The organism is Methylomonas lenta, assembly GCF_001644015.1.
In the GTDB taxonomy this organism is placed as follows: domain Bacteria; phylum Pseudomonadota; class Gammaproteobacteria; order Methylococcales; family Methylomonadaceae; genus Methylomonas; species Methylomonas lenta.
The window spans coordinates 1-55,674 of sequence record NZ_LUUI01000150.1 but is presented as its reverse complement, the minus strand read 5'-3'; the positions used below and the strand labels follow the sequence as shown (position 1 = coordinate 55,674).

Here is a 55,674-nt window from a genome sequence, read left to right as displayed (position 1 = left end):
CCAAGTTCGCCATGTTCCGACACCAGCCGGGCGAGGCGAACTTCAGTTGTTCACAGGCTTTTCCATCATAACGCTGGACGTAGGCTTCAAATGGTTTGTTTATGCAAATCTCGGTTACATTATCATCGTCCAATATGAAACGCAGTGGCGTTAGGTAGTGATGCAATGCGCTTAAATATTCTATGTTATCGAGTCTTAGTGCCGTTTCCATTTCATTCCCCTGATAGGGTGATTTCGTCTTTGAATTTTCGCGGGCGCGAAAATGTAGGCTTAGTTCATCCGGTACTTGGCTTCGGCTTCGTCGTAGATGTACTGATATTTGTCCTCTAAGGAATACACCGAACGAAAATCAACATCGCGGGCAAACAGGATTTGTACGCGTTCACCTTGCGGGATGTTGATGGTCGGTGGAATATTGACCGTGCTTCTCAACACCTCTGTCATGACGCTATTGGGCTGCTGGGTGTTGTAGTTCAACGTCGTTCCGCCGCTATTGCCCGCACCGCTGGCGTAATTGGTACCGGCCTGTATAGCGCCGTTGATCACTGAAATCAGTATCGCCGCCCCGAATCTATCCCAAAAGTGATTATCCACTTCGCCGGTTATGCCCGATCTACCCAACGAGTCGGTAGCCGGCGAGTCGAGTTGAGCAATGACGCCAGTTTCGGTGCGGGCTTCTGTCCAAATCACAAAAAGACGGTTTTGGCCTTGCTGTACGTTCGACCGGGTTTCACCATTAATAGCGGTGCCGCGTTTCAGCAATGGCACTTTGCCATCTGCCCCGAATATGTCATACGCCAGTACGCAGGTCACAAGGCCGGGGAGTTGGGAGTCGATGGCCGTTTCCAGGGTGCAATCGCCTTTCCTACCCTTTGGAATCAGGTAGGTCAATGACGGCATCATTTGCGCACGAGCTGTTGCCATGGTTGTCGGTTTAAGCGCGTCGCCTAGTGCTGTGTTATTGCCGGTCAACGTCGGGTTTTGGCCTGGGGTGCGTCCTTGATTAGGCTGGGTTGCGTTTGCGCCGGTATGCAACCCGGTTTTGATATATACAGGAGTGTTCAGACGGCGTTCCAATGCCAGTTCTTCGGGGGTTTTGGGTTTTGGTTGGCCGTTGTTGCCGGCGCCGTTATCGGCCAGTTCGGGTGGTGGCCCGAATAGGTTGCCGGCGTTGAACGGTTCTGTGGGTTGCGGGGCTGCGGGTTGTGGTTGGCTTGGAAACGGAATAGCTCCCAATTTAGGCAAGTTGCCGTCGGCTTGTAACAATTGCTCCTGTTGTTTGCGTTTGGCGTCTTCGGCCAGTTTTTGTTTACCTGCAAGGTTGGTGTAGTACCACATTAAGAAACCACCGCCCAGTAAGACAATTAAGCCAATGGCAAAAATATTGTTGAGTTTAGATTGAACTGATTGACCTCTTGTGACGCTGGGGATTCTACGCTCACCCGCAACTTGTTCGGCATGTTCCATTTCGTCTATGTGGGTATCGTTTGTGTTATTCATAACCAGCGGCCTCGTTTTCTGTAGGTTGTGTTTTCAGGATCACATCTTCTTTGACTGTACCGGAGGTCAAGCGCTTGCCGCCGCCGGTAAATTGCCGGTTCTCTACACAGCCAACTAAGTTGCCACGTCGCAAAATAAAGCGATGGGCTACACGGTGAATAACGACCTCTTCGTTGTCCGGGTCTATATGGAAGTTGATCAATGATTCCGTCTCATCTTCGTTTTCAGAAAAGATGGCCGGGTATTCGGCATGGGCGCTAAACTTGATATGGGTTTGAATGCCGTCGTCATAAGTTTCAATAGGTTTCATTGAAGGACTGCCGCAATACCAGTAATCGCGGTTCGCTTTGTAGGGTGCGGCGTGTAGTTTGTCGCGAAGATTGTTTCTGGCCGTGCGGTCGTTTCGTTGTTTCTCTTCATCTTCCGGGTAGCGAAAGGCAATCGAATAGATCATGTGGTAACGGTTTTTCGGCGGATCTTTTCTCACTTCGTAATCGAAGTGGTAAACACGCAAATTGGTTTTTACGTCGATATTGGTTCTCACCAGCTCTGCTTTCGGTTTGATCCAGGTATCGTTACCATCTGCGGTTATATCTAAGCCGCCAGTATCCCCTGCCCCCACACCGATAAATTGCTCGTCAGGCGCAAGTCGCAAGTGGGTTTGGTAGCCAATGTATCCGGTCAGCCTGATTACGTCGTCTTTGTCATATACGACTTCCCGCACCCTAGGGTCCGTGATGCCTGGCGCGGGGCGAATCTCAGCCACGCATGCCGATCCCCATACTAATAGCGATACGGTAGTTAATTGAGCAACTGTTCTCATGGTTTGCCTCCATTCGGGATTTGCGTTTGTTCGGCAATGACTTCCGGTTCTTTGTGGTAACTGGTAATCCGAAATCCCAACTGGTTAAGGCTACGCTCTTTGTCTTGTTTCGACGGCTCGCCGTAGGCATATTTGATGGTAGACAACCAATGATTAATCCGTGGGGAGCCGTTGCCGCCTTGACGTTTTTCGGTGGTAAAGCGGATTTGAGCGGTATCTCTTGCGCCGCTATCCGGCTCCAGAAAGGTAATGCCTTTAACGTGTACGGTTACTGTTGTGCCGTCCTTATATTTCACTAGTGGCGATTCGGGGTTAGTTTCCTGCCAGGCTCGCGCCCACTCGTCATTGAGTTTGGCATTGTTGAATGCCCCGACCATTTCATAGTCAGTTTCAGCGATGGCATAGAAGTAGCGTTCGCGGGCGGTTTGGTAGTGGGTGAGCAGGTGCCGCGTGGTGAGTTCCGATACTTCGGCTTCGCCGTTGTATATCGGCACAACATCTACAATCCCAGTTGAGCTGTCGACACGCACAACATAAGGTTGTGTGGTTTTTAACGGGGTTAGTCCTTTGATGGCCCAGGCCAAACTCATGGCGATGGCGATCAGTCCAGCGATAGTCCAGCGTAGGAATGTATTTTGTCTAAGGGCGTCGCGGAGCTTGTTGGCTTCCCAGGTACGCCCTTCCTCAAGGTACGCATCTAGTTCTGGGTCTCGTTTTTTCATGGTCTCACCGCCCTATCTGCATTGATTGGGGTAAATTCATCGGTGCAACGCGGTAACGGCTTGATTGAGCTACAAGCGGTTATGTGGGTGAACAACCAAAGTATAAAAATAAGGTGTTTGGGGTGCTTATAGTTCATGGCGGCACAGATGGTTAGTTGTTAGTATGTGTTGATGCTATAGGCTCATTGAGCCTATGTCAAGCTTAATGTAATCACCCCACTTATTTGTTTTAATTATTTTTGGAGGCGCTGGATTCTTTTATTTAACGCCGTTATCGCCCAGTTCGGACAGCTTCTTGATGAGGGTGTTTCAAGGTCTGCCAACCATGTGGGAACTTTTCTCGTACCTACTTTCTGCCCTGTTTCCCTGGTAATCAGTTCTACGGCTTGTGCTTGTGTGATGCTGTATGTGGAGAGAATGGCGCGAAATTCTTGTTGGTTTCTTTCGCGTTCCAGGTTGTCTTCCATCCGGATTTTCCCTGCCGTATAAATGATCGAGTGCGGCTACCTCATCGCCGCACAGTAGGCTTCATGCCGATTGCATGAGCGCATCGAGTTTTTCAATAAGCGCTTTTAGCAATGTTTCGGCGTCCTTAACCGCATCAACAGGATCGCGTGCCATGGCGGCACGCAAAGCTGTTTTTAACCAGTCGGAAGCGGCGGGATCGACCAGAATTTGGTCGCGTAACAACGTCATTGGGCCGCCTCTCTACTTTGTTGGATGGGATTGAAATGCATAGGACTGCATAGGGTGATTTCGCCTTCGTCGGGTATGTTGAAATGCTGACGCAATAGGGTACTCGCCCATGTAGTCAGCGCCAAACAGACCCACCATTGCGAATAACTGTAGTCAAACCAAAAACCCCATGCCAGAGTGATACACATCCCGAATAGGATATGTAGCGTCCAGGTTTTGTTTTTAAAGTTCATTGGTAACTCCATGGTTATTTTTCGCGGGCGCGAAAATGTTTACATCGTTAAAATACATTGCTTCGGGCGATTTTGCCGCCTGTTTGCGCGGCGCTGGGAGTTCGAGAGGTTAAGCGATTACCAAGGTTGCGAGCGATTGGCATATAGCGACTGGTTTTTTCGCCGGCTCGACCATCTGCTACACCACGACCGAATTGGTACAACGTGCGGCCTGTGCCGCCGCCCGCCCCTTTTAGCAATCGGCTCAGGCTATTAAACGTACTGATGGCAACACCACTTGCTAGGCCGGCGGCGATGCTTGGAACTTGCCGCATGATTAACAGGATGAAACCGCTGGCGAGACAGAGCTGGATGCCTTCCGCAATCTGTATTCCAGCTCCTTTTGCGGCGGCGGATTGGGCGTATTGTTCTAGCATGTTCAATAGTAGTTTTGAGGCTACCGACGCCAATACAATGATTAACGAATAATTGGACAGTTGCGCGACCCAACTCTCGAAAAACCGCTTGGTTGTCTCAAACATCAATCCCAGAATGAACAACGGGCCGATTGCTAACAATAAACCGACCGCCACTAATGACAGGCAATATAAATAAGCCATCCAGACGCAGATAACTCCAACGAACAGATAAACCGCGAACCCGGCTAGATAAAAACCAAAATTGCCATCGACTATACCCCCTTGGCTTATAAGCGATTCAGCTACCGTGGCCCCTTGTACCCATACGGTATCAACAACGTTAATAGCTGCATTGCCGCCTAAAATGGCATCACTCAATGACTCTGGGGTAGCGATAAAAAAATCGACCAGAACAGAGTTGTATTCCCATAAACTTAGGGCAACACCCAAAATTGCCGCCAACTGAATGATACGTTTGGCGCCGTCCATAATCGGCTCTTCAATTGCCCCACGAAAATGCAAATATCCCCATAACATGACGTACATCGTTGCAAAAGTGACGGCGGCAGGTTGCAGGCTGGCCGCAATATCGCTGGTGATGGTCGAAACCATGTTCAATACATTGGTTTGGAGAAAATCCCAAAAAGTTATAAAAAATCCCATCACACTCTCTCTATTGATTTACTGGGAGGGCATCACTTCGTAATGCGGTTGTTTTAAATCACGGATATGGCCAATATTCGATGGTTTATGCGGTTTTTCCGCTATCTCTGTTTTAACAATGATGGTTAGCGGCTTTTCCGGGTCTTGATTCACGACGACTTGCGCCGGGTTAGTGTCGTTTTGTGAGTTCGCGGCTGTCGCCACCGAAGAATTACCGAGTTGGCCGTTACTGGTGAGGTAATAGGTGCCAACCGCCGAGGCGGCGGCTGTTAGAGTTATAACGGAAATTAACATTAATTTTGTGTTCATGCCCCCCCCCTTTTTTTTAGTGGTTGTTCACAACGGAATAGTTGGGTTGAACCAACGTACTTGTACTGCCGACTTGCTGAACCGCTAACTCGCGTAACTGCTGCTGGTTCACCTGTTCCTGGTTTTGCAAGCTGGCGTACAGTTGTTGCATTTTGATTTGATCGTTCTGCAACATGGCCTGTTCGCCGGCTATCCGTGCGTTCACTTCAGCAATGCCTTTGGGGTCTTGGGTTTGATTAACCTTATCCATCAATTGCTGGATATAGCTAAATCGCTGGCTAGCGGCGTCCATGCTTTGTGTCGCGGTAGCTTGTATGGCGGCGTTATTTTTGCGGCGCTGGGTGAACAGTTTCAGCTGATTTGCGTTCATGTTGAGATTGGCGATTGCTTCCGGGGAGAGAATCGCGTTTTGGTTGGTGAAGTTTTGCACCTGTCCACTCATGGTGTTATAGGTGACGCTGGCCCCGTCGATAACATCAACTAAATCCTGACTACCTTGCGGCAGATAGTTACGGGCTGCGTTGGTGATGGGTTGCACAGCGCCAAATCCCCGGTTGCCAGTCATGCCGTTATAGGTCGATGTGACCATTTGATAGGTCTGTTGCAGTTGTTGAAGCTGATTCGTAAGCGTGGTTAGTTGCTCAATCGCGTCGGCGTGTTCTTCCATAAACCCGGCTATGGTTTCGGCCATGTGCGCGGGATCGTTCACAATGTCGATGGGAAATGCGTTATTGCCGAATAACACCAGGGTTAAAGCGGCGGCTATACGGGTTTTATGAGACGGCTTCATATTCAACTCCGGTGGTTTGAGTTTCGGTGTAGTGGTGTATTGCAGATTTTTCGGCCTTAATATTATCTAGGTGTTGTTTGTAGAGTGGGAGCCATACGGTAGGTTCTTCGCCGAATTCGGCAATGAGTTTGCGGACGATGCCGATGTTCTGCACCCGTCCAGATATAACGTCAAGCTCGAAATCGAAGCCTTTTAAGTCTAACTCGCATACTACGCTGGCGTGACCTTGCTTAATTAGAAACTGACGGCTGCCCGGTTCGATTTCTTGCTTGAGCAACAAATATTCGCGTTCGCTCAATCCAAACCCATCAATGTAATCCTCTTCCCGCGCTTTCTCGTTTGGCATGAATATTTGAGTAGCGGTTTGTTCAACGATAGTGCGGGCGATAGGGCTTTGCAGTACAGAGCTTGGGCTTTGGGTTACAAAGATGAAGCCGGCGTTTTTTTTGCGGGCGCGTTCGAGGCCGTCCTTCGCAAATTCCTGAAAGGCGCTGTCCGTGATTGATCGTGAAAATTCGTCCATCCAGCACAGCATTCGGCGACCGTCCATGAGCGTTTGAACCAGATGAAACAGGTACATGGTTATCGGGGCGCAGGTAACGGGGTTTTTCAAGAAGTCGGTACTATCAAAGCCGATAGTGGCGGTTTGTCCCATTAGGTCGGTGATGGAATCGGTTTCGTTATCAAATACCCATGCGTATTCGCCGGCTGTGCTTTCCGCCCATTTGCTCAGACGCGCAAACAAACCTTCGGGGTCTCGAACGTCAAGAAATTCGATAAGCCGTGATAAGCGACGGTATTTGTGTTCGAGAACCAGTGTGCCATCCAATGCTTGTCTGAGGTTTTTAAGTTCGCGTTCAGTCAGCGGTTTGTCTGCCCTGTAGGCTAACCGTTGCAGCCATAGCCTCATAAACTCGACGTTATTAGTAGTTGGTTCGAGTTGCAAGGGGTTAAACCCTGTCGGCTGTTTGTTTTGGATGGTTAGGTAACGACCGCCTAATGCGCGGATCAGTATTTCAAGGCCATAATCGTTATCAAAAATGGCTTGTGTGACGTTTTGCTTCCGGAGCATGGTAACCATGAAACCAAATAAAACGGTTTTACCTGAGCCTGTCGGGCCGCACAAATAAGTATGCGCTACGTCTTTTTTGCTGCCGCCGGTTGGGTCTTTGGGATCGCTGGCGTGGAGTGAAAAATAGTAGTTACTTTTGGCGTTGCTGATCAGTACGACCATGGCGTCTCCCCAATGGTTGCCAGTGGCTCGGCCCACAGGGTAGTTATGGTAAGGGGCCATAGCTGCAAGGTTGCGGCTAGTGATCGGCGATAATCGGGGTCTGTAAGTAAAATTACCAGGGAGTTGCGCCCAAAATGCGGCTTCTATGGCAAGGTCTTCTCTGGCTACGGTCATTCCGGTATCGCCCAGAACGGTTTTGGCCCAGGCGATGTTTGTGTTGAGTTCGCGTAGCCGAGGCTGGTTTTCGGCTTCCTTAACACCTTCGAAGGGTTCGCCTTGGATAAGCAACGAAAAATGATGGTCTCCCATTACTATTTCATTGCCAGAGATTTGATCAATCGCAGTTTCAAGGTCTGCGGTTTGGGTGCGGGCTAAATCACCGATATTCACCATTCGGTTATATTGATTGACCAATAGCGCTTGAGCGGCGGTTTTGGTGATGAAGGTATAGCTTTGCGTCAGTACAAAACTAAATGGTGCTTTGAGTAGGCCATTAAACATACCGACGATGGTAGGCGTCGGATACTCCTTAACGCCCAATACGGCGGCGACACGGGTTTCCGTGGCTGTACGGTACTCTATTGCCTCCGTGCCGAATGATAGTCGTGAAGTTGCCAACACTTCGTTAAGGGGGGATCGTGGTAGCGCAATGCGTTGCCATTCGCCATTAATGAGCAAACCAAAGTATTCCATAAGGGTTGAATAATAGTGTTGCCCTTTTTGGTAAATTCCCAACGGTTCTGGATCGTATCGATTGAGCGCAGCCATGACGTGTTGTTGCAGTTTCATCATTTCATCTAACGCTTCCTCTTGCTCTTGGCGTACGACTTCTTTATTAATGCGATTGAGGAAACTCATGGCCGACTGGCCTATCTGGCCAGGTTGCGGCCTATAGACTATCGCTATGTAAATATCGTTGACCATCAGGGTTTCTTTGGCGATACGCTGACGATATTTTTCGTTGAGATCATGGGCAAAACCGGGTTCAAATTGACCTTCGGGGTAGGTGTTTTCGCGGTGACGTACCACGGTTTGCCAAATGGATATGTTGGGTTTGGCGAGGTTGCGGTAAAAAACGTTTAACCTTTCGTGCCAGTTGTTAAGCTGTTCATCGTCGGCGTTTTCAAAACCTATACCGGCTAGTTTGAAAGCCATGACGTAGCCGTTGTGGGTTTTGACGACGTGTTCGTTAATGTGGATGGTGTAGGGAATGTGCAAGGCGGCGGCCTCTTCCCTCATTAGAGCTTTGTGGTTTTTTAATGCTGGTATGGCCGACATAGCATTCTCTTTGCGGTTAGGGTGAATAGTGGGGCGGTAGTTTGCGTCGCCCTTTCGAATCGGGTAAGTTGTAGCGGTTCGTGGTGTAACTGCTGGCTTTCCATTGTTTGATGTTGCCTTTTGTCCAGTTCAGCCCTTTGGTTCTGGCCCATAATGTTAGAAGATCGAAAAAACGGCATTCGTGCATTAACAGCAAGGCCAGTACACCGTGTATAGGTATGTAGGCCAGTAGCCAAAGCAGGTTTCGAGTCATTAAAAACATTTCGATAACCACCATCGCCCCTAACACCATGCCCCCGGTGGTAACACCGAATCGCATGGGCGGGCGAGTAGCTGCAACAAATAAAGGGTCTGCTTGCAGTCCGTTGTTGCGGTTCATGAGTCAAACTCCGAACAGTCCGCGTACCCAGGTCACAACCTGTTGTGATCCAAATACGAGAACGATGCCGATCATGGCGCTGACGGCTAACATCCACGATATTCGACCGAACCATGCCAATGCGCCGAGAACCATAACCGCAATAACGGCAACGGGTGTTAGGACGGCGAGTAAGTCGGTTGAGAGTGCGCTAGCTCCAGTAGTGAATGGACCTGCGGCATAGGTGGCTTGCTCTACACTCAAACAGAGTACAGCGATAAGGGCTTGTTGAAGGAATTTACGAGTTGTTTTATTCATCCGGTATTTCTCCGTGTTTTTGGGGGTGGGTGTTAATCGCCGTAGATTTTCGCGGACGCGAAAATCTAAACGGTTTGTTTCCCGCTTAGGCACGGGGAACATCGGGCTTTTTGCTACCCTAGTAAATACCTTGACGTTTCAACAATACTGGTTGTTTTACTTTCATAAAACAGAGCCGATATCTCCCCGTCCGTAAATTTCGGCCTATATCGCCGTATTTAAAACACCTTTAATCAAGATATTTTTGGCTGCGTTGGTTTCGCGTTTTCGTGGTGGTCGCAGGCAACGCAGGCAAAAAGAGCCTGGATTTTTTTGTCTTCTGCATTAGTGTGTCCGCAGGATTTTATGATGTTGATCATGCGTTTATGAAGCTTGGTAATTCTGGTTTCTTGTTTGATATAGCGATTGCTACCTTTTTGCATTTTCGCCAGTTTGCGGTGCAATTTTGTGAGTTGTTTTTGGTGCTTCTCAAGTGTATTGGTGCGGTTGTGTGTGATGTCATTGGGTGAAGTGGCGAATTGGCCCAACGGCTCCTGTCGGATTTTATCGGAGTTGAATGTACTCATTTTGCGGCAGCACTGTGTCTGTTATACAAGTCCCACCAAGGGCCGGCGGTAGAGATGGGTTCGGGCTGGCCATTTTTAGCGGTTTTCATATCATCCGGTTTAGGCGGGTAGACGGGCTTGACGATAACGGTTTTGAAAGCTTTGGTTTTGCCTTGGACCAGGTCAATTTCCTGTTGTAGCTGAGCAATATTATTGCTTACCTCTTCCAGTCTGAACTCGGTTCTATCGAGTTCAGTTTTGTCACCGCTGGCAAGTTGGACTGCGCGGTTTTGTTGTAGGTTGGCGGCTATCTGTTTTTGTTCGGTCAATTCAGCCTGCAGAATGGTGAGCTTTTCTGTGTCGCGGGCGGTTTGTTGTGCACTGTCAACGATAGTGGCCGGCGTTTGGGCGATTGTCGGCGTAGCTACGGACATGGTGAGTAGCATTATTGCGACGCGGAAATGTGTGTGCATAACATCGTCCATTGCTCGAGGTTTTCCGGATTATAACCAGGAAAACTGTTGAATTGGTTTTGATGTTATAGGCTCAGTGAGCCTATGTCAAATAATTTTTGTCAATTTTTAGTTGACTTACCCGAGGTAAGATTTTCCGTGATGCGTTTTAATGCTGTTAGCGCCCAGTTCGGGCAGCTTCTTGATGAAGGTACTTCGGGGTCTGCTAACCATGTGCGTACCTTTCTCGCTCCCACTTTTTGGCCGGTTTCCATGGTAATTAGTTCAGCGGCCTGCACTTGTGTGATGTTGTATGTGGAGAGGATGTCACGAAATTCTTTGTGATTTTGCTGGCGTTCTTGTTCTTGTTCTTGTTCGGTGTTCATGGCTAGTGTGCATTAGATATAGTATGTCGTTACAAGCGACTTTTTGCATGCATTTTAGCCATTTTTGCCCGGTTGACGCCAATTAAGACACCTTAGAGCCGCCTATTAACTTTATGTTGTTGGTTTGACATACATTTATTTACAGCCTAAGCATGGTAATTTTCGCGGGCGCGAAAATATTTTGGCTTTTTTTTTCAGGCGGACGCTGCCTCTTGTCAGCAGGTCGATCAAGGGTAAATACTACTCCCGAGCATAAAATAATAGACGCTGTTAGACGGTAAAACGAAATGCTCTTATGACTTAGACCGGACGATCTTAAGTGCAGCCAGCGTATGAATACAGATTATTTTGAGGCTCGATGGTATCAACAGGCGGATAGCTGTCACCTATACCCGACCAATCGGCAAATTATCGATAGACTTAATAGAATGGATGGGAAAAATAGGCAGTGGATACCCACCCCGATGACAACGCAGCCACCAAAGCTTTTTGGGAACATTACGATAAGGCTGAGAAAATTACCCATGCAATGGTGTTGCCTGCTATTCGCTGGGGCGAGCCTTCGTGTGCTCAAATTAACGATGCGCACAGCGTTGCTTGCCAGTAAGCCGGGATTGATATTTCTGCAACTGGCAAGAATGACACCGACAGCACAATGATTATTGATGCAATGGATTTGCTTTACACTTGTAAATTTGATGGGTTTTGTTTGATTACAAGTGACAGTGACTTTACTGGTCTAACTATGCGGCTGCGTGAAGAAGGTCTTATTGTTTTTGGGTTAGGAGAGAATAAAAATCCCGAGGCATTCAGGAACGCTTGTCACGTAATGCTTTAATTTTTGTTTGGGCATTTTCGCTATTCGCGAAAACCGGACGCCCGTTCCAGGCTCGCTATTCGCTCGGTCGTGCCGACTTGGCCGCTAGCGTTGCCAACCTTACAGACCGCCTTGCCAACACTCAATAAGGGACGTGTGCCAATGCTACGTAAACTCCGCACTGTCACACCTCCCTTAGCCGCTGGGCTTATCCCTAATACTACGCAAGGCTATCGCCATGCTCAAACCCCTAAAGGATATTGTTGGTTTAGACCTGGTCGGTGTGTCCTGTGTGGCGTCTTAATGCCACGAGGCGTGCGTAGTGTGCGCACAGTATGCCAGACTGCCCGGCTTATTCGGTCAAGGGGCCGTGTCCTCGCTATGCTGCGGGCCGCACCCACCCCTTGACCGCACCGGCCAGCCTGTCCACCTGTACGCACCGCAAGCCCTCGTCCCATTAAGACCGATGCTACACTCAGGCAAGCCCTGTTTTACCTTGTATAACAAGCGGTGCGGCTATCGCCGCGCTATTCTGATTTCCCGCATCCCTGAACCCTTAATCCCGATTGCAATCGGTGTGCCATTTGGCGGTTTTTATAGTGTATTTTTCACTTAACTTATTGAAAAATATATTTAAATGTCAGGTAAATAGCTTGACATTAAGGACATAAGCAGGGATAATAACACCATGGTTTCGAGGTGGTTTAACTCAATTCCATATAGGGCCGGGCATTCCGCCAAGGCCAGTTTGAAAGAGGTTATTTACCATGTTTAACAATCGTTTCTATGGCACCAAAACCCAATCCCCACTTGATAATGACGCTTTACACCGTTTAGCGCCATCTGTCTTCGCTGAAACAAAACACGAATCACGCAAAGAAACTTATAAATTTATCCCGACGATCAACATTGTTGAGGCATTACGCGACGAGGGATTTTTGCCTGTGTACGCTTCCGAGTCTCGCGTGCGTGATGAATCTAAAAAAGGCTTTGCTAAACACCTTTTACGGTTCCGCCAACATGACGGCTTTTCTACAGTTGGTGAAGTTAAGCCGGAAATCGTTTTGCTCAATTCGCACGATGGCACAAGTTCTTACCAGCTCAGCGCCGGACTTTATCGCTTGGTTTGTTCAAACGGGATGATCGTTGCGGACGGGCAAATTGATTGCATCCGCGTTCGTCACAGCGGAAACGTAATCAATAACGTGATCGAAGGCACTTATAAAATCGTAACGGAAACACCCCGAGCGCTTGAACACATGGACGCTATGCGCGGCCTTAATCTCACTAGAGACGAACAAGCCATTTTTGCAGAAGCCGCCAAGGGTTTACGCTGGGATGCCGACGAGGCAAACGTTAAAAACGACGAATTGTTACGCCCCCGCCGTGATGCCGACCGTTCACCCGACCTTTGGACGACTTTTAACGTTCTGCAAGAGAAATTGTTGAAAGGCGGCGTGGAGGTGCAAAACAAGGAAACCAAACGTTCACAAAGAGCGCGTGAGGTTAAGGGCGTTAGCGAAAACGTTAGACTCAATAAAGCAATTTGGACGCTGGCCGAAGAGATGAGAAAACTCAAAGCCGCTTAATTTCAGACTGGCCGCAAGGAGGCGGCCAGTCTGCTCCCTCTTCTATCAATTTTATTCGGCGAGCGTCAGACTATGAACAATACTTCACAATCTCTAAACGAACATCAAATAATTAACGGCTCAGTTTTTCACATTACCCGCGAGAATCACAACAAGGCTTTGCATTTTCTTGAAGAAATTAAGCGGCAAAGTGGCGGGCTTGCTAATCAAGATGAGGCTTACGGCCACGTTATTCATTCGCTGGCTGAAACGGTTATGTGGATGCTGATCGAGGCTGTTGAGGTTGCGCCAGAGCTAAGCTAGTTAGAAATCAAAAAAGGGATGGGCTTCGCCCTTCCCGTTTCTTCGCTGCATTGCGTTTATTGGTTATGTCTGGGGTTATGGTGATTAATTATGTGGGAGACCAGGAATTTTAAAGACTACTTTCAATCGCGCGAAGTGATTAAGGAAGGGAATAAAACTCTCAGGTATGACTGCCAGTTTTATCTTTGAATTTTTGATGATAATTTGGCTACGATTTTTATGCCATGACAAACGACATAATAAGTACCCATTGATGCCGATAACAAAACTCGTGTTGCTGGCCGGTGGTTCACCTGTCGGTATTGGGCTCATTGATGAAGTCGCCCGCATGCCAAACGCTTGCAGAGGTTTTCCGGCATATCGACGGCTACAAGGTGATGTTCCGGCCGGATTGCGGGCGGACCTACTCAGAAATTCTTTTATAAAAATTTCAGCTACGACACCGCCCTTGAGCTCGCCAGGCAGTTTATAACCGACTTTTTCAATGGGTTGGCTGTTCAACATTCAACGTGATCTTTCGTTTGCTTGGTGAGGAAGTGTTTTTAGATTTTGGGGCATTTTCGCTATTCGCGAAAACCGGACGCCCGTTCCAGGCTCGCTATTCGCTCGGTCGTGCCGACTTGGCCGCTAGCGCGGCCAACCTTACAGACCGCCTTGCCAACGCTCAATAAGGGACGTGTGCCAATGCTACGTAAACTCCGCACCGTCACACCTCCCTTAGCCGCTGGGCTTATCCCTAATACTACGCAAGGCTATCGCCATGCTCAAAACCCTAAACGATGGCGGTGGAATTATACACAAGCCAGCTTTTTCGGGGGTAGATTGGAGACCCCCTTGCTTGGCTAATGTGCATAATTCTCCTTGGATTGTATTGCACAATACAATCGATTTATCTTGTATTTTCGCGGGCGCGAAAATGAGGTGCGGCGGTGCCGACTGATTTGGATATGGCTTAGGCCTATTGCTTGCCAATGTCCGAGAGGAAGGTAACGCCACCAATAAGAACAAACATAGAACAATATTCATTTCGATGGTAGGCTATGCGACCCGCTCATCAGACTGCTTATGATGCCATGCCTGTAATGCCTTTCAAACGTAATGTCGTAGATGATGTGATGATTTTGGCAAATCGACTGGCCGTGTCGAAGCCGACTCGCTTGCTACAACAACTTCGCCTGCCGTTGTTCGCCGGCAAAGTATCTGCGGGTTTCCCCTCGCCAGCGGCAGACTATATCGATAAAAGTCTGGACTTGAACGAATTGCTGGTCCAAAAACCCGCAGCGACTTACTTTGTTCGGGCACAAGGCGAATCGATGCTCGGGGCCGGCATTCACCCCAACGACATCTTGGTCGTCGACCGATCCATTGAGCCGGTGGCGGGTAGAATCATAATTTGCGCACTAAACGGCGATCTGACGGTTAAGCGCCTAGCGTGCGAAAACAAAAAATGGAAGCTGAAAGCAGAAAATCCGGATTATCCCGACATCGTGCTTAGTGACGATTTGGAGCTGGTGATTTGGGGCGTGGTCACTACTGTGATCCATGCGGTGTAAGTATGCAGCAACCGCACCGGGACAAGCTGAGCTATTCGACTTTGCCGACAATGGTTTACCAGTGCAAAACCGAGCCTTAATGAAAACTGTCGATCACATCAACCTCCGTTTTCCAAAAGCATTGCTATTACTACGGCCGACATCGATCAAATCTGGAAACCCAGAGTAGGGCGGGTTTCTCAACGGTATACCACTGACGTGCGTGAGTTGATGTGTGTTCGCTTAAATAACTAAAGGCAGCAAAAATATATATTACAATGTCAGGTAAATAGCTTGACAATAAAAGCACAAACCAGGATAATAACACCATGGTTTCAAGGTGGTTAAACTCAAAACCATATAGGGCAGGGCATTTCGCCAAGGCCAGTAATTTGAAGCATAGCATGGCTACCTCTAATAACACCCCTACCGAGTTTTCCACTAATTCATTAGCTGTTAAGGCTGCTGAACTGTCGCATGTCCTCGCGCCGTTTATTTCAAAATCACAATCAATTTCTATCTGTACCGGTGAAGAAAATGATTATTTTTTGCGGTTGATTGTTGATCTTGCCGAGCTGATAGAAGGCATTCAATCGACGTTTGAACAAGACGGAAAAGGCAACCACGCTTTGGTTTATCTTCATTATTTTTCTGGTAGAAACGACTGGTTCATAACGAAAAAAAATGTTGATGGTGGGGTTGATCAAGCGTTTAGCTATGTTATTTTGCATGGCGACGATCAAAACGCGAAATTAGGTTATATCTTAATTCGTGAATTGACGCGGTTAGGTGTTGAGTTGGATTTCCATTTTACCCCTAGCACTTTGGCTACCGTTAAAGCCGAAAGGGAGAGACGCGCGGCCTAATGTGCGGCACCACCCCGATAAATCTGGGTGGGCTTATCAGTTCTGACAATGCAACGTAATTTAAGGTTAGATGCGCGGTTTTATAATCCGCGCATCACATGATGAATCTGGAAAGGGGTAGATGATGAAAATTCTCGCTATTGCGAATCAAAAAGGCGGCGTCGGAAAAAGTACGCTGGCCGTGCATCTAGCTTATGCGGCTCAAGATGCTGGTTTACGTGTGTTGCTGGTGGATATGGACAAGCAGGGCAGCCTGTCATTGACGTTTTCGCCGACGCCTACCGATACATTACTGGCCTCTTCGCTATTCAGCGAGGAACCAAGCAAAGCCGCGCCGTTAGTTGTGAATGACGGTTTAGGCTTGATTCGGGCCGATAACGGTTTGCTTGCGATTGATAAAGCAGAAAACCAAGTGATTAGACACCCAAGCAAAGCCCTACGCGCCTTCGCTAATGATTATGACGTTTGCTTTATCGATACGCCGCCATTGTTGGGTGTGCGTTTGATGGCCGCGTTATCTGCCGCCGATTTTGTTTTAACGCCGGTTTCAGTTGGCTTGTACGAGCTGGCTGGTGTCATGGATTTAATGCAAACCATACACGTAATTCGAACCCAAGGCTTTAACCCACGCTTAAAGCACATCGGTATTTTACCTATCAAGATCAATAACCGCAGCGGCGAAGAACGCGCAGGTTTGGAATCGTTACGAGCCAAGTATGGTTCGGCCATTATGGCTGAAACATTGCCGGAACGCGCACCGGTTAGAAAAGCGATTGCCAACCGCCGTCCGGTATGGTTTGGCACAAAAGGCGAAGGACATCTAAAAGCCGCCATCGAGTGGCAAGCAGCTTGTAAAGCGGTATTAGCAAAAATTGGATTCGGACAGTAAGAGGCTCACTGTGAACAAAAGCAAAACTGCATTTTCAGAAGCGACGGACATTATCGGCCAAGGCGTTGACGCACTGTTTAATAATGAAGGCCCGCAATACTCATTGATTTACCTAGATATGATCGAGGTTAAGGCGCAAATTCGGGAAGAGTTTAGCGATGAGGATAACAGCCTTGAAGGTTTGGCCGCGAATATCACCGAACATGGTGTTTTACAGCCGATTTTGATACGGCCTAACGAGACCGGTAGTTATGATTTAGTTGCTGGGGAACGCCGTTTCAGGGCTGCTAAAATCGCCGGACTTGCCCAGATTCCCGCGATCATTAAGGAAATGTCAGATGAGCAGGCGGATGATGCGCAGATGGCCGAGAACATTCACCGCAAAAATCTAACACAGATTGAAGAATCCCGAAAAATCAAACGCGACCTTGACAACTTGGAGCTCAAATTAGGTAAGGGTAAAGCTACCGAGGCATTATTAGAAAAGTACGGTAGCAAAAGCCGCTCATGGCTTTCTAAGCGATTGGAATTGCTTAACCTACCTGACCAAACGAGGCGACTTGTCAATGAGGATATAAGCGCCGATATTGAAGTTATCCACGCGGTTAAACAGGTTGAAAAGGTTGATCCTGCTGCAGCTCAGAAATTAGTCGATGATTTGAAAGATACACGCTTCAAGGATAATGCCCGGGATAAAGTCAAGGAAGTCAAAGATAGCGTGAAGCCACCTAAGAAGAAACCGGGTAAAGTCGATGTTCAGGTTGAGGTTTTCGCGGGCGCGAAAAATCAAGATGAAGACGATATCGCCATACAAAGTTCCGCTGTCAATCCACAGGACGTACTTAATAGAGTATATGAATTTATTATTGGAACTGGCAGAAGCAATACACCCAAAAATGCGATTGCTTCGTTAAGCCAGGTTGAAAAAGATGCGGTTGAGGACTGGTTACAGTCATTCTACGATTCAGGCACTTCGGCCAGCAATATAGGTAATTTAGTTATTCAAGGCTTGCACAAAGGCCTGTTTTCCAGCTATGGCTCGAGGGCTTTTGCATTAGCGGCATTTTTAAACGGTGTGGATAGTAAGGCGCGGTTTAGTTTGTTGAATATTTTAGGTAACGTTAAAGGCTAAGCCAACAATGACCCGCTCACTAGGTGTTTTTTTGTGGGTATAGTCGGTTAAATCGCTAATGTTAAGATAGCTAATACAAAATAACTTAAAACAATATGACAACTAGAGGCCCCAAAAAAAGGCGCCGAATGACCATTGATGAATTTGAAACAGTACGGCCACTACTGACTATTTCTGAGCATCGTATCGAGGCCGCCTATTCCTCTTTGGTATTGGGCGAGGTCTACCAGAAGGTTGCAGTTCGTTACGGTTGGTCACGGCAGTCTGTTAACGAAACAGCTTCCATTGTTCTTTCAGTCTTCGATGCTTACATGCTTGCAAAGAAAATTGAGCATAAGGCACAGAAAAGTCACTTACCTGATAACTGGGATGTATTAACAATTGAAGCCCCAATGGATTTAATTAAACAATTCGTATCAGAGGTTTCAATCAGGCGGGAGACTGAAATAGGTAGCCTGGTAAAAAACACTGAAAAAGAAAAAGTCAGTAGCGCGGTAGACGGCGATAAGAGTTCGAAAAAACGACCACGCCGCTTAACAGTCAAGCCGACGTAATATCACCTATGCAAGGGTTTTGAATAATGGCAACTAAGAGCAAAAGAGCATCAAGTTTAGAGGCTACGGTTACACCGCCTCTTGATTCCGACTTTACCGGTCAACAATTAGATTTATTTAAAACGTTTATCTGCAATGGCGATGCCGCCAGGGATCGACTATCGAATGCTTTCGACTTATGGGATAGCGTACCTCGCTATGCCGTTTCCCGTCAGCAAATGGATAAGACACGGAAAACCAAGGGGTTTCTTGATTTACTTCAACTTGATTTCAATTATCGTGGTGAGCCTATGTTGGCTACTATTCAAGCCGCGCGAATCATCGATGAAGCTACAGGAGTAAGCAAGGATTTTTACCCAAGTGCCAATGAGGAATTAATAGAAGATGCATTACGAAAAATTGCCGCCGAACCTGAAAATGGCTTTTACGCTAAATCTGAATTCCGTAGTGGTGTAGTCTTCACTCTCTACGCGCTACGCAAAGAACTAGAGAGCCGGGGCCATACTCGTTCTTATCAGGAGATTGTTTTAAGCCTCAAGATTCTGGCCCGAAGTACGATTGAAATTTCGAAACGAGACGGGAAGCGAGGGGAGGGGTTTAGCTTAAGCCCATTTTTAACCGGTTTATCTGCGGTATCTCGCAGTAAACTGAATGAAGACCCGGATTCGCGTTGGATTGCACAATTTCACCCGCTCGTGACGCTAGCCATCGATGCAATAACCTTTAGACAATACAATTACGCTCAGATGATGAGCCACAAGAACCAGCTAACACGCTGGCTACATAAACAGCTATCACTAAAGTTCACCTTTGCCAGTTTTTCCACATCGTTTGAGATTAGGTACAGCACAATTAAGCGGGATAGCGGGCTACTAGATAGCTATAGCAGAGAACGCAAAGCAATTGAGACATTAGACGATTGCATCAAAGAACTTGAAGCTTCGCGCGTGTTATCTAAATCTGAAAAAGTCCCAGTTACAGGCCCAAGGGGTAAAGTATTGGACGTTGTTTATACATTTTACCCATCACCTGATTTCATTAAAGATATGAAGGCATCCAATAAGCGAGCACAAGTACAATCGAACAGTCCGATAACAACAGCCGTTAATAAGTAGGTATAGGGGGCGGGTTGGTTTTTCTGGCCCCATGCTAGGTTGAAAGGTAGGTAGGTATAACGAGCGGATGAACATGTTTTCCGGTAGGTATAGGGGGCGGTATGGTTTTTCTGGCTTTTTTACCCAGTATCCTAACTTATGTTTCGGTAGGTATAGGGAGCGGGTGATCATGTTTTCCGGTAGGTATAGGGGGCGGTATGCGGTAGGTATAGGGGGCGGTATGGTTTTTCTGGCTTTTTTACCCAGTCTCCCAACTTATGTTTCGGTAGGTATAGGGGGCAGGTGACTATGTTTTCCGGTAGGTATAGGGGGCGTGTCTGATTTTTCCCGGTAGGTATAGGGGGCTACACAAGTAGGTATAGGGGGCAGGTGATTCTATTAAGTTCGTTTCCGAATGGAAATCGGTAGGAATAGGGGGCGAGTGATTTTTATATGTTTATGATTTTAATAAAGAAAAGGCCTTTATTTTGAGCCTTATTCTTTTAATCTTAAATAATCTTTTAACTAATCGTATTTCTAAAAATCAGCTAATTGCAAACAATATTTTGAGTGTATAAGCAAAGTAATTAAATGAACAATTCAATGAATACAATCAGGCAAGAATGCCTACAACCGTTTAGCTCTAATTGGGCAGTACCAACTGGCCAGGAAGTTGCTGAGGCATTGAGGCTTGCCGGATTTAGTTGTAGTGTTGCCGCCAAGACACTTAATCTAAAAAAGAACGGAGCTCGGACAATTCGCAAGTGGATCAATAATGAATCCAATATTCCTCATGAGCTGTGGATCACACTATGCGGCTTTGCGGGTCTTTTGGATAATCCAACTCTCTAGCTAGAGAAATACAGAATTAAGAAAAAATAGTACTTTATCGCCTCTAATGCAATGTGACAGGTAAAGGTTAATTGATTTATTGCTTGTGGCAAATGAGATTGGTTGTTCTGTTAAACAAGTATGTTAAGAATAAATAATTTATAGGGGGCATCATGGCCAAGATTATTAATTTTCCGAATTCAACCCCGGCGGCGCCAGTTAAAAAAATACTCGACGTTACCCGTCGCTATGTCTATCGTAAACCAATGCCTTATAGTGTTTTTCTTTGGTGTAGTAGAGCACTTGTTAGAACAGCCGATTTTTTGGTGGTGTTACTGCGCACATTTACACTGACGTTATTGTTATGGTTCCGGCCCATTTTATTTGTAGTGATTAGGCCATTGTCTGGTTTGCTGCTGATTGCCTTTATTGTCTGCCTTTTTACTCACCCAGCCGATCAACGGTTAACCTGGGGATTTGGTTCACTGAGTTTTGGCGCTTTTTTGATCATGTATCTTTATGATCGCATGCTGGTTTTCCTATCTTGTGGCAACGTAGTTAGCATTCTGAATTAGATTTAAAGCATAAGGTGGGTAAACTCCAACAAACGACACTTAAGTTCCATAGAATTCTTTAGTAGTGAATGACGGCTTTTAGAAGTGTCGAATTGTCGCTATCGACATAAACCCGCCACCCTGGAACTTATGATTAATCAGTCGGCACTTACTGCTTATAAAAAAAAGTTAGTTGCTAGATTCTCTGGATTCTGGCTTAGCAGCAGCAAGTCTTTCTTGCTTATCTTTTGCAAACTCATGTTTTACAAAAAACAAGCCTCCCATCAAGCTCAATAGCATCACGATTTCCAGTATTTCTCTCATCATTTTAATCACCACTTATCAAGGAAAAACCACTAACCTTCTAAAGGTGGGGGTACTAATGATTTCTTCTTGGATGCGCCATATAGCCTGAGTTTTTCACCACTAGCCCCCCTGCATCAGAAGGCTACCGTGAGAATATATTTAGTCAATTAGTGGGGTATTGGTCATGATGGTAGATCAACGAGCCACAACACCACCCTGCGACAAACTGACGCGTTATTTCTGGACAGATGATTTTTATTCCCATAGAATGCAGCCACCTTGACTGATGTCAATACGACACGTTAGATCGTATCTTTGAGGGGGAGGAAGCGACCGTGTATTCGGTACAACAATAATAAAAGCGCAAGCAATTAACCTACCGTCACTGATAGTAGGCGTCCACAAAACATAAAAATAACATCGGACGAGGCCCACTACATGTGGGCTTTTTTATGTCTTTATTTTCTTCACCAAGTTGCTATTCAGATGGCCGAACGATTTGATCCACTTCCACAAGAGATTATGAACGCAGAGCTGTCAAACGGCTTTGAAAAGTTTCCAGTAAAGAGCGTCGAATAGTTTCCAGTTAAAATGTAGGGTTAATGGTTTTCCACCGCCTTTTTTCGTTGTTTAAATCGATACGAATCGTTGCCGGTTTCCAAGATGTCGCAATGATGAGTAATTCTATCCAGGAGTGCCGTGGTCATTTTGGCGTCACCAAACACTTGCACCCATTCTGCAAAGTTGAGATTAGTGGTGATAATCAATGACGTTTTCTCATAGAGATGACTGATCAAGTGAAATAGCAAAGCTCCGCCCGATGCCGGAAATGGCAGATAACCTAGTTCATCCAGGATAACCGCATCCATTGCGGTCAGTTGCTTGGCCAGATTGCCCGCTTTGCCTTGCTGTTTTTCCTTGTCCAGTTGGTTCACCAGATCGACCGCGTTATAGAAGCGAATGCGTTTGCCTTGATGAATGGCGGCTATTCCAATGGCGGTCGCTAGGTGTGTTTTGCCGGTGCCAGTGCCGCCAACCAGGATCAGGTTATAAGCCTGTTCCATAAAGCTTCCTGTTGCCAATTGTTCGATACGGGCTTGCTGCAAGGGTGTTTCTGATCAATCGATTTGTAGTAAGTCTCGATGAATGGGGAAACGGGCTGCCTTGAGTTGATAGTTGAGGCTACGCGCTTGTCGGTCCGCTTGCTCGGCCTTGATCAATCGATCCAGCCAGACTTCGGGCATCACCGGTTTTTGCTGGCTGCCGTATTCTGCTTGCCACTCGCCCCAGGCAGCCGCCATGCCATACAGGTGCAGGGTTTTCAGTTGTACGCTACGGTCAATGGACATGACGTTCGCTCCGTAACGCATCATAGCGACTGCAATCGGCCAATGGCTCAACAGTCAGTGTGGGTAGTGATGCGGTGGATTCATCCAAGACTTTAGGCTTGGCGTCTTCCGTGAGACGGCGCATTTCATTGAGCACAATAGCGGCGCTGATAACGCCTGTTTGCAAGGTTAAATCGCAGGCGACTTCCAAAGCATCCAGGCCACCCTCACCGATGTCTCTAGCCATTAACAACAGATCAACAAAGGCTCGATCGCCTTTATCTTGCTTGAGTATGCGGTCGCGCACGACTTTAATCGGCACCGGTAAATCCCAGGTCACAAACGGTGCACCATGACGCAATGCCCCCGGCTTTTTCTCCAGTACCGGCAGGTAGTGCCAGGGATCGCAAATCAAATGATCGCGTCCAAATTGACGCACATGATCGGCAATCACTTGACCATTAGCTACCATGCGCACTCGATCAGCGGTTAAACGAACCGAGACAACCTGGTTGACCCATTGCGCCGGTACGCTGTAGCGATTGCGATGAATGTTGATCAAACACAATGAGGTCACCCGGCGCATCGTTTCAACATAGCCATCAAAGACGGCTTTAATCGGCATTAACAACGGTTGCTCTTCGGCAAAACAATCGGCCGTGGTGCGTGAAGGCTGATCAGGATGCGGACGCAACGCCAACTCCTGGCAACGCTTAGCCAGCCAGGCATTGAGTTCGGCAAAATCAGCAAACTTCGGCGTGGGCGTGAACAGCCATTCGCTGATATTGCCCACTTGGTTTTCAATCTGGCCTTTCTCCCAGCCAGACTCTGGGGTACAGGCCACAGGCTCAAACAGATAGTGATTAGCCAAGGTCAAAAATCGCCGATTAAAGCGCCGCTCCTTGCCGACGAAGATCGCATCCACTACGGTCTTTAGATTGTCGTACACCAGGCGTTTCGGCACCCCACCAAAGAAGGCAAAGGCGCGATTATGCGCATCCAGCACCATCTCCTGTGTTTCGCAAGGATAGGCGGCCACGAACATTTGTCGGCTGTAGCTCAATCGGAAGTGAGCCACTTTCACCACCTGTTCCAACCCGCCCATAATCACCGTTTCGTGGCTCCAATCAAATTGACAGGTTTCGCCGGCTGGGAACAGTAAGGGCACGAAAGCCTGTTTGATAGTGGGACTCGCCGAGCGCGACTGCTTCCAGGCTTTTACGAAACGCTGCACCGCACTGTAGCCGCCCACATAACCTTCAACTTGCAGGCATTCATACAAGCGTTGAGCCGTGCGTTTACGTTTTTTACCCGGTAACGCCGCATCGGTCTCCAGCCATGTCGTCAATTGCTCGAGATAAGCACCGAGTTTCAAATGAGGTTGATGTTGGCGAGTGGGGTAAACCGGCTCATCGACAGTTTTGAGGTGTTTACGAATAGTGGGGCGGGACAGCTTGAACTGTTTCGCCAAGTCACTGATGGTGACTTTCTCAACAAAATGCAGTCGTCTGATTTCGGGTATGACATCCATTTTTATCACTCCAGGTTTCTCCGGCAAAAAGCCGGTCATTAAACAACCTGGGGTGGAAACTTTTCAACGCTCTTTTCCCCAGGACCCTGGAAAGTTTTGCACGCCGTTTAGCGCGCAGAGCGTTTCATTGATGAACTGCTGAGCGATGCCCAGCATCCCGTTCACAATCGCACTCATCCATTACACCAAGAATCAGTCAAAGCATTGGACGAGATGATGCTACGTATTGATACTATGCGGAACGAATGGCTTTCTAAGAGTTAAAACTTTTAAGCTTACAATTCCTTGCTTGCAAGTACATGTACTTTATCATTGCAGAATAACTTGTAAAATAATTACTTATCACTGATAGCAACATAAAAGTGAATACATGACCAAATCAGAACTCATTGCCACCATCTCCAATAAACAACCACATCTGCCTCAAAAGGATGTTGAGTATGCCGTCAACAACATTATTGACGGGATGATTGCAACGTTAGTGGATGGCGATAGGATAGAGATTCGCGGATTCGGTGCATTTTCAATTGTTCAATATTCGGCACGTATTGGGCGTAATCCCAAAACCGGTGAAGCTGTCAGTGTTCCCGAACGACGATCTGTTCATTTTAAAACCGGATTGGAGCTGCGCAAAAAGGTGGATGCATCAAGAGTGGTTTATCCGAACATCAAGGATTTGTAGTTGTTCCGAATTGGGAATATTCAGGCGCAAAAAAAGCCTCTAACGTGATTAACACTAGAGGCTATAGAGTGTTGCGGCCAGGAGGAGCCGCGAATTACAACGAGGAAATTACACAAAAATCTTAAGCACGTGCGGGTCTTACAAAATCGAGATTACTAGTAAGCGACGCAGTACCGAATAACAATGTTGAAAACACAAATTCGCCTGATACAAAACTGAGAATACCAGCCAACAATAACAAGCCTGTCATCACGTCTCTCTGCAAATTTTGGGATGTTTTCATAGTGGTCGCCTTCAAAGTATCCAGTCATAATTAAGTTCGACTTCACTATATACCTCTGAATAATATTTACAATCAGGCAAATTTCGCATTATTTGTTTCCAATAATGAAACAATATATCTGAGTGTTCTTCGATAGCCTTAACAGATTGCAGCGATTAGTGATGGTATTGTGAGCAGTTACAAAAGCACGATTACGATCACTTTTAGCGCTGAGCAGCAGGCAAAAAAAATCCAGCAATAAAGCTGGACTTAGAGAAGGAAATTGACGTGCCGCTAAGCACGTTTAATAGATTGTAGACTTCACAAAAAGTTCATCGAGTAATCAGTCATCTTCTAAATTGATTACACAGCTTTGGATTTTGCTTTGTCATTTCCATGAGGACAGGAATTCAAAATCACTTGATAGATTATCCAAATAAAAGATAAAGGACTGCAATTGTAAATTGCCTTAACCACATCGGGGATTTACTTAGAGAAATGTCTGTATCGCTAAAGAATGATTTGTTTAGTGGCATGTAGCGCAGCAAAAAACTCAGTCCAGATTATAAAAGTTTCATTGTACTAGCTTTCGTTTTATGCAATTTTCGCGGGCGCGAAAAAACGTTATCAGGCTAACTAAATATCATGACGGAGCGAGGTTTTTTAAATCGCATTTATGGCTTGATGTGCAATAGTGCGACAGTGGCGACACTGCTGAACAACGCGGTCGCTATACAAATTGCTAAGATCACTAACCATTGAGCTAACGCCGGTTTTGTTTTGGCGCAGAATAGTCCTTGCTTAAGAGTTGTCAATTCGCCGCCGACCGCTTCACGGATCAGCTCTTGTAATAACTCGCGTTGTTCATCCTTTGTTTTTGCAATAGTGCTAATTGATGCGTTTTGCAAAAAGGCGATCATTTCATTTTTCGAACGCATGTTTGCCGCAAGCACTGCTTGATTATAAGTTTCACCAGCTTCTTCAAACTGTTTAATGGTTTGCTGCATTTTATCGGTGGCGGCGTTGACTGACCCATTAACCGCTTCAACTTTATCTAACAGCGCATCTATATCCCCCAGCACTTGAGCAGCAAGCGCATCTCTAAATGTTCGAGGACTTTTTGTATCTTTTTGCATTAGAAAAGTGCTTTAAAAACTTGATCGAGATTTTTATCCGCGGTTATGGCGATCATCTTCAATAGACACATCTTCGTACATCGTTCCGCTTCTTTTTGGTTGCCGGAGACTTTCGCAGCTTTTGCGTTGGCCCGGTAGTCAGTTGAATCACTGACAATGGCAGAAAGAGGTACGCCCAGTTCCTTGCATTGATCGAACGCCTCATTGTTATAGATAACGCATTTGTCATTGATCACGAAGTTTTTATCTACCATCTCAAGCCCGAATAGCGAACCAAATTCTTCTCTAATATCATCGTCGCTCTCAACCTTGTTCATGATTACCCGAATTTTCTTTTTGGGTATACCCATGGCTGAAAGCGATTTGATGGTTTTGATAGTATCGATAGTTTGTTTTTTCTCTTTAACCGTTGGTATCAAGAAGTAATCAAAAAATTGGTGTGAATCGTGATATTGCGCCATTAAGTTGGTAAAGTCCTCAACATTCGATGCGCCTACGTCGATAATTGCATCATCCAATAAAAAGATTTCCTCTTGAAGTTCCTTATATTTCTTGCCTTTGTAGGTTTCCACATCGACCCCATCCGTGGCCGAGTGATCGTTCAAGGACTCAATACTAAATAGGGCGGCATTATTCATGCGCGGTTTTAATAAGTGGGCTGCGATAGTTGATTTGCCTACATTGCCTGAAAAATTAATCACGACTGCTTTCATGTCTTTTTCCTTTTTCTGTGCTGTTCTTTACCGATTTTTGCCAGCGCATCCAAGTCTATTTCTTCATCTAAAATATTTCGTAGTTCGCTGGGGTTAAAGTGGGTTGAATCGTCGCTTGTCCCTCCCTTATGTTGATCTTCTGGTGTTTCTTCAATGGATGTTGACAACCTTTCCGGTGGTTGTGGTTTTACTTCATGATCCGGGTTTTTGGATGGCTGCACCTCATCCTTTTTTTTTAAATAAGCCGATATGGTTTGAATCGTGGCATGGATCTCTTTTGCGGCTAGATAGCTTTGCATTTGCGATAACGTGTAACCTAATTCCCTAAGGCGTCGCAGATCGTTCAAATAAGGTTCTAGCTTAGATCGACGCGTCGCCGGTTTAACGCGGCTGAGAAATTCCTCTAATTCCAATGAGCGCCCCTGTGTTTTATAGTTAGTGCTGTTAAGCATATTACACATAGTTTCATGTCTATTTCAAGTAATTTATCCATAAATAAGTATTACTTAATTTTTGTTAAGTAAGTTTCAACGTGCTTTAAGTATCGTTTCAATGTACTTCTTCGTCCGCGCGCTGACCGACAAAAATCACAAATAAGGGCAGGATAGACTAAAGTCGTGTTTTGTGTTACAATTGAGACAGACTAAGGAGGATGACCAATGGCTAACCACAAAACCGTTGCGCTCAATATTCGAATTCACCCAGCTAAAAAGGCAGCGTTGATTGCCTTGGCCGAAAAACAGCGCACAGACGTTACCAAGCTGGTTTTGCCGCAAATCGACCGCTTACTAGAGACTGACGTAAATGACCTCCCTCCCCCGCCTGTTATTGCGCCAGATGATGAATTAGACATTGGTGAGTCAATAGACACCCGAATTAGCTTTTGGCCGCTACCCGGTGACAAATCACACATCAGTCAGTACGCCGCCGCGCGTATGATGAAACTTGGTACCGTCATGAAACTCATTTTGCGTGGGTGGATCACTAAGAACGTGCCGATGCCAAGAGAAGAGTTAGCGGTGCTGGCCGTGACCTCGAACCAACTCGCTGCGATTGGCCGCAATCTAAATCAATTGGTCAAACTGGCCCATGCTGGCCATTGGCCAGATTCAAATGAGCTGGTCGATATGCTTGGCGAAACTAGGCATTTGACTAACCAGGCTAGTGCAGAAATTGACGCCGTTGTGAAATCCAATTTGATGAGTTGGGAGAATGATCATGCCTAAGAAGCGTACCGCAGTTGTTGCCAGAGACAAAACCTCTCCCGGATTAGACTTGATTAGCAGAGGACGTAAGGGTCCGTCTGCTCGGCCTTTATTTAATCCCACCTCCCCTAAGTCGATGGCGTCATTACAACGGACATTAGACCGTGTTCAGGAAGTGATGGTTAAGGTTACAGGTGGTGGTCGTGATCCAGAGACAGCCGAGGCCCATATTGATTATATTGATCGTAAAGGCGAGCTGGAAGTTTTAACGGATGAAGGCGACTTTTTAAAGGGTAAGGATGTATCCGCGTTTTTAGTGAAGGATTGGAAACTGGACACGGTTATCAATCAACGGCACCGTGAAGCTCCATTGCCAGGCGAGAAGGATATACGGGCTAAATTGGTTCATAACATTGTGTTATCGATGCCGCAAGGTACGCCGCCGCAATCGGTTTTAGCGGCTGCTCAATTTTTTGCCCGCGAGAATTTTTCCTTAAGTCACCGCTATGCAATGGTTTTGCACGATCCAGCAACTGATCCAAAGCGAGACAAAACCGAATCCGGTAAAAATCCACATGTGCATTTAGTTGTTAAGGCCGTGAGTGAAACAGGCGACCGACTTTACATTCGCAAGGATACGTTGCAGGTATGGCGTGAGCAATTTGCCCAGGCATTACGGGATCAGGGTGTTGAGGCCAATGCCACGCCAGCCGCCATTCGAGGCAAAGGCAAAAGCAGTGCAAAAACCTCAATCCATCAACATCAGGAGCGCATCGAGCACTGGCGCACAGGGCAGCAGGATGAACAGAGTAAACCTGTGGCATCAACCTTACTTCAAGGCTGTGTGGAGCAGGTCATAAACGAAATTATGAATGGTGTTAAGCCGGATTTACCGGGTCAGGAAAAGCTCAAGGCTACTCGACTAGCTGTTTTGGAGGGATGGGTGGCAACCGAGAATGCCTTACGTGAAGCAGGGTTTAATAAAGTGGCCGAGCAAGTCGTGGACTTTATCAAGACACTGCCACCGGTTAAATCTGAATACGATGTATTGAAGGACAAAATGCTAGCTGATATGAGCCGGCTGCAAGCGGCTATAGGACAGAAAAAACCGCTTATCGATAAGGCTGTAACTCATGATGATCATTTACTGCCACAGCGTTAGTCAAGACGTTACCGATAGCACTGGGCTGTAGGAAAACACACCTCTCCTGCGTGTAGAAAACCTATCGGTGATAATGCGGTTTATCACTCACCAGATCGGTACCATGAATCAATGCGTTAACGCATCATTGCTTCGTCAGGCTTTAACAAAAGCTGGCAATCCAAGGCGGGGCGGATTTCCCAAGCTATACCAATGACTGGCGAGAGTTGGTCACTGTTAAATAACTGGCCGACTTCAATCTATCGAAATGCCAAAGATTATTCGGCTTCTTGCCCGATAGTAAAATCAGGTTGCTCTATTTGAATATAATCAGATGCAGATGAATTAGGCAAAACCATTGAGAGTTTCTGCAAATTTCCATTTTCGTAAAACTCGCATAAAACGACCGGATTATTGAAACATGGCGGAATGCCAGACAAATGGCCATATCCTTTGGCATCAATAGAAAGAATTTTGGCAACGGTTCGTGGCAACCAAGTAGTACGTTGAACCCAGAAGCCGGCGGTATTGCCGTTACTTTGGTAAATTTCGTATATGTTTCTGGGGTGAACGTTGTCTTCAAACATGTAACACCAAAATGTCATTTGCAAAAGTCTGAAAATTGGGAGCAACTACGGTTGCTTATCTATGTAGATAATCTTAATAACCCTGGCAAGCGGTAAACAAGTCAGGGCTATATTTACAAATTACTGCATTTTATCAAATAGAACTTTTGCAGTCTGCCGGGCCAGCGCATCTTGATCATCACTCAACGTTGGAAGCTTGATACCTTCTTGACCATCCACATACATGGGACCACCGACGTCGTCATCGTAGTGAGAGCCGTCTTCATGTATGGCATAGTAGTCATCTCGTGTTAGATCAGTATCTAACAATTGTGCTAGGTAAACCCAACTCCAACAACGTTGCAGATCATCCTGGTCGAACTCTTCGATAAGTTTGCGCATTGCTTCGGTATCGCCAGCCTCCGCTGCTTTGGTCAGCCATTCGTGAACATCATGAATACGGCCCAAGCTTTCTGCAATCTCTGCCACTCTAAGGAGATCGTGATTCTTACTATAACTATCTTGCTCAAAAAATGATGGATCATCGAAGCGCTCAGCGAGATCAAGAAGCGCATCCTCGTTACCTAAACGACCAGCCTCTCTAAGATGAAATTCAAATTTCTGAGCATTATTGATCGCTTCAGCATACTCATCGGCCCATTCCTTCTCAACGCCAGTTAATACGCGACCTTGTTGTTCCTGGTTATACCAATATTCAGAGCCAGGCGTTTGATCATAATCGGCGTCAGGCATTAGAAAAAGCGCTATGGCGTAATGCGCAAGTGAGTTTCCTTTTACCGCCGTCGACTCCAGTCCTGCCAGCAATTCCGGCGATAAATCGTCCTGATAATAGTCGTCATTTGCATCCGTGCCATTAAACAAAGCGTGTCCAGCGTCGTCTTCAATTTCATCGTCGTACTCGCCAGCGTCCCATTCTGAATATCCATCTTGATACGAAAACTCCCCTCGTAGCCTTGCTATTAATTTCTGAATATTGACGATACAAATCCGTTGTTCTGTAATCAACGGCGGAAACTCAGCAAATACGATGTCAGCCGTTTTGGAGGGGTACCCTAATTCCGCACAACGGTGGCGTAAATCTAAATTGTGCTTTGAGCTGTGTTTGGATGCTTGTTTTCCATGGAATACAACAGATTCAGCACAAAGTGCTGCAAATGAGTTGTAGCTAAATGAGGTCGCTAAAAGCTCGTAAATGTGTGCACGTTTGAATTTCTCACCCGTTTGGGTTTCGAGGTACTGTTGCGCCGAGTAGGCAAATTCTTTGATAGTCATGATTATTTCCCCAACGCCACGTCGTTATTCGGGTCAGGCGCACACGTTTAAGTCCCCGACGACGAGGCTATTAAAGAAACAACAATCTAATGACTAAAGTGATATGGCCTTTTTTTACTCGTGTGCAAGTAAGGTTGGCAACCGCAATCTATTCTAACTTTGCCATTCTCACTGGTCAAGTTGACCATTCGCCACACCAGATCGAGATAAACCATCATGAATCAACACCTATTGCCAAATTTCGCATAAATTACAGCTTGCCTTCAAATAGAATTAAGCCGTTATAGGGGTGGTTACCTCATAGCTGCCAAAAGTGCCATCTTGGTTAAACTAAATCAAAAGCATCAAAGTTGCAGTGATAGAGCGACTCTCATAAATCTAAAACAATTCTATTGAGAGTTGTTTTAGGGTGTTTTGTCAGCTACCACTAGGCCAAGGCCTATTGATAGGTACGCTAATTTGTATTTCTGGGTTTTAGTGTTAAAAATACTGGATAAATCTTAAAATAGTTAATATATTGATTATATTGAATTAATGTGTCGATTTGGCGAGGATGGCACTTTTGGCAGCTATGAGGTAACTACCCCGATTAGGCCAGAATTGAATGGCTGTTTTGGGAAATGGCGAATTTACGGTTTCGACCTTATAACTGCCGGTCAGCTATGGATTTTACGCTTCCCTAAACCGGACAGTTGTGACGTGCTGCAAACGACCCCTTGCTGCCAGTCACCGATGTCAGTCAGCTATGTCCGCAATCCTTCATTTAGTCGCCATTCCCTATTCAAATCAAACGGCGTAGCGGCTGTATAAAGGTCCTGTTGCCCAACGGTGAAACGACAAAACCCAAAGCATGGTATAGAAGACCCCTCCGCTGCAATTGGCGTTGGCCCGTACCAAATGTCGCCCAAAGAAATGAGTTTCTTGGCCAACAGGCTGTCACGCAAAATTCAATTTGCTATCGGTGTACATGATCGTGGTTGGGTTTACGCGAAATGATCGCGAGCATGGCGATAACAGAACAAATCGCTCCGGCGATGGTAAAGGTCAACGGTGCTCCAAAACTGCTCACACCGTATCCGATGGCAGGATAAGTGATTAGCCAAAACATATGCGTCAGCGCGAAATGTGCGGCATAAGCCTTCCCTCGATCAGTTTTTTGTGTATGTTCGGCCAGTAAGGTTGAAGAAGACAATGCGATGAGCGCCTGCCCCACGCCATTCAACAGCCATAGCCCGACGAACAACAAGAATGGCGGCTGCTTCATACCCGGTAACAGTATCAACCCCAAGACCACGCCACCTGTCAGCAAAGCACGTTCAGTCCATTGATGGCGTCGACCATGCAGTTCAGAAGGTCCTTTAGCGCTTGACTCGTAACGCCCCGTAGCCCATCCCAAAAACAGCGCGGTGACCGTGGAACCAAGGCCCAACCCTGACATCGCCAACACAAATTCATTTTCACCCAGCATCAATACATCTTTGACATACACCACCGTCGCCACGATCGCCGCCGCCCCAGCAATCGCTTCAACCAAATTCAACAACAATGCCCGTCGCAAAACAGCCTGATGAAGCAATATCCGGGTGCCATAGGTCAATTCACCCAGAAAGGTTCTGAACGAAAACTGAATACTCGGTTTGGATACATGCGGCAACACGCTGGCGGTGACTAGAGCGGCAGAAGCTAAATAGGTGGCGGCATCAAACCAAAACAACCAGTTCAAGCCTAGTAGAGTAACCAGTAACCCAGCGACAGCAGGGCCTAAAACGGCTTCCATATCGACCGCTATCCGTGAAAGCGATAGCGCTTTGACATACTGATCGCTGCCAACCACTTCTGGAAGAGTGGAATCATAGGTAGGCGTGAAAAAAGCTGACGCAGCGTTAATCAAAAATATCATCAGATAGACTTGCCATACGCTGTGTACAAACGGAAATAACGCCATCAAAACGACGCGAACGAGGTCGGCTAAAATCAACAACAGTTTGCGGTTCGTGCGATCTGCCAGCACCCCTGCCGGCTGGGAAAACAGTAAAAACGCCAGGATGCGTAACATCAAGGCATTACCTATCACAGTCGCTGCCGAACTGCCGCCCACCAATTGATGGGCGAATAGTGCTAACCCAACCGTCGTGGCCCCGCTACCCGCGAGCGATATAAGCTGGGCGGAAAAGAGTAAGCTGAAATTTCGATTGCGAAAAAGTGATGGCGAAGACTGTGGCGGTTGACTCATGCTTTTCAGATAAATGGAGATGATTTCCTATGAACTGTCCAATCCTCCCTTTTACTATTCGTCTATGCGGAAGAAGGCGGCCAGTTATGTGTTTCGCTCTGGCAATGGCGACACCATGCAAAGAGTGCATCGTAAAGTACCAAACCTTGTTTGAGCATGTCGTGATCATTATTGAAAATGTGGGATAGGCCCAGCGATATAGCATATAGCCCTGACGATTCGGGTGTCAGATTCAGTCTCGATGTGTCTGCGCCTCGCACAATGCTTGCCAGCTGTTGTAAGGCAGGATCATCCAGTCCGTACCGACTCAAAAAGGCATCGAAACTGCATAGTTCCCCGACATGTGAAAGTTCGGCGCCAGGAATGTCATAAGGAATAGCGCCTGTTTCCTCTGCTACTCGAAATACCTGATCGGCAGTGACGTAAACAAATTCAGCATCTTTATCTATGAAGCGGGCAATTAGCCAAGGGCAGGCAATTCGATCAATTTTTGGCCGTTCACGGGTGATCCATTGCATGGGTATTTCCTCAAGTTTTCGATTGAGCATCTAGCGCGGCTTTAAAGGCTTTGGCCAGATCACTGGCTATGCCTTCACCCCAGTAGTGCAGAAAAACAATCCTCGGGGATTCGCCGACCATGTGATTGTGTATCGTGGTAATGGCGATACCCGCACCGCGCAAAGCTTTCAGTACACCTTGCAGTTTAGTTTCCAGCACAGCGAAATCGCCTTCGACAATGGCTTTGTCATTGCTGCCGGCAAATACCGCCCAAGTATTCACCCCCATGGTTTTGCCAACCGGATGACCATCCATTTGTGTGGTTCGACCGATGGTGACTTTATACACTTCACCAGTTTTCTCTACTGGCGCACCAATAATCGTTTCGATGGGTTTGGGATCAAGCGAGGTTTTACCGGCATCAAACGACTTAGGTTTTACATGGGTTTTAGCGCTGCTGGTTTCCTTGATTTTGGCAAACACCTTGCCGATACTGGTCGCCAGACTTTCTGCATCGCCGCTGCCGCCGATGTGCATGAACATCACTTTTGGCGTATCCCACAAGAAATGGTTATGCAGGGCAGTAACCTCAATGCCATTTTCCAATGCTGAGCTCATCACCGGATTAATCTGGTCTTCCTGCAACACCATATCCCCCATCACCATAGTTTTATCGCCTACTGGCGAAAAAGCAGCCCATGAGGTGAATCCGGTCGCCGCTGTCATTTTCACGCCTGCCACGGTGACAGCCAGATCACTGCGTGGCACGGTGACTTTGAACGCATTTTCGGCGGTATCGAGTTTGCCTTTGGCGCCAGTCAGTTGCTCTATCTTGGCGATATCCAGTACGCCAGTATGCTGAGTTGGCTCTTGAGCATAGGCTACGCCCAGTAGTGATGAAATTAACAGCGCTAAAATTTGAGATTGGCGAATTGTGTTCATACGGTAACTCCTTGCTGGGCAAGCCAGATTTTGATGAAACTAAACAACAGACCGGCACCGCCACAGGCAGCGATGACGGGGATAACACCTACTTTGTAACGAAACAATGACAAAAGAGCGCACAGGCTAATGAGTGCAGAAACCGTATCAAAATGTCCTGCAAAACCTTGTGGCCAGAACACATGCCAGGCGAAAAACACCGCCAGATTGAGAATCACACCGACGACGGCAGCGGTAATGCCGGTCAGAGGCGCAGTGAATTTCAGCTTGCCGTGAGTCGATTCCACCAATGGACCACCGGCCAAAATGAATATAAAACTGGGCAAAAAGGTAAAGTAGGTCACCACCGTTGCCGCAATGGCACCACCTAGAAATAGCTGATCGGGACCGAAGATTTCTTTTACCCAACCTGCGACGAAACCGACAAAGGTCACCACCATGATCAGCGGTCCCGGTGTGGTTTCGCCGAGAGCCAGACCATCAATCATTTGATGTGGCGTCAGCCATTGAAAATGTTCAACAGCCCCCTGATATACATAGGGTAAGACGGCATAGGCGCCACCAAAGGTGAGTAGCGCCGCTTTGGTGAAGAACCAGCCCATCTGCGTCAATGCACCGCCCCAACCATAGCGAGCGCAAAGAAAACCGATTACGCCGCCCCACAAAATCAGGCCAACCAGTATCACTTTTACCAAGCCCGCCCAGCTAAACAGTGCATGCGGTGGTGTTGGCGTATTGTCGTCAATCAATGCGGGATCGAAGCTTGTTTTAGCCGAGCCATGTCCGCCGCCAACAGTGAATTTCTGCGGAGCAAGCTTACCGCTAATAGCGCCGAGGATGGCGGCCGCCAACACGATCAGCGGAAAGGGTGTATCGAATAAAAAAATGGCCAAAAAAGCCAATCCCGCCATGGTCCACAGCACCCCATTCTTAAGTGCCCTTGATCCGATTCGATACGCAGCAAAAATCACAATGGCCGTCACCGCCGGTTTAATTCCGTACAGTACACCGGCAATCCCCGTGATATGACCAAAGGACAGATAAATCCAGCTCAAACCGATCAGAATCAATAATGATGGCAGCACAAACAAACCACCGGCAACAATGCCGCCCCAGCTGCGATGCATCAGCCAACCGATATAGGTGGCCAACTGCTGGGCTTCCGGTCCCGGCAGCAACATGCAGTAATTCAGCGCATGTAAGAATCGCTTTTCGGAAAGCCAACGGCGCTTTTCCACTAACTCCTGATGCATGATGGCGATTTGCCCGGCCGGGCCACCGAAACTGACGAAACCAAGCTTTAACCAAAAACGGAAGGCTTCCCAAAAGCCAACCGGATCGGGCTTGATCAATGTATTCGCAGATGATTGATTTTCAGATTGACTCATCGTGTGTTTATTCCTTTCTCAAACGTTACCAGCAAGCCGTCAAACACTGCACTGGCAGCCGCGAGCAGTTGATCATCATCGTTAATGGCATCGCGAAGTCCAGCCAACACACTTTCAATACCAACGGCTTCGGGTGGTTGCACACCGCCGACATCCAGAAAATGTACGAGCCCACCCAGCCGTTTGAGTGCAGGTTGTTCAAGATCGAAACTGGCTAATAACACTTCAAAGGTCACCCGGCCATCCACATGACTAAACGAGGCACCGTCAAAATCGAAACCGAGAGCATTAGCGGGGCAATCACTGGCAGACGCTAACCAAAGCAAATGCGCTTGAGGATCGATAAAGCGCCTAATCAACCAGGCACAAGCCAGTCTATCCACCCATGGTCGGCAGCGAGTCGCCCAAGTACGGCCTTGATAATCATTGATTGATAGGCGTGAGATTAAGCCTTCAATCGAATGTGGCTCATCCGGGGATAATATTCGAACAGTCGACAGTTCGAGTTCGCTCAGCGCACTCTCTGTTTGCCGTTGCGCTTCATCGGGAAAGAAGTCGATAGCAGACAGGTTGGCAAACACTTTGCGCAGCTTTCTGGTCTGCTTGATAAAGTCTTGAGCCGTATCAACAGACAGTTCGCCACGTTGCTTGACTATGTCTGCCAACAAAGCAGAATATTCATCACGACGGTCGAACAGGCTAATGAAATGGCTATCGGTCGGCTCATCAGTCCGCAAAACCAATGCGCTGCCGCCATTCTCACGAACTTCTACCGCGATGATTTCTAATGTTTCGCGGCAAGGATCGCGATCAGGCATTAGGTAGACGCCATCACGCAGCACTGCCGCACCGCAAGCTTTCAATGACCGCCAGATACGCATCCGTGCGGTTGCGTTCTCGGTGGGAAGACTAATTATAAGTAAATGCCAAATATTCATGTAGCAAATATTACTACCATGTAAAATACATTACAAATTAATAGGCGGGGATTTGCCACACAAATCCCATCACCAAGCTCGACATCCATTGCAACGAATTGAGGTAATCCAGCGTGTCGTTTACCATAGGCAATAAAGTGCTACTTTTCTCCCACTGAATATTTTAAATATGACACCACCAAGATCCCGTCTAGCCTGGCTTATAGGCTTACCGTTGTTCTTATGCTTTCTCAATTCCAGTGTCCTGGCTCATGGCGTTGATGCCAATACCGAACGTTTTTTACAGGTAAACCAGGGCATAGCCATCGGACCGTTTTTGTATATCGGCGCCAAACACATGGTCACCGGTTATGATCATCTGCTGTTTTTAGTCGGTGTAATTTTCTTTTTATTCCGCACCAAAGACGTGTTGGTGTATGTCAGCCTGTTTACCTTGGGACATAGCTTGACGCTGTTATTCGGCGTGTTAAGCAATATCGCAGTCAATCCGTTTCTGATCGATGCGATTATCGGACTGTCCATTGTCTACAAAGGCTTTGATAACCTGGGCGGTTTTCAGCGCTTGCTGGGCTTTCAACCCAATACCAAATGGGCAGTGATGATTTTTGGCTTGTTTCATGGTTTTGGCTTGGCGACCAAATTGCAGGATTTCTCCTTGCCTCAAGCAGAGCTATGGAAAAATTTATTGGCCTTTAATGTCGGCGTGGAGATAGGCCAATTTGTGGCTCTGTTGTTTATCTTGATCACTCTCGATTTTTGGCGTCGACACCGTAGTTACTATTCCTTTTCCACCGCTACCAACACCCTTTTAATGACCGGAGGACTGATTCTGTTCGGTTACCAAATGACCGGCTACATCATCAACGGATAACACCATGAATGACACCAAGCCTCCCGTTCAATCGTTAAAATCCCTAACTATCGCGTCCATTTTTGCAACGCTGCTGGCTGGTCTTATTCTCATTACCGCCATCCTGCCGGCTGAATACGGCATTGACCCGACCGGCTTCGGACGCATGACAGGCTTAACCGCGTTATCCACGCAAACAACAGCCACGAGTCAGTCGCTGACGATTGCCTGTCCGGCACAGAACACCGCTGAAAACTTGGCGCAAAATGGTCAACAACCACCCACGACCCAGTGGCAGGATACTGTCAAAATCGTGGTGCCCGCCGGCGAGGGGCTGGAATACAAATTCCATCTGATAAAAGGCGCTGCCCTGGAATATTCATGGGCTACCGACGGAGCAAGACTTTATTTTGATTTTCATGGCGAACCGCAAGGCGATAAGACCGGTTATTTTAAAAGCTACAAAGAAAGTACCGACAATCAGTCGAGCGGCTCTTTATCAGCACCATTCGAAGGCTCTCACGGCTGGTTTTGGGAAAACAAATCCAGCTCGCCAGTGACCGTTGTACTGAATACCAAGGGTTCTTATCGGATTTTGGGTTTAATGTAATGACGCATATCTACCTGGAGATGTCGTATGAAACCATTAAAAAAAATTGACAAGTTAGTAAAAAACGAGAGACACAAAAAGTGAAAAATCTGGACGCCTAATGTCTAGTAATTGGAAAATGCATGACAATAAAACTCCTTTGATTTAAGGCTCAATAAAATGCCGGCTTTAACCATAGGCAAACTTGCCAAACAAACCGGTGTCACTGTAGAAACCATTCGCCACTATCAACGCATCGGTTTATTGATGGAACCTGACAAACCTGATAGCGGTTATCGCTGTTATTCAGCTGATGCGGTTAGCCGAATCCGTTTTATCAAACGTGCGCAACAAGCTGGGTTTACCTTGAAAGAAATTGCCACCTTACTATCGCTTGACGGGGCGCACTGTGCCGATGTACGGCAACTCGCTGAGCAGAAATGCCAGCAGATCGATCAACAAATCAGGGACTTAACGGCTCTTCGGCAGATATTGGGAGTTATGGTCAACGACTGCCAGCAGACAGCGTCATCCGCTCATTGCGCTATTCTCGATGCCTTTAGCGAAGACACATCAACCCAGCCCTAATTTTTTATCTCGGACTTGACTCTGTTCTAAGCAACAGGGTTTAGACTCCTTGCCAATATTGAGCATGGTTTGGATTAGGAGATTACTATGAATACAGACCCTGAAACCCCCGCTAACACCCCGTCATGGTTAGGTATCGGAGCCCTATTGGCTGCTATAGGGGCTTCGGCATGCTGTGTCGGGCCATTTTTGCTGTTGTCGTTGGGTATTGGCGGCGCATGGATAAGCACGTTGACGACACTGGAACCGATCCGACCATTTTTCATCATCTTAACCCTGCTTTTTATAGGACTCGGGTATCGAAAACTCTATCTAACGCCTTACCGTTGCGAGGAAGGTGATATCTGTGCCACATCCGACATCCAAAACCGACAACGCCTAATTTTTTGGTTGGGTTCCGTATTCATTCTGCTACTGCTGGCCTTTCCCTGGGTAGCACCTTTTTTCATGGCTTGATCGGAGTCCGATATGACCATTAAAACCAGTTTGTTAATTTTGAGCTTGTCATCAAGCGCTCTATGGATGCCGGCAGCCTGTGCTGAAACAACTGTTGCACAGCCAAACCAACAGCAAACGGTGACGCTGAATATAGAAAACATGACCTGTACCCTATGTACAGTCACCATCAAAAAAGCCTTGCAGAAGGTCAAAGGCGTAAAAGAAGTGACTGTCGATTACGATGCCAAAACTGCGGTGGTCACGTTCGATGGCCTAAAAACCGATAGTACAGCATTGATCAAAGCCACCACGAATGCGGGATATCCGGGTTCCCTCGCTCCACCGGTTTCTCGATAAAGCTGAGGGTTGGTCTATGTCTGATTGCTGCTGCTCAAATACATCCACCAAACCCAAACAGATTTGTCCTGAATGTGGTTCGACTTGTAAAAGTGTCGGTATGCCTACGCTTTACCATCAGGTTAGGTTTCCAGAGAACCAGTCGCTTATCACTGATAGCTATTATTTTTGCCCGGCCAAACTATGCTCGGTTGGGTACTTTTCCAGTGCGGATAACACTATTCCAAAACAGCATTTACGAAGCTATCCAGCGATTCAAAATAACGCACTTTGTTACTGTTTTGATATTGATGCCGAGCGGTATTTATCAGCGCTCAACGATCACAGGGAAGAACCGATCATAAATTTCATCAAGCAACGCACCAAAGCGAACGAATGTGCGTGTGACATCAGAAACCCGTCGGGTCAATGCTGTTTAGCGAATTTTAAGAACATGAGCCAGGTAACAGCTTGACTAACAAATCCGACGCCTGGATCGCTTGTGGTTCGGTACATGAAACCAGGTTAATTGCATTGTATTTTTGGAGCAATAGGGCTACGATAAATAAGTAATGAAGATCCCTACACTTAAGTTTTAGACTTTTATCTGGTTAAACTGAATCACATGTTCAGCAATCGCATAGTATTGATGTTAACGCTCATTATGGCTCTCATGCCTATGGCGGTGACCTATGCGCATTACACGGATGTTGCCAGTCAAATTGCGGCGTTGCCTGTTTCTATGACGGTGGACCATGCAAATCAAAACACTCAATCAGAGCAGCAAGCTGCCGATCATTGCCAACCGCATTCGTCACATCCCGATAAACTACAGTCATCTGGCTGTGGCTTTCATGTTTGCGCCGACTGCGCAGTGATCTCGACTTTTCAATTCATTTCAACTCATAGCCCAAGTTTTTATAGTCTTTCAGAAAAACTGGAGCCACTCTCCCTGATTGCGCCTCCGGCTATCAGGCCACCCATCTCTCCCTTCTAAGCGTTTTAGGTCGATAGTGTCTTTCCCTAAAGACACCGCTCGACTATTCCAGGTAACTCAATTCTCGTCGGCTCGGTGATTTTTGCCGTGTCTATGCCCCAACTGGTTACCATGTGACAACAACGTTTCGAGAACAATCATGTCATCCGTATTGCAATTAACCCGTTATCTGTCGGTCGCTGCACTGGTGCTGGCTTGTGGCTTTGCCGTTGCCAATGAACAGTCGCTGTTAACCCTGGAGGCGGCCACGCAAAAAGTCACACAGGATAATCCTGATCTGGCGCAAATGCTGGCCCGTGCTCAAGCCATGGCGGCCATTCCCTCGCAAGAAGGCAGCCTGCCTGATCCGCAAATCAGTTTTAACGCCATGAGTCTGCCGGTGGATAACTTTAATACCCGGCAAGTCGATATGACGCAAATGAGTTTCGGCCTGTCTCAAGCCATTCCGTTCCCCGGCAAGTTGGCACTCAAGGAACAGGCGGCCAACTATGAAGCCGAAGCGGCCAATCTAAATGCTGATGAAGTACGTCTGCGACTAATAAGCGACGTCAAAACGTTGTGGTGGCAAGTGTTTTATCTAGATAGGGCGCTGGAGATTGTCGCTAGCAATCACAGCTTGTTACACCAGTTTGTCGATATCGCCCGCACTAAATATGAAGTGGGTGAGGGTTTACAGCAGGATGTATTGCTGGCTCAGCTGGAATTATCCAAATTGCTGGATCAAAAGATTGGATTAACCGGCTTACGCCGCAGCACGGTAGCCAGATTGAATGCCTTACTGGATCAGCCGGCCAATCATCCCGTGCAAGTTTCCGCCACCTTGCCTTTGCAGTTGCCGGAGATCAAAACGGAAAATCAGCTGTATCAACAAGCAGAAACCGCCAGACCGTTGTTGGCCAGCGAACGACAAGCCCTTAATGCCGCCCAGACCAGGCTGGATTTCGCCCATAAAGACCTCTTGCCCGATTTCAATATCGAAGCTGCTTATGGTGCGCGGTCAAACATGCCCGACGGCACTCGCCGCTCGGACTTATTGAGCCTGGGAGTAAGCATGAACGTACCGATCTTCGCCGGCAGCAAACAGGAAAAAGCCATCGATCAGCGTACTAGCGAACTGCTGCAACAGCGCTATACCTTGCAGGACAAATGGAATAATGTGCGGGCACAAATCAGCCAAACGCATAGCGATTATCAGCGCGCCCAACAACAGTTTGTGCTGTTCGATACCGGCATCATTCCCCAAGCGAGGCAAACCGTGGCCTCCATGCTGGCCGGTTATCAGGTCAACAAAGTCGATTTTCTGAACCTGGTGCGCAGCCAGATCACGCTATTCGAATACGAAACCCAATACTGGAAAGCCTTTACCGAAGCGCAGCAAGCGCTAGCGCAACTAAGCGCGGATGTAGGCGAGGATGCTATTTATGAATAAGCAACTGCTATTGACCGCAGCCGCTATGCTGACAATTGGCCTGATTGGCGGTTACTGGTTGGCAGACAAGCCACAGTCTGAAACTATTACCAAAACAGCCACCAAACAACCGCTGTATTATCGCAACCCCATGAATCCATCGGCTACCTCGCCCGTACCCGCCAAAGATGCCATGGGCATGGATTATGTAGCCGTTTACACCAACGATGACATTGACGGATCCACTGATAAAACGGTCGAACGCAAAATTCTGTTTTATCGCAACCCGATGAACCCTAGCGTGACCTCCCCGGTACCCGCCAAAGACAATATGGGTATGGATTATGTGCCGGTGTATGCCGACGCTAACGCCGCCTCCGGCGATCCGCTTGGCACGGTAAAAATCGATGCCGTGACGGAACAAAATATGGGCGTCCGTACAGCGATTGCCAAACAAACTCTGCTTTCACATGTGGTTCGGGCAGTAGGGCGCATCGCTTATGACGAAGAACGTATCGTGCGTCTGCACCCCAAAACCGAGGGCTGGATTGAAACACTCAGGGTGGATAAAACCGGCCAATGGGTAAAACAAAATGAAGACTTATTGAGCATTTATTCGCCGCAATTGGTGGCCAGTCAGCAGGAATACGTGCTGGCCCTGAATAACCTGAAAGTGTTGGAAAAAAGCCCCATCGAAGACATTCGTCGCGGCGCGGAAGACCTGGTGAAGAGTTCACGCGAGCGTTTAAAGTTATTAGATGTGCCCACGCACCAATTGCATGACCTGACTGAAACCCATCACATCAAAAAAAGTCTGCACATCCATACCCCGGCCAGCGGTATTGTCATCAATATCGGCGCCCGTGAGGGGCAATACGTCACTCCGGAAACCGAACTGTACATGATCGCGGACTTATCCAAGGTGTGGGCCTATGCCGATATTTATGAATACGAGCTGCCCTGGGTTAAAGAAGGTGATCCGGTGGAAATGCGTCTGGCAGGGGTACCGGGACGTACCTTCAAAGGTAAGTTGGCCTTCATTTATCCCTACGCCGAAGCCAAAACCCGCACTATTAAAGTACGGCTGACCTTTGATAATACCGGACTGCTATTAAAACCGGACATGTTCGCCGAAATCACCATTCATGCCGGCAAACAACTGGATGCAGTGGTAATCCCTGCTGAAGCGGTGATTCGTTCCGGAGCCCAGACTCAGGTGTTCGTGGTGCGAGGCGCAGGCAAATTTGAGCCGCGACTGGTCACCACCGGTCTGGCATCCGGTAGCGATATTGCCATCGTCGAGGGGCTGAATGCCGGTGAAGAAGTGGTCACATCCGCGCAATTTTTAATCGATTCCGAATCGAGATTGCATGAAGCCACCGCCAAGATGCGCGAACCTGAAGCCGTGTCAACACCGAATAGTGAGCCGTCCGTCAATGATCATGGAGATCATCAACATGACTGATTGGCTGATCAACAGTTCGTTAAAAGACCGCTTTATGGTGTTATTGGCTGCGGCTATCCTGGCCTTGGCCGGCCTGTGGTCATTTAAAAACATGCCGCTGGATGCGATACCGGATTTGTCGGATGTGCAGGTGATCGTCTTCACCGAATATGCCGACCAGTCACCCCAAGTGATTGAAGATCAGATCACCTATCCTTTAACCACCGCCATGCTGGCCGTGCCGCATGCCAAAGTGGTGCGCGGCTATTCCTTCTTCGGCTTGTCGTTTGTCTACATCATTTTTGAGGACGGCACCGATATGTACTGGGCCCGTTCGCGGGTACTGGAATATCTCAATTACGTCAAAGGCCGTTTACCGCAAGGCGTCACACCCACTTTAGGCCCGGACGCCACAGGGGTGGGCTGGATTTACGAATACGCCCTGGTGGACAAAACCGGCAAACACGACCTGGCCCAACTGCGTTCCATTCAGGATTGGTATTTACGCTATCCCTTACAGACGGTGCCTGGGGTGTCTGAAGTCGCCTCCGTCGGTGGCTATGTCAAACAATACCAGGTGGAAGTCGATCCGAATGTACTGCAGGCCTACCAGATTCCATTATCCACGGTCATCACTGCGATCAAGCGCTCCAATAACGACGTCGGCGGCCGTTTATTTGAAATGGCGGAGACCGAATACATGGTCAGAGGCTTGGGATACATCAAATCCATTGCCGACCTGAATACCATTCCGGTGGGTGTCGATGCCAATGGCACACCGATCCGTTTGCAGGATGTCGCCCATATCCAAATCGGCCCTGAATTACGCCGCGGCGTCACCGAGTTGAACGGCGAAGGTGAAGTCGCGGGCGGGGTGGTGATCATGCGCTTTGGTGAAAATGCCCTAGCCACCATCGAGGCCGTGCGCGAGAAACTCGAGCAACTCAAAAAGGGCTTGCCGGAAGGGGTGGACATCGTCACCGTGTATGATCGCGGCAGCTTAATCGAACGGGCCGTGGACACTCTGAACGAGGCCCTAATTGAGGAACTGATCATAGTCTGCAGTCTGGTAGCTTTGTTTTTACTGCATATACGTTCCTCGCTGGTAATTATCATCACCTTGCCGCTGGGCATACTGATGGCGTTTATCATCATGAAATGGCAAGGCCTGAATGCCAATATCATGTCACTGGGCGGCATTGCGCTGGCGATTGGCGACATGGTCGATGGCGCGGTAGTGATGGTGGAGAATGCCCACAAGCATCTGGCCGCCGCTGTTGCAAAGAAACAGGCCGAACTCACCGAAAAAGAACGCTGGCAAGTCATCGGTGCCTCCTGTCGGGAAGTGGGTAGCGGCTTATTTTTCTCACTGTTGGTGATTACCGTCTCCTTCCTGCCGATTATCACCATGCAGGCTCAGGAAGGCCGTCTGTTCAGTCCGCTGGCCTTTACCAAAACCTACGCCATGGCGGCAGCGGCGATCTTGACCGTCACCCTGGTGCCCGTATTAGTCGGATATTTTGTGCGCGGCAAAATCATTCCCGAGCAAAAGAACCCGATCAACCGCTTTTTGCATTTTATACACGCGCCGGTATTAAAGTCGGCGATGCGTTGGCGGCTGGTGACAGTCATCCTGGCGGCACTATTGATGGCGTCAACAATTTATCCGATTTCCAAAATCGGCAGTGAATTCATGCCGCCTTTGGATGAAGGTGATATTTTGTACATGCCGTCTACTTTTCCCGGCATTTCCATCACCAAAGCCAGGGAAGTGTTGCAGCAGACCGACAAGATTTTAAAAACCTTTCCCGAAGTGGAGCATGTATTCGGCAAGATCGGCCGGGCTGAGACCGCCACCGACTCGGCGCCGCTGATGATGGTGGAAACCACCGTCAAGCTCAAGCCGCAACAGCAATGGCCCGACCCGAGCAAAACCACCCGAGCGCTGATGGCCGAAATGGACAAAGCCATACATTTTCCGGGTTTAGCCAACGCCTGGACCATGCCGATCAAAACCCGTATCGACATGCTGTCGACCGGTATTAAAACCCCGGTCGGCATCAAGGTGTCAGGGCCAGACTTGAATGTTCTGCAAAAGCTATCGCTTGAGATTGAACGTGCGATGAAGACATTACCAGATACTTTGTCGGCCTACGGAGATCGGGCGGTCGGCGGCTATTTTCTGGATTTTGATATTAGCCGGGAAGCGGCGGCCCGTTACGGACTGACCACGGGTGATGTGCAAGATGTGATTCAAAGTGCGATTGGCGGCATGAACATCACCGAAACTGTGGAAGGGCTGGAGCGTTATCCGGTTAATTTACGTTATCCGCGTGATCTGCGCGACAACCTGGAAGCCTTGCGGCGGGTGCTAATTCCAACGCCCACCGGCAGTCAGATACCATTAACCCTGGTGGCTGACATTAATTTTACCCGCGGCGCTGATGTGATTAAAACCGAAGATGCCCGCCCCAATGCCTGGATTTATGTAGACATTAAAACCGCTGATATTGGCGGCTTTGTAGCCCAGGCGCAAAAAAACCTGGCCGAACAGGTCAAACTCCCACCCGGTTACACCGTAGCCTGGTCGGGTCAGTTCGAATATATGGAACGGGCGGCAAAACGCTTGAAAATGGTGGTACCTATCACTCTGCTGCTGATATTCATCCTGCTGTATTGCTCGTTCCGTAATATCACCGAGCCGGCTATCGTCATGCTCACCATCCCTTTCAGCCTGATCGGTGGCATCTGGCTGGTGTACTGGCTTGGATTTAATCTCTCAATTGGCGTCTATGTTGGTTTTATCGCCCTGGCGGGCACAGCCGCTGAAACCGGCGTCATGGTGTTGAGTTTTATCGATATTGAGATGGATAAACTGCGGGCACAAAAGCAAGCACCGCTCAGCGCTGCAGAAATCATAGCCACAGCCGAAGCCGCCACGGCCCTGCGGGTGCGACCGGTTGCAATAACCTCGCTGGCCAACATCATCGGCTTGATGCCCATCATGTGGGCTAGCGGTACTGGAGCGGATGTCACTCAACGCGTCGCCGCGCCTGCGATGGGTGGCATGTTGACGGTGTTGATATTGAGTCTGCTGGTGTTTCCGGTGGTATACAGCCTGGTGCTGCAATTTCAGGAAAGCCGCAAGTTGAGAGTGCCTAGTTAATCTTTGATGAACTCTCTGTATTGGCATACACACCGTTTCACTAACTTTTTATCATTTCAATTCTTACAAAGGAGTAAACCCGATAACACACCAATAATCTAAAAACCGATGTGATTAAACAATTGAATTAATTTGGAGAAACCCCCATGAAAACCAAAATCCTGATCCCCCTGTTATTAAGCCTGGGTCTATTGTATGGATGCGCCGAAACCAACCCGCATCCCATGGATATGAGCCAAGCCGTGGAAAACGCAAAAACCAAAGCTGATCACGAAGCGTTGGCGCAGCACTATGAGGCAGCCGCGAAAGACATGCAGTTGAAGGTCGATGAGCATAAGAAACTACTCAGCAAATATGAGTCACATTCTTATCTATATGGTAAGAAGGCGCAAGACTTAAAAGCCCATTGCCGAAACCTGATCACCATTTATCAAAATGGGGTGGATGCTAATATGAGTATGGCAAAAATGCATCGCGAGATGTAAGCGAGTTTGGGTCGCGAGGGGGCTTAAGGCTCCCTCACTACAGAAAATAAAGTGGGAAAATCATGACATCAAGACTGCTGAGCTTATGTTTGCTGACCAGCGTGTTGATTGCTTGCAATCCGGTACCGCCGCATCCCATGAACATGAGCCAAGCGTTAAAAAACGCCACAACCCGCGCTGACCACGAGGCCCTGGCGGCACATTACCAAGCAACGGCAGACAAACTGCAAGCGAAAGCCGATGAACATAGGGTTCTGCTAAGCGAATACGCCGCAGATTTCGGCTTAATGCCGGAGGATTTTCACGAAGATTTTAGAGGACATTGCCAATGGCTAATCGATGCCTATGAAAAGGCGGTCAAGATCAATTTGGATTTGGCCGATCAGCATCGCCACCTGTATCGCCATGAGTGATTCGGACGATTCCCTACGGAATTACGACAATGAATGCTAGGGCTGTTGCGATACCCACCTTATCGACCCGCCGGTTTATTCATCGCTTAATTTTGACTCGGCTGTTTTTGGGGTGGTTGTTACTGAGTTTGGTGATCGGCGGTGTTGTGCTATGGCTAGAGGTCAACCGCATTCAGCAGTTCGTGCACGAACTGGCCCTGAAAGAGTCGGCAAACTTTAGTGGAGAATCCGCCCATAATTTGCAAGGGCTGGATGCCAAAGCCCGGCAGCATCTTGAAAAGTTAGCGGAAAAATTGGTCAACCAACATTTTCTAGTGGTTGAACTGTATGACCTCAACAAACAACTTCAGCTCGAAACTGTCCGGCCCGGCCTGGAGCTTGTCGAACGCGACATTAATCGTTTTCGTCATCAATTTCCGCAGCAGGGTGCATTTTCGCATCAGTTTCATTTACTGCGTGGCGAATGGCTGCTGGTGATCCTGGTGCCATTATCCGATCCTCAGAATAGTTTGTGTGGCTATTTCGAAGGCATTTATCAGGTCGATCGGGACACCTTGAACTCAATCAAAACCGGCCTGCTGCGTAAACTGCTGTTTGCCGCCCTGGGCATCACCTTCACTGCACTGTTGATCTATCCAATTATCTTGATGCTTAATCGGGAATTGATCAGGCTGTCCGCCGATTTACTGAAGGGCAATCTCCAGCTCATGAATGTACTCGGCTGTGCAATTGCCGAACGTGACTCCGACACCAATAGCCACAACTATCGAGTCACCTTTTATGCCCTGCGTTTAGGCGAAGCCATCGGATTACCCCGAGCCAAACTACGTGATTTAATTACCGGCGCCTTTTTACATGATGTTGGCAAGATCGGCATCCGTGATCTGATTCTGCTTAAACCGGGCAAATTGTCGCCGGCAGAATTCGAAGTCATGAAGTCACATGTGGCACTGGGAGTAGACATCATCAATAAATCCAGTTGGCTAAAAGGCGCGCGCGACATTGTTGAATGTCATCATGAAAAATTCGACGGCAGTGGCTACGTGAAAGGTTTAACAGGCGAGGCAATTCCTTTGAATGCCAGGATATTCGCGATTGTGGATGTGTTCGATGCGCTGACGTCCAGCCGCCCGTATAAAGAGCCATGGCCTGTATCGGATGCCATAGCCACACTGGAACAGGAGAGCGGCAAGCACTTCGATCCACGCCTAGTCAGTGTGTTTACACCAATGGCACGCCGTCTGTATGACGAAATCAGCCGGATTGACGAGCAACGAATGGAGGTGATGCTACATCACCTGATTGCACCGTATTTTTTAAACACGGGCGTTGAAAGGAGTTCCTAAAATAATGGTACCTAAAAATTTCACAACAATTTTAAATCGAACCGGTATCGCTTAATCAGTGTGTAGTCTGGATGGGTGTTGGCTTCATACCATTTATGGTGCTTGAACTGACAAAAGTAATCCGCCTCACTAGCCAAACAGGATAAGACCATGAAGAACGCTACCCAAGAATCCACCTATACCTGCCCCATGCATCCGGAAATTCGTCAGGCACAGCCGGGAAATTGTCCTAAATGCGGCATGACTTTAGAGTTGATAATCCATGAAGGTAGGCAATCGCAAACCGAATACGTGTGTCCCATGCATCCAGAAGTGGTGCTTAAAGAACCGGGTTCCTGTCCCAAGTGTGGCATGTCACTGGAAGCCCGTCCTGTTGCTGGGGAGGCAGAAGACAATACCGAACTTGTCGATATGAGCCGACGATTTTGGATATGCGCGGCACTATCATTACCTGTATTCGTTTTAGCCATGGCACACGATCTTTTGCCGAGGTTGATCACTAATGATCTCGTCAACCATTGGCTGCAATGGTTTGAATGTGCTTTAGCTACTCCGGTGGTTTTATGGGGAGGCTGGCCTTTCTTTCAGCGCGGTTGGCGTTCTGTCATTAATCGTAGTTTGAATATGTTCAGTCTGATCGCCTTGGGTATTGGTGTGGCCTGGGGTTACAGCATGGTGGCACTGTTATTCCCGGATATATTTCCTTTGATCATGCGTAATGTGTATGGTCAGGTCGCAGTCTATTTTGAGGCTGCTGCAGTGATTACCACTTTGGTTTTATTAGGACAAGTGCTGGAGTTGCGGGCACGTAGTCGCACCAATCTAGCCATCAAGCTGCTGCTGGAACTAGCGCCAAAAACAGCGCGACGTGTGTATGACGATGGTCGGGAAGAAGATATTGCCCTGGAACAGGTCCAAGTGGGCGATGTACTGCGCGTCCGTCCGGGTGAAAAAATTCCTGTGGACGGCATGGTGCAAGAAGGCGCAAGTCATGTTGATGAGTCCATGGTGACCGGCGAATCGATGCCGGCGGCAAAGAACGTGGGGGACAGACTGATAGGCGCCACCGTGAACAGCAATGGCAGTCTGTTGATGCGGGCCGAGAAAGTGGGCAGTGATACGCTATTGGCCCAAATCGTAACTATGGTCAGTGAAGCGCAACGCAGCCGGGCACCGATCCAGAAGCTGGCCGACACAGTGGCGGCTTATTTTGTACCGGCAGTTGTGATGATTGCCATGGTGACCCTGATAGTCTGGTGGCAATGGGGACCGGAACCCCGATTGGCGCATGCCGTTGTCAACGCGGTCGCTGTGCTGATTATTGCCTGCCCCTGTGCGCTGGGTCTTGCCACGCCTGTATCCATCATGGTCGGCACAGGTAGAGGCGCACAAATGGGGGTGCTGATTAAAAATGCCGAAGCGCTGGAAATCCTGGAAAAAGTCGATACGCTGGTGGTCGATAAAACCGGCACGCTGACGGAAGGCAAACCGCGTTTACTGGCAGTAATAGCGACTGCGGAATTTTCCGAAACAGAGGTGTTGACGCTTGGTGCCAGTCTGGAGCGGGCCAGCGAACATCCCTTGGCCGCAGCTATTGTCGAAGGCGCTGAACAAAAAGGCATCACGCTATCTGCGATCGAAGAATTTGAATCGGTCACTGGGAAAGGGGTTATCGGCAATATAGAGGGTCGTCTGATTGCACTGGGTAACATCAAGTTAATGCATACTCAGAACATCGATATTAGCCCTTTACAACAGCAAGCAGATGAATTGCGTCAAGCCGGACAAACGGTGATGTTTTTGGGTGTAGACAGCGAATTGGCAGGATTAATCAGTGTAGCCGACCCGGTTAAATCCTCAACGGCAGATGCGCTGAAAGCCCTGCACACAGCCGGCATAAAAGTGGTCATGCTGACTGGCGATAATGAGACCACAGCTTATGCCGTAGCCAAGACACTGGGCATAGATCGGGTCGAGGCGGAAATATTGCCGGAGCAGAAAGCTGAAATCGTTAAACAATTACAGGCCGAAGGCTTTATCGTGGCGATGGCGGGCGATGGCATCAACGATGCACCGGCTTTGGCCCAAGCGCATGTGGGGATTGCTATGGGAACGGGTACCGATGTGGCCATGGAAAGCGCGGGGGTTACCCTAGTCAAGGGTGATCTGCGCGGCATCGTCCGCTCAAGGCTGTTAAGCCAAGCCACGATGCGTAATATTCGGCAGAATCTATTTTTTGCCTTTATTTATAACGCACTGGGTATTCCGGTGGCAGCGGGTGTGCTCTATCCATTCTTCGGTATGTTGCTTTCACCCATGATTGCTGCTGCGGCAATGAGTTTTAGCTCGGTGTCTGTCATCTTGAATGCTTTGCGGCTACGCAGAATATCCTTTTAATTGATCCATTGCTGAAAGTGACTGATTGTATTCTTGTTACGCTAGCAAGGATTTCTGACAGCAGGTAATTTAATATCTGTCATTCCCGATCCAGGCACCTGCGGCAGCACCGATGCCCGCAGCCAAAGGATCACCTCTACCCATTTCATAACCCATTACGCTTCCGACCACACCACCCACTAAACCTTGGGTTGAGCGTTGATCGTAACCGTAGTAATTAACCGGTGGTGGGGGCGGTGCATAGTAACGAGGTTGTACCGGAACATATTCAACCACTTGCTCGGGAACATAAACAATCTCTTCCCGATAAGAGGGATAATAATCCTGCCTGTGATGGCGGCCGTGATGATGCGCATGATAATCATCCCAGTCATCATCATCCGCAAATGCAGCCGATGAAAGCAACAATCCCAAAACTATAATTTGCACCATTCTGAACATATAAACTCCTTTTTGGAAAATGATTCGGTTGCGGCAGATTCTGCTGATAGCGGCTTAAAATTAACTTAATACCTAACCAAACCTCATTCAAGACTAAAAGGCAGAGTCTTTTTTGGAAAACTGGCTTCCATATGATGGATATTTAAGGCTTTGCAATAATAGAATAAAAATAAACTATGTTATATGACGCGCCTTAACAAGGTTATATACCGCATTTTTTTAAGCAACCTTGCCATAGAAGACGCTAAGGCAATGAAATTAAACAAGTCTTTTCATGGCATTTCATGTGCTTGCTGATTGTTTGCTTTAGACGTTCAATATGTGAGGTTACAGAAATGGCACAAGAGTTAATGGCTTCAAACTATGCAACAACAGCTGATCAAATCAATACCGGCGCTCTGATGTTAGGTGCTGGCTTGGCCTTGACATCAATGATTTTAGTACCTGCGTTGGCTATGCGTTTTGGCTTAAGCGCTAGTTTGACCGGTGCATTAAGAATCGCCATCATGAAAGCCTCTAATCGTGCAGCAACTGTTAAAGCAATTACAAATAGTCAGCAACATCTATTGCGGTAATAAATCACTAAATGGCACTGGATTTTTTGGGTGCCAGATGCCGTTTTGATTCGATGATCAATAGGAATTTAGCTGACCGATCACGAATAAGACTAATAATGAAATGCTTTTAGTGGATAGCCGTCAAAATGTGGATACAACTCCTCTAGGCATGTCTTCAAAAAACTGTGCGAGAAGCGAAACCAAAAGCAATTATTAATCGACAGCTTTTCTGCAGTAATCTGCCGTTCAAAATCGTGTTTTTCAGGTGTGTGAATGTCGCAAAGTGGCCGTTGTGACTCAGTGATAATTGCAATTTGCTCGCCGAATAGCGGACAGTCAAGAGTGATCATCGTCTAATCCGTGGCCAACCCAAGCGTGAAAACAGAGCCTGTCTAAGTAACTGTTTTTATTATAATTTCTGGCGGGAAATCTCCACAATTTAACATAACGAATCTTATGCGAAGTCATACTGTTAATGCAATATAGTAATGTCCTGTTTTAGCAAAGTTGAAATGTCCTATCTGGAGTCACTTAATCACGCAGGGCTCCCTCATTAAAATACTTGAGCCAGCACATCGCTTAATAGGGCATCGTCCCATCCGGCTGCTTTACGCATGCGTTTAATAGACATGCGTTTAGTTTTGGCGCCCCTGATCATGTTTAAAGCGGCATGACGGATAATAGCGACATTGCTGGGCGCATTACCTTTGCGTATCCGGCTTTGGTCTTCGCCGAACGACATATCCAAAACCCAATGCAGCTGGTTTTCAATACCCCAATGCAACCGAACGGCAGCCAGCATCCGTTCGGCCGGAATGAGAGAACTGCTAATAAAATACCGAGTTTCTTGGGTGACTGTCTCGCCGATGTGTCGCTCACTGGTGATTGCGACGATACTGCTGAGATTGCTCCATTCCGGATGCCGTTCCTTTAACCAGTCTATGTCTGTACTGACGCGGCAGCGCCGAACTTCGATGCGTCCATGACCTTTATCGAGCGTTTCCGCTTGTTCCATCTGGATAGATGCCTGAGGGCCAGGCTCTTCAAAATGTAAGCGAACATCATCATGCAAGCGGCTCTGATTGCCTTTGAGAGCCAACAGATAATCACCACCTTTGTCGACAATCTTTTTAGCGATCGCTTTTTGACACCCCATCGCATCAATGGTCACGATAGCGCCGCGCACATCCAACCATTCCAAGAGTTCGGGAATCGCCGTAATTTCATTCGACTTCTCATGGGTTTTTATCTGTCCCAAAACGATGCCGGCTTCGCTAGCAAAGGCGGATACCAAATGAATCGGCAATTGTGTGCCATCGCGACTACCGCGTAGTGTTTTGCCGTCAATCGCCACGACTTTGTCGGCCACTTCGGGATGCAACCAAGCCCGAATCCATTCAATGAACAAGCGCTGGAATTGCATAGGGTCGATCGCTCTGAAAAAGCGGCGGAGCGTATCATCGCTGGGGATCCCATGATCATAGGGCAGATACCGGCGTAAAAATTCCACTTTTGCCTGTCCAAAGGTTTCGATGTCATCCCAACTTTCCGCGCCACAGATGACCGCGCATAACGTGAGCAGTAAAATTTCGGGCATGGGGTGCAGCTTCTTGCGATCGATACGGGGATCGTCCAATTGTCCAAAGACATCTAAAAAATCCATTTCTTCCGATTTCATTAATCAAGCCATCGGGCGCATTTGTTGTTAATTTTCTATTTTGCCATTGATTTTTTTAATGAGGTAGCCCTGCTTAACCACGCGTTAATTTACCCGGGAGTCGGAAGCTATGAAGGAATTTATTACCATGAACCAGCCAGAATTACATCGCGTCGAAGTTATCCAAAAATTATCAGATAAACGGCTGACTGAAAGTGAAGCGGCGGAACAATGTCATTTAAGCGTCAGACAAATTCGGCGCTTAAAAAAATCATACCAAGCGCATGGTGCTCAAGGCCTCATCAACAAAAAGCGTGGCAAACCCAGCAATCATCGCTATCCTGAATCCGTTAAGGCATTGGCTTTGGCCTATATCCAGGAATATTATTGTGACTTTCGCCCGACATTAGCAGGCGAAAAATTAAGCGAACATCATGATCTCCATTTATCCCACGAAACCTTGCGTCAATGGATGATGGAGGCCGAATTATGGCAATCCAAGGGGCAACGGCTAAAACGTCCCTATCAGCCCCGGAACCGGCGGGAATGTTTGGGTGAACTGATCCAGATTGATGGCTCGCCACATGACTGGTTTGAAGGCCGCGGCCCCAAATGTACACTGATAGTGTATATCGATGATGCCACAGGACAACTGATGGAATGCCAATTTGTCATTTCAGAGTCCACCTTCACCTATTTTGATTCCACCCGCCGATATTTAGGGAAACATGGCAAGCCGGTGGCATTTTATAGTGATAAGCACAGCGTCTTCCGCACCAACAAAACGGGTGAATTGGGTGGTGACGGCGTGACGCAATTTGGCCGGGCTTTGACCGACTTAAATATTGATATTATCTGTGCGAATACGCCGCAAGCAAAGGGCCGTGTCGAACGCGTCAACCAAACCCTGCAAGATCGATTAGTTAAGGAAATGCGTTTGAGGGACATTGCCGATGCCGAGCATGGCAATCGTTATTTACCTGAATTTATCGCTAAATTTAATGACCAATTCGGCAAAGAAGCCATTAACCCAAAAAACGTCCACCGCGAATTAATGCCGCAGGAAGATTTAAATGAAATTTTTTCCTGGCAAGAGGAACGCACCTTATCCAAAAACTTGACGCTGCAATATGACAAAATCCTCTATTTAATCGAAGATTCCGTCGACAACCGAAGCTTAGCCCGCAATAAAGTGACAGTCTTTGAGTACTTCGACGGCAGCGTAAAAATAAAATGGCAACACCGGGAACTGCCCTACCGGATTTTCGATAAAATCCAGAAGGTTGACCAAGGGGAAATTGTCAATAATAAGCGCCTGGGTGCGGTACTCAATTACATTAAAGAGAAACAGGAGCTTAACGATGAAGCCCGGAGTGCCAGCGTTCCTTCAAGACAACATTTAGGCAAATCAAGCACCACTAAAATCAGGAACACCGCCAAGGCCAGGTCAGGGAAATGAAATAAGGACAGGCGATAAGTTTATCGCTGCGTACTTTCGCTTCGCGTAGGCTGATGGGCAGTGGCGGTCGGCTTT

Annotated in this window: 65 protein-coding genes and 2 pseudogenes (1 of these 67 only partly in view); 32 read left to right on the top strand and 35 right to left on the bottom strand. The window is 47.6% G+C overall.

Annotated elements, in window-relative coordinates; translation table 11 throughout:
• The 16 genes from virB11 to A1359_RS18475 all read right to left on the bottom strand — a co-directional run.
• Nucleotides 1-211, bottom strand: the beginning of a protein-coding gene (gene virB11, locus A1359_RS18545) for a P-type DNA transfer ATPase VirB11 (protein WP_083960720.1). It extends 806 nt beyond the left edge of the window; the window shows 211 of its 1,017 coding nt (coding positions 1-211); the start codon lies at nt 209-211; its stop codon lies beyond the left edge, outside the window.
• Between the two features lie 59 nt (nt 212-270).
• Nucleotides 271-1,500 carry a type IV secretion system protein VirB10 gene (virB10, locus tag A1359_RS18540; protein ID WP_066986804.1) on the bottom strand — a complete coding sequence of 410 codons (1,230 nt, stop codon included), beginning with the start codon at nt 1,498-1,500 and terminating at the stop codon, nt 271-273.
• The gene (locus A1359_RS18535; protein WP_066986801.1) at nt 1,493-2,323 is read right to left on the bottom strand and encodes a TrbG/VirB9 family P-type conjugative transfer protein; all 831 of its coding nucleotides are present in this window, start codon (nt 2,321-2,323) and stop codon (nt 1,493-1,495) included. The genes virB10 and A1359_RS18535 overlap by 8 nt, the downstream gene beginning before the upstream one ends.
• Nucleotides 2,320-3,045 (bottom strand): virB8 family protein, encoded by a 726-nt coding sequence (locus tag A1359_RS18530; protein ID WP_066986798.1) that lies wholly within the window; start codon nt 3,043-3,045, stop codon nt 2,320-2,322. The genes A1359_RS18535 and A1359_RS18530 overlap by 4 nt, the downstream gene beginning before the upstream one ends.
• Before the next feature lie 233 nt (nt 3,046-3,278).
• On the bottom strand, nt 3,279-3,512 hold the full coding sequence (locus A1359_RS18525) for a hypothetical protein (protein ID WP_066986795.1): 234 nt from the start codon (nt 3,510-3,512) through the stop codon (nt 3,279-3,281).
• A 61-nt stretch (nt 3,513-3,573) separates the two neighbouring features.
• Nucleotides 3,574-3,741 (bottom strand): hypothetical protein, encoded by a 168-nt coding sequence (locus A1359_RS22925; RefSeq protein WP_198159410.1) that lies wholly within the window; start codon nt 3,739-3,741, stop codon nt 3,574-3,576.
• Nucleotides 3,738-3,974, bottom strand: a complete 237-nt coding sequence (locus A1359_RS18520; protein WP_066986791.1) for a hypothetical protein — start codon at nt 3,972-3,974, stop codon at nt 3,738-3,740. The genes A1359_RS22925 and A1359_RS18520 overlap by 4 nt, the downstream gene beginning before the upstream one ends.
• A 47-nt stretch (nt 3,975-4,021) precedes the next feature.
• Nucleotides 4,022-5,035, bottom strand: a complete 1,014-nt coding sequence (locus tag A1359_RS18515; RefSeq protein WP_066986788.1) for a type IV secretion system protein — start codon at nt 5,033-5,035, stop codon at nt 4,022-4,024.
• Between the two features lie 18 nt (nt 5,036-5,053).
• The gene (locus tag A1359_RS18510) at nt 5,054-5,344 is read right to left on the bottom strand and encodes a hypothetical protein (RefSeq protein WP_066986785.1); all 291 of its coding nucleotides are present in this window, start codon (nt 5,342-5,344) and stop codon (nt 5,054-5,056) included.
• Between the two features lie 16 nt (nt 5,345-5,360).
• Entirely contained in the window at nt 5,361-6,134 is a 774-nt protein-coding gene (locus A1359_RS18505; protein ID WP_066986783.1) for a type IV secretion system protein, read from the bottom strand.
• On the bottom strand, nt 6,118-8,646 hold the full coding sequence (locus A1359_RS18500) for a VirB4 family type IV secretion/conjugal transfer ATPase (RefSeq protein ID WP_066986780.1): 2,529 nt from the start codon (nt 8,644-8,646) through the stop codon (nt 6,118-6,120). The genes A1359_RS18505 and A1359_RS18500 overlap by 17 nt, the downstream gene beginning before the upstream one ends.
• Nucleotides 8,647-8,662: 16 nt before the next feature.
• Nucleotides 8,663-9,025, bottom strand: coding sequence for a type IV secretion system protein VirB3 (locus A1359_RS18495; protein ID WP_066986777.1), 363 nt, complete (start codon nt 9,023-9,025; stop codon nt 8,663-8,665).
• A 3-nt stretch (nt 9,026-9,028) separates the two neighbouring features.
• Nucleotides 9,029-9,322 (bottom strand): TrbC/VirB2 family protein, encoded by a 294-nt coding sequence (locus tag A1359_RS18490; RefSeq protein WP_066986896.1) that lies wholly within the window; start codon nt 9,320-9,322, stop codon nt 9,029-9,031.
• Between the two features lie 233 nt (nt 9,323-9,555).
• Nucleotides 9,556-9,888, bottom strand: coding sequence for a hypothetical protein (locus A1359_RS18485; protein WP_066986775.1), 333 nt, complete (start codon nt 9,886-9,888; stop codon nt 9,556-9,558).
• Nucleotides 9,885-10,340 (bottom strand): hypothetical protein, encoded by a 456-nt coding sequence (locus A1359_RS18480; protein WP_157200602.1) that lies wholly within the window; start codon nt 10,338-10,340, stop codon nt 9,885-9,887. The genes A1359_RS18485 and A1359_RS18480 overlap by 4 nt, the downstream gene beginning before the upstream one ends.
• A 101-nt stretch (nt 10,341-10,441) precedes the next feature.
• The gene (locus A1359_RS18475) at nt 10,442-10,705 is read right to left on the bottom strand and encodes a hypothetical protein (RefSeq protein ID WP_083960719.1); all 264 of its coding nucleotides are present in this window, start codon (nt 10,703-10,705) and stop codon (nt 10,442-10,444) included.
• Between the two features lie 329 nt (nt 10,706-11,034).
• Here A1359_RS18475 and A1359_RS23740 point away from each other — a divergent pair.
• The 3 genes and pseudogenes from A1359_RS23740 to A1359_RS18465 form a co-directional block, all read left to right on the top strand.
• Nucleotides 11,035-11,139 (top strand): annotated as a pseudogene (locus tag A1359_RS23740) (DUF4942 domain-containing protein); the annotation flags it as partial.
• Between the two features lie 14 nt (nt 11,140-11,153).
• Complete coding sequence (locus A1359_RS22575) at nt 11,154-11,312, top strand: hypothetical protein (RefSeq protein WP_157200601.1); 159 nt, start codon at nt 11,154-11,156, stop codon at nt 11,310-11,312.
• A 6-nt stretch (nt 11,313-11,318) separates the two neighbouring features.
• A complete protein-coding gene (locus tag A1359_RS18465; RefSeq protein WP_332310098.1) occupies nt 11,319-11,543 on the top strand; it encodes an NYN domain-containing protein in 225 nt (74 codons plus the stop codon).
• Between the two features lie 20 nt (nt 11,544-11,563).
• Here the strand turns inward: A1359_RS18465 and A1359_RS22570 are convergent, their stop codons facing one another.
• A complete protein-coding gene (locus A1359_RS22570) occupies nt 11,564-11,704 on the bottom strand; it encodes a hypothetical protein (protein WP_157200600.1) in 141 nt (46 codons plus the stop codon).
• A gap of 585 nt (nt 11,705-12,289) precedes the next feature.
• Here A1359_RS22570 and A1359_RS18460 point away from each other — a divergent pair.
• Entirely contained in the window at nt 12,290-13,111 is an 822-nt protein-coding gene (locus A1359_RS18460) for a DUF932 domain-containing protein (RefSeq protein ID WP_066986762.1), read from the top strand.
• A gap of 72 nt (nt 13,112-13,183) precedes the next feature.
• Nucleotides 13,184-13,414 (top strand): hypothetical protein, encoded by a 231-nt coding sequence (locus tag A1359_RS18455; protein ID WP_066986758.1) that lies wholly within the window; start codon nt 13,184-13,186, stop codon nt 13,412-13,414.
• Between the two features lie 84 nt (nt 13,415-13,498).
• Here A1359_RS18455 and A1359_RS18450 read toward each other — a convergent pair whose 3' ends face one another.
• Together A1359_RS18450 and A1359_RS22565 are read right to left on the bottom strand one after the other, a co-directional pair.
• Nucleotides 13,499-13,918, bottom strand: coding sequence for a hypothetical protein (locus A1359_RS18450; protein ID WP_066986755.1), 420 nt, complete (start codon nt 13,916-13,918; stop codon nt 13,499-13,501).
• A gap of 59 nt (nt 13,919-13,977) precedes the next feature.
• Nucleotides 13,978-14,118 carry a hypothetical protein gene (locus A1359_RS22565; protein WP_157200599.1) on the bottom strand — a complete coding sequence of 47 codons (141 nt, stop codon included), beginning with the start codon at nt 14,116-14,118 and terminating at the stop codon, nt 13,978-13,980.
• A gap of 336 nt (nt 14,119-14,454) precedes the next feature.
• On the opposite strand from A1359_RS22565, the gene A1359_RS18445 reads away from it, so the two are divergent.
• The 9 genes from A1359_RS18445 to A1359_RS18405 all read left to right on the top strand — a co-directional run bounded on the left by A1359_RS18445 (nt 14,455) and on the right by A1359_RS18405 (nt 20,887).
• On the top strand, nt 14,455-14,967 hold the full coding sequence (locus tag A1359_RS18445; protein ID WP_456297539.1) for a LexA family protein: 513 nt from the start codon (nt 14,455-14,457) through the stop codon (nt 14,965-14,967).
• A gap of 33 nt (nt 14,968-15,000) precedes the next feature.
• Nucleotides 15,001-15,201: a DUF4113 domain-containing protein gene (locus A1359_RS23735; RefSeq protein ID WP_408606565.1), complete on the top strand. Its 201-nt coding sequence runs from the start codon at nt 15,001-15,003 to the stop codon at nt 15,199-15,201.
• A 149-nt stretch (nt 15,202-15,350) separates the two neighbouring features.
• Nucleotides 15,351-15,812, top strand: coding sequence for a hypothetical protein (locus A1359_RS18435; RefSeq protein ID WP_066986749.1), 462 nt, complete (start codon nt 15,351-15,353; stop codon nt 15,810-15,812).
• Nucleotides 15,813-15,933: 121 nt separating this feature from the next.
• Nucleotides 15,934-16,701, top strand: coding sequence for a ParA family protein (locus A1359_RS18430; RefSeq protein ID WP_198159409.1), 768 nt, complete (start codon nt 15,934-15,936; stop codon nt 16,699-16,701).
• A 10-nt stretch (nt 16,702-16,711) separates the two neighbouring features.
• Nucleotides 16,712-17,833 carry a ParB/RepB/Spo0J family partition protein gene (locus A1359_RS18425; RefSeq protein ID WP_198159408.1) on the top strand — a complete coding sequence of 374 codons (1,122 nt, stop codon included), beginning with the start codon at nt 16,712-16,714 and terminating at the stop codon, nt 17,831-17,833.
• 128 nt (nt 17,834-17,961) lie between these two features.
• Nucleotides 17,962-18,387, top strand: a complete 426-nt coding sequence (locus A1359_RS18420) for a hypothetical protein (protein WP_066986744.1) — start codon at nt 17,962-17,964, stop codon at nt 18,385-18,387.
• Between the two features lie 26 nt (nt 18,388-18,413).
• Nucleotides 18,414-19,502 carry a hypothetical protein gene (locus A1359_RS18415; RefSeq protein WP_066986741.1) on the top strand — a complete coding sequence of 363 codons (1,089 nt, stop codon included), beginning with the start codon at nt 18,414-18,416 and terminating at the stop codon, nt 19,500-19,502.
• A gap of 570 nt (nt 19,503-20,072) precedes the next feature.
• Nucleotides 20,073-20,333 carry a hypothetical protein gene (locus A1359_RS18410; RefSeq protein ID WP_066986738.1) on the top strand — a complete coding sequence of 87 codons (261 nt, stop codon included), beginning with the start codon at nt 20,073-20,075 and terminating at the stop codon, nt 20,331-20,333.
• A 152-nt stretch (nt 20,334-20,485) separates the two neighbouring features.
• Nucleotides 20,486-20,887, top strand: a complete 402-nt coding sequence (locus A1359_RS18405; RefSeq protein WP_066986735.1) for a hypothetical protein — start codon at nt 20,486-20,488, stop codon at nt 20,885-20,887.
• A gap of 168 nt (nt 20,888-21,055) precedes the next feature.
• Here A1359_RS18405 and A1359_RS22920 read toward each other — a convergent pair whose 3' ends face one another.
• The 3 genes and pseudogenes from A1359_RS22920 to istA form a co-directional block, all read right to left on the bottom strand.
• Nucleotides 21,056-21,193 (bottom strand): hypothetical protein, encoded by a 138-nt coding sequence (locus tag A1359_RS22920; protein WP_198159407.1) that lies wholly within the window; start codon nt 21,191-21,193, stop codon nt 21,056-21,058.
• Nucleotides 21,194-21,771: 578 nt separating this feature from the next.
• Nucleotides 21,772-22,521: pseudogene (gene istB / locus A1359_RS18400) on the bottom strand (IS21-like element helper ATPase IstB).
• Nucleotides 22,511-24,031: an IS21 family transposase gene (gene istA / locus A1359_RS18395; protein WP_066986884.1), complete on the bottom strand. Its 1,521-nt coding sequence runs from the start codon at nt 24,029-24,031 to the stop codon at nt 22,511-22,513. Before istA ends, istB begins: the two are co-directional and overlap by 11 nt.
• A gap of 370 nt (nt 24,032-24,401) precedes the next feature.
• Between istA and A1359_RS18390 the strand changes: the two genes are divergently transcribed.
• The gene (locus tag A1359_RS18390; RefSeq protein ID WP_066986732.1) at nt 24,402-24,713 is read left to right on the top strand and encodes an integration host factor subunit beta; all 312 of its coding nucleotides are present in this window, start codon (nt 24,402-24,404) and stop codon (nt 24,711-24,713) included.
• A gap of 121 nt (nt 24,714-24,834) precedes the next feature.
• Here A1359_RS18390 and A1359_RS22915 read toward each other — a convergent pair whose 3' ends face one another.
• From A1359_RS22915 to A1359_RS18375, 4 genes are all read right to left on the bottom strand, one after another.
• Nucleotides 24,835-24,996, bottom strand: coding sequence for a hypothetical protein (locus A1359_RS22915; protein WP_198159406.1), 162 nt, complete (start codon nt 24,994-24,996; stop codon nt 24,835-24,837).
• A 653-nt stretch (nt 24,997-25,649) separates the two neighbouring features.
• Entirely contained in the window at nt 25,650-26,111 is a 462-nt protein-coding gene (locus A1359_RS18385) for a hypothetical protein (RefSeq protein ID WP_066986729.1), read from the bottom strand.
• On the bottom strand, nt 26,111-26,824 hold the full coding sequence (stbB, locus tag A1359_RS18380; RefSeq protein WP_066986727.1) for a StbB family protein: 714 nt from the start codon (nt 26,822-26,824) through the stop codon (nt 26,111-26,113). The genes A1359_RS18385 and stbB overlap by 1 nt, the downstream gene beginning before the upstream one ends.
• Entirely contained in the window at nt 26,821-27,237 is a 417-nt protein-coding gene (locus A1359_RS18375; RefSeq protein WP_157200598.1) for a hypothetical protein, read from the bottom strand. Before A1359_RS18375 ends, stbB begins: the two co-directional genes overlap by 4 nt.
• A 246-nt stretch (nt 27,238-27,483) precedes the next feature.
• Here A1359_RS18375 and A1359_RS18370 point away from each other — a divergent pair, with 246 nt between their 5' ends.
• Nucleotides 27,484-28,050: a plasmid mobilization relaxosome protein MobC gene (locus A1359_RS18370; protein WP_066986719.1), complete on the top strand. Its 567-nt coding sequence runs from the start codon at nt 27,484-27,486 to the stop codon at nt 28,048-28,050.
• Nucleotides 28,043-29,191: a hypothetical protein gene (locus tag A1359_RS18365; protein ID WP_066986881.1), complete on the top strand. Its 1,149-nt coding sequence runs from the start codon at nt 28,043-28,045 to the stop codon at nt 29,189-29,191. The genes A1359_RS18370 and A1359_RS18365 overlap by 8 nt, the downstream gene beginning before the upstream one ends.
• A gap of 257 nt (nt 29,192-29,448) precedes the next feature.
• Here the strand turns inward: A1359_RS18365 and A1359_RS18360 are convergent, their stop codons facing one another.
• The 7 genes from A1359_RS18360 to A1359_RS18330 all read right to left on the bottom strand — a co-directional run bounded on the left by A1359_RS18360 (nt 29,449) and on the right by A1359_RS18330 (nt 37,028).
• Nucleotides 29,449-29,757 (bottom strand): hypothetical protein, encoded by a 309-nt coding sequence (locus tag A1359_RS18360; RefSeq protein ID WP_066986716.1) that lies wholly within the window; start codon nt 29,755-29,757, stop codon nt 29,449-29,451.
• 120 nt (nt 29,758-29,877) lie between these two features.
• Nucleotides 29,878-31,029, bottom strand: coding sequence for a hypothetical protein (locus A1359_RS18355; protein WP_066986713.1), 1,152 nt, complete (start codon nt 31,027-31,029; stop codon nt 29,878-29,880).
• A gap of 955 nt (nt 31,030-31,984) precedes the next feature.
• The gene (locus tag A1359_RS18350) at nt 31,985-33,262 is read right to left on the bottom strand and encodes an MFS transporter (protein WP_066986711.1); all 1,278 of its coding nucleotides are present in this window, start codon (nt 33,260-33,262) and stop codon (nt 31,985-31,987) included.
• A 62-nt stretch (nt 33,263-33,324) separates the two neighbouring features.
• Entirely contained in the window at nt 33,325-33,780 is a 456-nt protein-coding gene (locus A1359_RS18345) for a chromate resistance protein ChrB domain-containing protein (RefSeq protein ID WP_066986708.1), read from the bottom strand.
• A gap of 10 nt (nt 33,781-33,790) precedes the next feature.
• Nucleotides 33,791-34,702, bottom strand: coding sequence for a DUF1259 domain-containing protein (locus tag A1359_RS18340; RefSeq protein ID WP_066986704.1), 912 nt, complete (start codon nt 34,700-34,702; stop codon nt 33,791-33,793).
• Nucleotides 34,699-36,090 (bottom strand): chromate efflux transporter, encoded by a 1,392-nt coding sequence (gene chrA, locus A1359_RS18335; RefSeq protein WP_066986702.1) that lies wholly within the window; start codon nt 36,088-36,090, stop codon nt 34,699-34,701. Before chrA ends, A1359_RS18340 begins: the two co-directional genes overlap by 4 nt.
• Nucleotides 36,087-37,028, bottom strand: a complete 942-nt coding sequence (locus A1359_RS18330; protein WP_066986699.1) for a chromate resistance protein ChrB domain-containing protein — start codon at nt 37,026-37,028, stop codon at nt 36,087-36,089. The genes chrA and A1359_RS18330 overlap by 4 nt, the downstream gene beginning before the upstream one ends.
• A 169-nt stretch (nt 37,029-37,197) precedes the next feature.
• Between A1359_RS18330 and A1359_RS18325 the strand changes: the two genes are divergently transcribed.
• From A1359_RS18325 to A1359_RS18265, 13 genes are all read left to right on the top strand, one after another.
• Complete coding sequence (locus tag A1359_RS18325; RefSeq protein ID WP_066986696.1) at nt 37,198-37,899, top strand: HupE/UreJ family protein; 702 nt, start codon at nt 37,198-37,200, stop codon at nt 37,897-37,899.
• 4 nt (nt 37,900-37,903) lie between these two features.
• The gene (locus A1359_RS18320) at nt 37,904-38,488 is read left to right on the top strand and encodes a fimbrial protein (protein WP_066986693.1); all 585 of its coding nucleotides are present in this window, start codon (nt 37,904-37,906) and stop codon (nt 38,486-38,488) included.
• A 159-nt stretch (nt 38,489-38,647) separates the two neighbouring features.
• Nucleotides 38,648-39,055 (top strand): MerR family transcriptional regulator, encoded by a 408-nt coding sequence (locus tag A1359_RS18315; RefSeq protein ID WP_066986690.1) that lies wholly within the window; start codon nt 38,648-38,650, stop codon nt 39,053-39,055.
• 87 nt (nt 39,056-39,142) lie between these two features.
• Entirely contained in the window at nt 39,143-39,850 is a 708-nt protein-coding gene (locus tag A1359_RS23730; protein ID WP_331725255.1) for a MerT/CopZ fusion-like heavy metal transport selenoprotein, read from the top strand.
• Nucleotides 39,807-40,304, top strand: coding sequence for a putative iron-sulfur cluster-binding metallochaperone (locus tag A1359_RS23725; RefSeq protein WP_198159404.1), 498 nt, complete (start codon nt 39,807-39,809; stop codon nt 40,302-40,304). Before A1359_RS23730 ends, A1359_RS23725 begins: the two co-directional genes overlap by 44 nt.
• 150 nt (nt 40,305-40,454) lie before the next feature.
• Nucleotides 40,455-40,826, top strand: a complete 372-nt coding sequence (locus A1359_RS18300; protein WP_066986682.1) for a hypothetical protein — start codon at nt 40,455-40,457, stop codon at nt 40,824-40,826.
• 139 nt (nt 40,827-40,965) lie between these two features.
• A complete protein-coding gene (locus tag A1359_RS18295; RefSeq protein ID WP_066986679.1) occupies nt 40,966-42,255 on the top strand; it encodes a TolC family protein in 1,290 nt (429 codons plus the stop codon).
• Nucleotides 42,248-43,699: an efflux RND transporter periplasmic adaptor subunit gene (locus A1359_RS18290; RefSeq protein ID WP_198159403.1), complete on the top strand. Its 1,452-nt coding sequence runs from the start codon at nt 42,248-42,250 to the stop codon at nt 43,697-43,699. Before A1359_RS18295 ends, A1359_RS18290 begins: the two co-directional genes overlap by 8 nt.
• Entirely contained in the window at nt 43,692-46,844 is a 3,153-nt protein-coding gene (locus A1359_RS18285; protein WP_066986875.1) for an efflux RND transporter permease subunit, read from the top strand. Before A1359_RS18290 ends, A1359_RS18285 begins: the two co-directional genes overlap by 8 nt.
• 146 nt (nt 46,845-46,990) lie before the next feature.
• Entirely contained in the window at nt 46,991-47,329 is a 339-nt protein-coding gene (locus A1359_RS18280; RefSeq protein WP_066986675.1) for a hypothetical protein, read from the top strand.
• 62 nt (nt 47,330-47,391) lie between these two features.
• Nucleotides 47,392-47,742 carry a hypothetical protein gene (locus A1359_RS18275; RefSeq protein ID WP_066986672.1) on the top strand — a complete coding sequence of 117 codons (351 nt, stop codon included), beginning with the start codon at nt 47,392-47,394 and terminating at the stop codon, nt 47,740-47,742.
• Nucleotides 47,743-47,771: 29 nt separating this feature from the next.
• Nucleotides 47,772-49,088, top strand: coding sequence for an HD-GYP domain-containing protein (locus A1359_RS18270; protein ID WP_066986670.1), 1,317 nt, complete (start codon nt 47,772-47,774; stop codon nt 49,086-49,088).
• A gap of 150 nt (nt 49,089-49,238) precedes the next feature.
• A complete protein-coding gene (locus A1359_RS18265) occupies nt 49,239-51,485 on the top strand; it encodes a copper-transporting P-type ATPase (RefSeq protein WP_066986667.1) in 2,247 nt (748 codons plus the stop codon).
• Nucleotides 51,486-51,554: 69 nt separating this feature from the next.
• On the opposite strand, the gene A1359_RS18260 is transcribed toward A1359_RS18265, so the two are convergent.
• Nucleotides 51,555-51,926, bottom strand: a complete 372-nt coding sequence (locus A1359_RS18260) for a glycine zipper 2TM domain-containing protein (RefSeq protein WP_066986665.1) — start codon at nt 51,924-51,926, stop codon at nt 51,555-51,557.
• Nucleotides 51,927-52,261: 335 nt separating this feature from the next.
• Between A1359_RS18260 and A1359_RS18255 the strand changes: the two genes are divergently transcribed.
• Nucleotides 52,262-52,501: a hypothetical protein gene (locus A1359_RS18255; RefSeq protein WP_083960717.1), complete on the top strand. Its 240-nt coding sequence runs from the start codon at nt 52,262-52,264 to the stop codon at nt 52,499-52,501.
• A gap of 535 nt (nt 52,502-53,036) precedes the next feature.
• Here A1359_RS18255 and A1359_RS18245 read toward each other — a convergent pair.
• Nucleotides 53,037-54,161 carry an ISAs1 family transposase gene (locus A1359_RS18245; protein WP_066986658.1) on the bottom strand — a complete coding sequence of 375 codons (1,125 nt, stop codon included), beginning with the start codon at nt 54,159-54,161 and terminating at the stop codon, nt 53,037-53,039.
• A 109-nt stretch (nt 54,162-54,270) separates the two neighbouring features.
• Between A1359_RS18245 and A1359_RS18240 the strand changes: the two genes are divergently transcribed.
• Nucleotides 54,271-55,599: an ISNCY family transposase gene (locus A1359_RS18240; protein ID WP_066986655.1), complete on the top strand. Its 1,329-nt coding sequence runs from the start codon at nt 54,271-54,273 to the stop codon at nt 55,597-55,599.
• The last annotated feature ends 75 nt before the right edge of the window (nt 55,600-55,674 follow it).

Excerpts from the sequence above, each read along its gene's own strand:
- A1359_RS18420 (WP_066986744.1), top strand. The coding sequence starts at position 17,962 with ATGACCATTGATGAATTTGAAACAGTACGGCCACTACTGACTATTTCT.
- A1359_RS18430 (WP_198159409.1), top strand. The coding sequence starts at position 15,934 with ATGATGAAAATTCTCGCTATTGCGAATCAAAAAGGCGGCGTCGGAAAA.
- A1359_RS18320 (WP_066986693.1), top strand. The coding sequence starts at position 37,904 with ATGAATGACACCAAGCCTCCCGTTCAATCGTTAAAATCCCTAACTATC.
- A1359_RS18450 (WP_066986755.1), bottom strand. The coding sequence starts at position 13,918 with ATGTTGAACAGCCAACCCATTGAAAAAGTCGGTTATAAACTGCCTGGC.
- A1359_RS18510 (WP_066986785.1), bottom strand. The coding sequence starts at position 5,344 with ATGAACACAAAATTAATGTTAATTTCCGTTATAACTCTAACAGCCGCC.
- A1359_RS18480 (WP_157200602.1), bottom strand. The coding sequence starts at position 10,340 with ATGCACACACATTTCCGCGTCGCAATAATGCTACTCACCATGTCCGTA.
- A1359_RS18385 (WP_066986729.1), bottom strand. The coding sequence starts at position 26,111 with ATGCAAAAAGATACAAAAAGTCCTCGAACATTTAGAGATGCGCTTGCT.
- A1359_RS18390 (WP_066986732.1), top strand. The coding sequence starts at position 24,402 with ATGACCAAATCAGAACTCATTGCCACCATCTCCAATAAACAACCACAT.
- A1359_RS18290 (WP_198159403.1), top strand. The coding sequence starts at position 42,248 with ATGAATAAGCAACTGCTATTGACCGCAGCCGCTATGCTGACAATTGGC.
- A1359_RS23725 (WP_198159404.1), top strand. The coding sequence starts at position 39,807 with ATGCGGGATATCCGGGTTCCCTCGCTCCACCGGTTTCTCGATAAAGCT.
- A1359_RS18270 (WP_066986670.1), top strand. The coding sequence starts at position 47,772 with ATGAATGCTAGGGCTGTTGCGATACCCACCTTATCGACCCGCCGGTTT.
- A1359_RS18260 (WP_066986665.1), bottom strand. The coding sequence starts at position 51,926 with ATGTTCAGAATGGTGCAAATTATAGTTTTGGGATTGTTGCTTTCATCG.
- A1359_RS18275 (WP_066986672.1), top strand. The coding sequence starts at position 47,392 with ATGACATCAAGACTGCTGAGCTTATGTTTGCTGACCAGCGTGTTGATT.
- A1359_RS18315 (WP_066986690.1), top strand. The coding sequence starts at position 38,648 with ATGCCGGCTTTAACCATAGGCAAACTTGCCAAACAAACCGGTGTCACT.
- A1359_RS18485 (WP_066986775.1), bottom strand. The coding sequence starts at position 9,888 with ATGAGTACATTCAACTCCGATAAAATCCGACAGGAGCCGTTGGGCCAA.
- A1359_RS18330 (WP_066986699.1), bottom strand. The coding sequence starts at position 37,028 with ATGAATATTTGGCATTTACTTATAATTAGTCTTCCCACCGAGAACGCA.
- A1359_RS18515 (WP_066986788.1), bottom strand. The coding sequence starts at position 5,035 with ATGGGATTTTTTATAACTTTTTGGGATTTTCTCCAAACCAATGTATTG.
- virB10 (WP_066986804.1), bottom strand. The coding sequence starts at position 1,500 with ATGAATAACACAAACGATACCCACATAGACGAAATGGAACATGCCGAA.
- A1359_RS18355 (WP_066986713.1), bottom strand. The coding sequence starts at position 31,029 with ATGACTATCAAAGAATTTGCCTACTCGGCGCAACAGTACCTCGAAACC.
- istA (WP_066986884.1), bottom strand. The coding sequence starts at position 24,031 with ATGGATGTCATACCCGAAATCAGACGACTGCATTTTGTTGAGAAAGTC.
- A1359_RS18490 (WP_066986896.1), bottom strand. The coding sequence starts at position 9,322 with ATGAATAAAACAACTCGTAAATTCCTTCAACAAGCCCTTATCGCTGTA.
- A1359_RS18255 (WP_083960717.1), top strand. The coding sequence starts at position 52,262 with ATGGCACAAGAGTTAATGGCTTCAAACTATGCAACAACAGCTGATCAA.
- A1359_RS18405 (WP_066986735.1), top strand. The coding sequence starts at position 20,486 with ATGGCCAAGATTATTAATTTTCCGAATTCAACCCCGGCGGCGCCAGTT.
- A1359_RS18285 (WP_066986875.1), top strand. The coding sequence starts at position 43,692 with ATGACTGATTGGCTGATCAACAGTTCGTTAAAAGACCGCTTTATGGTG.
- A1359_RS18520 (WP_066986791.1), bottom strand. The coding sequence starts at position 3,974 with ATGAACTTTAAAAACAAAACCTGGACGCTACATATCCTATTCGGGATG.
- A1359_RS18435 (WP_066986749.1), top strand. The coding sequence starts at position 15,351 with ATGGCTACCTCTAATAACACCCCTACCGAGTTTTCCACTAATTCATTA.
- A1359_RS18460 (WP_066986762.1), top strand. The coding sequence starts at position 12,290 with ATGTTTAACAATCGTTTCTATGGCACCAAAACCCAATCCCCACTTGAT.
- A1359_RS18475 (WP_083960719.1), bottom strand. The coding sequence starts at position 10,705 with ATGAACACCGAACAAGAACAAGAACAAGAACGCCAGCAAAATCACAAA.
- A1359_RS22915 (WP_198159406.1), bottom strand. The coding sequence starts at position 24,996 with ATGAAAACATCCCAAAATTTGCAGAGAGACGTGATGACAGGCTTGTTA.
- A1359_RS18265 (WP_066986667.1), top strand. The coding sequence starts at position 49,239 with ATGAAGAACGCTACCCAAGAATCCACCTATACCTGCCCCATGCATCCG.
- A1359_RS18410 (WP_066986738.1), top strand. The coding sequence starts at position 20,073 with ATGAACAATTCAATGAATACAATCAGGCAAGAATGCCTACAACCGTTT.
- A1359_RS18370 (WP_066986719.1), top strand. The coding sequence starts at position 27,484 with ATGGCTAACCACAAAACCGTTGCGCTCAATATTCGAATTCACCCAGCT.
- A1359_RS18295 (WP_066986679.1), top strand. The coding sequence starts at position 40,966 with ATGTCATCCGTATTGCAATTAACCCGTTATCTGTCGGTCGCTGCACTG.
- A1359_RS18495 (WP_066986777.1), bottom strand. The coding sequence starts at position 9,025 with ATGAACCGCAACAACGGACTGCAAGCAGACCCTTTATTTGTTGCAGCT.
- A1359_RS18365 (WP_066986881.1), top strand. The coding sequence starts at position 28,043 with ATGCCTAAGAAGCGTACCGCAGTTGTTGCCAGAGACAAAACCTCTCCC.
- A1359_RS18500 (WP_066986780.1), bottom strand. The coding sequence starts at position 8,646 with ATGTCGGCCATACCAGCATTAAAAAACCACAAAGCTCTAATGAGGGAA.
- A1359_RS18525 (WP_066986795.1), bottom strand. The coding sequence starts at position 3,512 with ATGGAAGACAACCTGGAACGCGAAAGAAACCAACAAGAATTTCGCGCC.
- A1359_RS18505 (WP_066986783.1), bottom strand. The coding sequence starts at position 6,134 with ATGAAGCCGTCTCATAAAACCCGTATAGCCGCCGCTTTAACCCTGGTG.
- A1359_RS18350 (WP_066986711.1), bottom strand. The coding sequence starts at position 33,262 with ATGAGTCAACCGCCACAGTCTTCGCCATCACTTTTTCGCAATCGAAAT.
- A1359_RS18345 (WP_066986708.1), bottom strand. The coding sequence starts at position 33,780 with ATGCAATGGATCACCCGTGAACGGCCAAAAATTGATCGAATTGCCTGC.
- A1359_RS18360 (WP_066986716.1), bottom strand. The coding sequence starts at position 29,757 with ATGTTTGAAGACAACGTTCACCCCAGAAACATATACGAAATTTACCAA.
- A1359_RS18445 (WP_456297539.1), top strand. The coding sequence starts at position 14,455 with ATGCGACCCGCTCATCAGACTGCTTATGATGCCATGCCTGTAATGCCT.
- stbB (WP_066986727.1), bottom strand. The coding sequence starts at position 26,824 with ATGAAAGCAGTCGTGATTAATTTTTCAGGCAATGTAGGCAAATCAACT.
- A1359_RS18530 (WP_066986798.1), bottom strand. The coding sequence starts at position 3,045 with ATGAAAAAACGAGACCCAGAACTAGATGCGTACCTTGAGGAAGGGCGT.
- A1359_RS18340 (WP_066986704.1), bottom strand. The coding sequence starts at position 34,702 with ATGAACACAATTCGCCAATCTCAAATTTTAGCGCTGTTAATTTCATCA.
- chrA (WP_066986702.1), bottom strand. The coding sequence starts at position 36,090 with ATGAGTCAATCTGAAAATCAATCATCTGCGAATACATTGATCAAGCCC.
- A1359_RS18245 (WP_066986658.1), bottom strand. The coding sequence starts at position 54,161 with ATGAAATCGGAAGAAATGGATTTTTTAGATGTCTTTGGACAATTGGAC.
- A1359_RS18300 (WP_066986682.1), top strand. The coding sequence starts at position 40,455 with ATGTTCAGCAATCGCATAGTATTGATGTTAACGCTCATTATGGCTCTC.
- A1359_RS18280 (WP_066986675.1), top strand. The coding sequence starts at position 46,991 with ATGAAAACCAAAATCCTGATCCCCCTGTTATTAAGCCTGGGTCTATTG.
- A1359_RS22920 (WP_198159407.1), bottom strand. The coding sequence starts at position 21,193 with ATGATGAGAGAAATACTGGAAATCGTGATGCTATTGAGCTTGATGGGA.
- A1359_RS22925 (WP_198159410.1), bottom strand. The coding sequence starts at position 3,741 with ATGACGTTGTTACGCGACCAAATTCTGGTCGATCCCGCCGCTTCCGAC.
- A1359_RS18325 (WP_066986696.1), top strand. The coding sequence starts at position 37,198 with ATGACACCACCAAGATCCCGTCTAGCCTGGCTTATAGGCTTACCGTTG.
- A1359_RS18455 (WP_066986758.1), top strand. The coding sequence starts at position 13,184 with ATGAACAATACTTCACAATCTCTAAACGAACATCAAATAATTAACGGC.
- A1359_RS18415 (WP_066986741.1), top strand. The coding sequence starts at position 18,414 with ATGGCAACTAAGAGCAAAAGAGCATCAAGTTTAGAGGCTACGGTTACA.
- A1359_RS18240 (WP_066986655.1), top strand. The coding sequence starts at position 54,271 with ATGAAGGAATTTATTACCATGAACCAGCCAGAATTACATCGCGTCGAA.
- A1359_RS18535 (WP_066986801.1), bottom strand. The coding sequence starts at position 2,323 with ATGAGAACAGTTGCTCAATTAACTACCGTATCGCTATTAGTATGGGGA.